At 62.4% G+C, this 57,041-nt stretch carries 53 protein-coding genes (2 of these 53 running past the window's edge); 30 read left to right on the plus strand and 23 right to left on the minus strand.

The features are described from left to right. The 8 genes in view from DIC66_RS03130 to DIC66_RS03165 are tightly spaced (at most 25 nt apart) and all read left to right on the plus strand, a layout consistent with a single transcriptional unit that may run on beyond the window. A protein-coding gene (locus DIC66_RS03130) for a riboflavin synthase (protein WP_117173891.1) crosses the window boundary here: on the plus strand, positions 1 to 419 show its 3' portion. It extends 229 nt beyond the left edge of the window; only the last 419 of its 648 coding nucleotides appear in the window; the start codon falls outside the window, past its left edge; the stop codon is at positions 417 to 419. A gap of 19 nt (positions 420 to 438) precedes the next feature. Continuing rightward, on the plus strand, positions 439 to 1,554 hold the full coding sequence (gene ribBA, locus DIC66_RS03135; protein ID WP_117173892.1) for a bifunctional 3,4-dihydroxy-2-butanone-4-phosphate synthase/GTP cyclohydrolase II: 1,116 nt from the start codon (positions 439 to 441) through the stop codon (positions 1,552 to 1,554). Positions 1,555 to 1,576: 22 nt separating this feature from the next. Further along, the gene (gene ribH / locus DIC66_RS03140; protein ID WP_117173894.1) at positions 1,577 to 2,050 is read left to right on the plus strand and encodes a 6,7-dimethyl-8-ribityllumazine synthase; all 474 of its coding nucleotides are present in this window, start codon (positions 1,577 to 1,579) and stop codon (positions 2,048 to 2,050) included. Beyond that, positions 2,050 to 2,583, plus strand: a complete 534-nt coding sequence (gene nusB, locus DIC66_RS03145; protein WP_117173896.1) for a transcription antitermination factor NusB — start codon at positions 2,050 to 2,052, stop codon at positions 2,581 to 2,583. The genes ribH and nusB overlap by 1 nt, the downstream gene beginning before the upstream one ends. 10 nt (positions 2,584 to 2,593) lie before the next feature. Next, entirely contained in the window at positions 2,594 to 3,778 is a 1,185-nt protein-coding gene (locus tag DIC66_RS03150) for a pyridoxal phosphate-dependent aminotransferase (RefSeq protein ID WP_117173898.1), read from the plus strand. Positions 3,779 to 3,794: 16 nt separating this feature from the next. Further along, positions 3,795 to 4,502 carry a protein TolQ gene (tolQ, locus tag DIC66_RS03155; protein WP_117173900.1) on the plus strand — a complete coding sequence of 236 codons (708 nt, stop codon included), beginning with the start codon at positions 3,795 to 3,797 and terminating at the stop codon, positions 4,500 to 4,502. Between the two features lie 23 nt (positions 4,503 to 4,525). Continuing rightward, complete coding sequence (locus DIC66_RS03160) at positions 4,526 to 4,963, plus strand: biopolymer transporter ExbD (protein ID WP_117173901.1); 438 nt, start codon at positions 4,526 to 4,528, stop codon at positions 4,961 to 4,963. Between the two features lie 25 nt (positions 4,964 to 4,988). Then, complete coding sequence (locus DIC66_RS03165) at positions 4,989 to 5,915, plus strand: energy transducer TonB (RefSeq protein ID WP_117173903.1); 927 nt, start codon at positions 4,989 to 4,991, stop codon at positions 5,913 to 5,915. Here the strand turns inward: DIC66_RS03165 and DIC66_RS03170 are convergent. The 6 genes from DIC66_RS03170 to DIC66_RS03195 form a co-directional block, all read right to left on the minus strand. Beyond that, complete coding sequence (locus DIC66_RS03170) at positions 5,912 to 6,202, minus strand: hypothetical protein (protein WP_117173904.1); 291 nt, start codon at positions 6,200 to 6,202, stop codon at positions 5,912 to 5,914. The two genes, DIC66_RS03165 and DIC66_RS03170, sit on opposite strands and share 4 nt — an antisense overlap. A 4-nt stretch (positions 6,203 to 6,206) precedes the next feature. Continuing rightward, on the minus strand, positions 6,207 to 8,129 hold the full coding sequence (gene feoB / locus DIC66_RS03175; protein ID WP_117173905.1) for a ferrous iron transporter B: 1,923 nt from the start codon (positions 8,127 to 8,129) through the stop codon (positions 6,207 to 6,209). Between the two features lie 3 nt (positions 8,130 to 8,132). Next, positions 8,133 to 8,402 (minus strand): FeoA family protein, encoded by a 270-nt coding sequence (locus DIC66_RS03180; protein ID WP_117173907.1) that lies wholly within the window; start codon positions 8,400 to 8,402, stop codon positions 8,133 to 8,135. Between the two features lie 103 nt (positions 8,403 to 8,505). Beyond that, positions 8,506 to 12,072, minus strand: a complete 3,567-nt coding sequence (dnaE, locus tag DIC66_RS03185) for a DNA polymerase III subunit alpha (RefSeq protein ID WP_117174165.1) — start codon at positions 12,070 to 12,072, stop codon at positions 8,506 to 8,508. 125 nt (positions 12,073 to 12,197) lie between these two features. After that, positions 12,198 to 12,506, minus strand: coding sequence for a type II toxin-antitoxin system RelE/ParE family toxin (locus tag DIC66_RS03190; RefSeq protein WP_117173909.1), 309 nt, complete (start codon positions 12,504 to 12,506; stop codon positions 12,198 to 12,200). Continuing rightward, positions 12,503 to 12,775, minus strand: coding sequence for a YlcI/YnfO family protein (locus tag DIC66_RS03195; RefSeq protein WP_117173910.1), 273 nt, complete (start codon positions 12,773 to 12,775; stop codon positions 12,503 to 12,505). The genes DIC66_RS03190 and DIC66_RS03195 overlap by 4 nt, the downstream gene beginning before the upstream one ends. Positions 12,776 to 12,866: 91 nt before the next feature. Between DIC66_RS03195 and DIC66_RS03200 the strand changes: the two genes are divergently transcribed. Further along, entirely contained in the window at positions 12,867 to 13,622 is a 756-nt protein-coding gene (locus tag DIC66_RS03200; protein ID WP_117173912.1) for a sulfurtransferase, read from the plus strand. On the opposite strand, the gene DIC66_RS03205 is transcribed toward DIC66_RS03200, so the two are convergent. The 8 genes from DIC66_RS03205 to DIC66_RS03240 form a co-directional block, all read right to left on the minus strand. Further along, complete coding sequence (locus DIC66_RS03205) at positions 13,623 to 14,057, minus strand: type IV pilin protein (RefSeq protein ID WP_199534648.1); 435 nt, start codon at positions 14,055 to 14,057, stop codon at positions 13,623 to 13,625. Further along, positions 14,054 to 17,635, minus strand: coding sequence for a PilC/PilY family type IV pilus protein (locus DIC66_RS03210; protein ID WP_117173916.1), 3,582 nt, complete (start codon positions 17,633 to 17,635; stop codon positions 14,054 to 14,056). The genes DIC66_RS03205 and DIC66_RS03210 overlap by 4 nt, the downstream gene beginning before the upstream one ends. A 54-nt stretch (positions 17,636 to 17,689) precedes the next feature. Further along, positions 17,690 to 18,238 (minus strand): pilus assembly PilX family protein, encoded by a 549-nt coding sequence (locus tag DIC66_RS03215; protein WP_117173918.1) that lies wholly within the window; start codon positions 18,236 to 18,238, stop codon positions 17,690 to 17,692. A 1-nt stretch (position 18,239) separates the two neighbouring features. Continuing rightward, the gene (locus tag DIC66_RS03220) at positions 18,240 to 18,956 is read right to left on the minus strand and encodes a PilW family protein (RefSeq protein ID WP_117173920.1); all 717 of its coding nucleotides are present in this window, start codon (positions 18,954 to 18,956) and stop codon (positions 18,240 to 18,242) included. Continuing rightward, positions 18,953 to 19,486 (minus strand): type IV pilus modification protein PilV, encoded by a 534-nt coding sequence (gene pilV / locus DIC66_RS03225; protein ID WP_117173922.1) that lies wholly within the window; start codon positions 19,484 to 19,486, stop codon positions 18,953 to 18,955. Before pilV ends, DIC66_RS03220 begins: the two co-directional genes overlap by 4 nt. After that, a complete protein-coding gene (locus DIC66_RS03230; RefSeq protein ID WP_117173924.1) occupies positions 19,477 to 19,974 on the minus strand; it encodes a GspH/FimT family pseudopilin in 498 nt (165 codons plus the stop codon). Before DIC66_RS03230 ends, pilV begins: the two co-directional genes overlap by 10 nt. A gap of 169 nt (positions 19,975 to 20,143) precedes the next feature. Then, positions 20,144 to 20,698, minus strand: coding sequence for a flavodoxin family protein (locus DIC66_RS03235; protein WP_117173926.1), 555 nt, complete (start codon positions 20,696 to 20,698; stop codon positions 20,144 to 20,146). 84 nt (positions 20,699 to 20,782) lie between these two features. Further along, entirely contained in the window at positions 20,783 to 21,484 is a 702-nt protein-coding gene (locus tag DIC66_RS03240) for a pirin family protein (protein WP_117173928.1), read from the minus strand. Between the two features lie 87 nt (positions 21,485 to 21,571). On the opposite strand from DIC66_RS03240, the gene DIC66_RS03245 reads away from it, so the two are divergent. From DIC66_RS03245 to dinG, 6 genes are all read left to right on the plus strand, one after another. Further along, the gene (locus DIC66_RS03245) at positions 21,572 to 22,513 is read left to right on the plus strand and encodes a LysR substrate-binding domain-containing protein (protein ID WP_117173930.1); all 942 of its coding nucleotides are present in this window, start codon (positions 21,572 to 21,574) and stop codon (positions 22,511 to 22,513) included. 81 nt (positions 22,514 to 22,594) lie between these two features. Next, positions 22,595 to 23,638 carry an NAD(P)/FAD-dependent oxidoreductase gene (locus DIC66_RS03250; RefSeq protein WP_117173932.1) on the plus strand — a complete coding sequence of 348 codons (1,044 nt, stop codon included), beginning with the start codon at positions 22,595 to 22,597 and terminating at the stop codon, positions 23,636 to 23,638. Positions 23,639 to 23,653: 15 nt separating this feature from the next. Then, the gene (gene gluQRS, locus DIC66_RS03255; RefSeq protein WP_117173934.1) at positions 23,654 to 24,616 is read left to right on the plus strand and encodes a tRNA glutamyl-Q(34) synthetase GluQRS; all 963 of its coding nucleotides are present in this window, start codon (positions 23,654 to 23,656) and stop codon (positions 24,614 to 24,616) included. 78 nt (positions 24,617 to 24,694) lie between these two features. After that, positions 24,695 to 25,486, plus strand: coding sequence for a tRNA (guanosine(46)-N7)-methyltransferase TrmB (gene trmB / locus DIC66_RS03260; RefSeq protein ID WP_117173936.1), 792 nt, complete (start codon positions 24,695 to 24,697; stop codon positions 25,484 to 25,486). Continuing rightward, positions 25,487 to 26,413: a pseudouridine synthase gene (locus DIC66_RS03265; RefSeq protein WP_117173938.1), complete on the plus strand. Its 927-nt coding sequence runs from the start codon at positions 25,487 to 25,489 to the stop codon at positions 26,411 to 26,413. It begins immediately after the preceding gene. After that, entirely contained in the window at positions 26,410 to 28,620 is a 2,211-nt protein-coding gene (gene dinG / locus DIC66_RS03270) for an ATP-dependent DNA helicase DinG (RefSeq protein WP_275405207.1), read from the plus strand. The genes DIC66_RS03265 and dinG overlap by 4 nt, the downstream gene beginning before the upstream one ends. Positions 28,621 to 28,648: 28 nt before the next feature. Here the strand turns inward: dinG and DIC66_RS03275 are convergent, their stop codons facing one another. The 4 genes from DIC66_RS03275 to DIC66_RS03290 form a co-directional block, all read right to left on the minus strand. Further along, the gene (locus DIC66_RS03275; RefSeq protein WP_117173940.1) at positions 28,649 to 29,032 is read right to left on the minus strand and encodes a HepT-like ribonuclease domain-containing protein; all 384 of its coding nucleotides are present in this window, start codon (positions 29,030 to 29,032) and stop codon (positions 28,649 to 28,651) included. Next, complete coding sequence (locus tag DIC66_RS03280; RefSeq protein WP_117173942.1) at positions 29,029 to 29,319, minus strand: nucleotidyltransferase family protein; 291 nt, start codon at positions 29,317 to 29,319, stop codon at positions 29,029 to 29,031. The genes DIC66_RS03275 and DIC66_RS03280 overlap by 4 nt, the downstream gene beginning before the upstream one ends. Before the next feature lie 109 nt (positions 29,320 to 29,428). Further along, complete coding sequence (locus DIC66_RS03285) at positions 29,429 to 30,433, minus strand: adenosine kinase (RefSeq protein WP_117173944.1); 1,005 nt, start codon at positions 30,431 to 30,433, stop codon at positions 29,429 to 29,431. A gap of 38 nt (positions 30,434 to 30,471) precedes the next feature. Continuing rightward, on the minus strand, positions 30,472 to 31,248 hold the full coding sequence (locus DIC66_RS03290; RefSeq protein ID WP_117173945.1) for a ferredoxin--NADP reductase: 777 nt from the start codon (positions 31,246 to 31,248) through the stop codon (positions 30,472 to 30,474). 116 nt (positions 31,249 to 31,364) lie between these two features. On the opposite strand from DIC66_RS03290, the gene DIC66_RS03295 reads away from it, so the two are divergent. Then, the gene (locus DIC66_RS03295) at positions 31,365 to 31,727 is read left to right on the plus strand and encodes a thioredoxin family protein (RefSeq protein WP_158558827.1); all 363 of its coding nucleotides are present in this window, start codon (positions 31,365 to 31,367) and stop codon (positions 31,725 to 31,727) included. Here the strand turns inward: DIC66_RS03295 and xopAW are convergent. After that, positions 31,717 to 32,568, minus strand: a complete 852-nt coding sequence (gene xopAW / locus DIC66_RS03300; protein ID WP_117173949.1) for a XopAW family type III secretion system calcium-binding effector — start codon at positions 32,566 to 32,568, stop codon at positions 31,717 to 31,719. The genes DIC66_RS03295 and xopAW overlap by 11 nt on opposite strands. 224 nt (positions 32,569 to 32,792) lie before the next feature. Between xopAW and DIC66_RS03305 the strand changes: the two genes are divergently transcribed. Continuing rightward, the gene (locus DIC66_RS03305) at positions 32,793 to 33,533 is read left to right on the plus strand and encodes a response regulator (RefSeq protein ID WP_117173951.1); all 741 of its coding nucleotides are present in this window, start codon (positions 32,793 to 32,795) and stop codon (positions 33,531 to 33,533) included. Continuing rightward, a complete protein-coding gene (locus tag DIC66_RS03310; protein WP_117173953.1) occupies positions 33,530 to 34,630 on the plus strand; it encodes an ATP-binding protein in 1,101 nt (366 codons plus the stop codon). Before DIC66_RS03305 ends, DIC66_RS03310 begins: the two co-directional genes overlap by 4 nt. Positions 34,631 to 34,703: 73 nt before the next feature. Here DIC66_RS03310 and alaS read toward each other — a convergent pair whose 3' ends face one another. Both alaS and DIC66_RS03320 read right to left on the minus strand, forming a co-directional pair. Further along, positions 34,704 to 37,328: an alanine--tRNA ligase gene (gene alaS, locus DIC66_RS03315; protein WP_117173955.1), complete on the minus strand. Its 2,625-nt coding sequence runs from the start codon at positions 37,326 to 37,328 to the stop codon at positions 34,704 to 34,706. Positions 37,329 to 37,371: 43 nt separating this feature from the next. After that, positions 37,372 to 38,304: a LysR substrate-binding domain-containing protein gene (locus DIC66_RS03320; protein WP_117173956.1), complete on the minus strand. Its 933-nt coding sequence runs from the start codon at positions 38,302 to 38,304 to the stop codon at positions 37,372 to 37,374. Between the two features lie 236 nt (positions 38,305 to 38,540). On the opposite strand from DIC66_RS03320, the gene DIC66_RS03325 reads away from it, so the two are divergent. The 12 genes from DIC66_RS03325 (at position 38,541) to DIC66_RS03380 (ending at position 54,047) form a co-directional block, all read left to right on the plus strand. After that, positions 38,541 to 39,692, plus strand: a complete 1,152-nt coding sequence (locus tag DIC66_RS03325) for an ABC transporter substrate-binding protein (RefSeq protein WP_117173958.1) — start codon at positions 38,541 to 38,543, stop codon at positions 39,690 to 39,692. 112 nt (positions 39,693 to 39,804) lie between these two features. After that, positions 39,805 to 40,851, plus strand: coding sequence for an ABC transporter ATP-binding protein (locus DIC66_RS03330; protein WP_117173960.1), 1,047 nt, complete (start codon positions 39,805 to 39,807; stop codon positions 40,849 to 40,851). Beyond that, positions 40,844 to 41,791, plus strand: a complete 948-nt coding sequence (locus DIC66_RS03335; protein ID WP_117173962.1) for an ABC transporter permease — start codon at positions 40,844 to 40,846, stop codon at positions 41,789 to 41,791. Before DIC66_RS03330 ends, DIC66_RS03335 begins: the two co-directional genes overlap by 8 nt. Beyond that, complete coding sequence (locus DIC66_RS03340; protein WP_117173964.1) at positions 41,781 to 42,638, plus strand: ABC transporter permease; 858 nt, start codon at positions 41,781 to 41,783, stop codon at positions 42,636 to 42,638. Before DIC66_RS03335 ends, DIC66_RS03340 begins: the two co-directional genes overlap by 11 nt. Positions 42,639 to 42,709: 71 nt before the next feature. Beyond that, complete coding sequence (locus DIC66_RS03345; RefSeq protein ID WP_233505769.1) at positions 42,710 to 44,128, plus strand: gamma-aminobutyraldehyde dehydrogenase; 1,419 nt, start codon at positions 42,710 to 42,712, stop codon at positions 44,126 to 44,128. A 177-nt stretch (positions 44,129 to 44,305) separates the two neighbouring features. Further along, on the plus strand, positions 44,306 to 45,784 hold the full coding sequence (locus tag DIC66_RS03350) for an NAD-dependent succinate-semialdehyde dehydrogenase (protein ID WP_117173968.1): 1,479 nt from the start codon (positions 44,306 to 44,308) through the stop codon (positions 45,782 to 45,784). Positions 45,785 to 46,209: 425 nt separating this feature from the next. After that, positions 46,210 to 46,734, plus strand: coding sequence for a MarR family winged helix-turn-helix transcriptional regulator (locus tag DIC66_RS03355; RefSeq protein WP_117173970.1), 525 nt, complete (start codon positions 46,210 to 46,212; stop codon positions 46,732 to 46,734). Next, positions 46,721 to 48,175: an efflux transporter outer membrane subunit gene (locus DIC66_RS03360; protein ID WP_117173972.1), complete on the plus strand. Its 1,455-nt coding sequence runs from the start codon at positions 46,721 to 46,723 to the stop codon at positions 48,173 to 48,175. Before DIC66_RS03355 ends, DIC66_RS03360 begins: the two co-directional genes overlap by 14 nt. 72 nt (positions 48,176 to 48,247) lie before the next feature. Further along, positions 48,248 to 49,483 carry an HlyD/EmrA/EmrK family protein gene (locus tag DIC66_RS03365; RefSeq protein WP_117173973.1) on the plus strand — a complete coding sequence of 412 codons (1,236 nt, stop codon included), beginning with the start codon at positions 48,248 to 48,250 and terminating at the stop codon, positions 49,481 to 49,483. Between the two features lie 29 nt (positions 49,484 to 49,512). Next, complete coding sequence (locus tag DIC66_RS03370) at positions 49,513 to 51,078, plus strand: DHA2 family efflux MFS transporter permease subunit (protein ID WP_117173975.1); 1,566 nt, start codon at positions 49,513 to 49,515, stop codon at positions 51,076 to 51,078. A 138-nt stretch (positions 51,079 to 51,216) separates the two neighbouring features. Next, positions 51,217 to 53,211, plus strand: a complete 1,995-nt coding sequence (locus DIC66_RS03375; protein WP_117173977.1) for a putative bifunctional diguanylate cyclase/phosphodiesterase — start codon at positions 51,217 to 51,219, stop codon at positions 53,209 to 53,211. Next, positions 53,208 to 54,047 (plus strand): metallophosphoesterase family protein, encoded by an 840-nt coding sequence (locus DIC66_RS03380; protein WP_158558828.1) that lies wholly within the window; start codon positions 53,208 to 53,210, stop codon positions 54,045 to 54,047. Before DIC66_RS03375 ends, DIC66_RS03380 begins: the two co-directional genes overlap by 4 nt. Positions 54,048 to 54,134: 87 nt before the next feature. On the opposite strand, the gene DIC66_RS03385 is transcribed toward DIC66_RS03380, so the two are convergent. Further along, positions 54,135 to 56,501, minus strand: a complete 2,367-nt coding sequence (locus tag DIC66_RS03385) for an MtrB/PioB family decaheme-associated outer membrane protein (RefSeq protein WP_117173981.1) — start codon at positions 56,499 to 56,501, stop codon at positions 54,135 to 54,137. 45 nt (positions 56,502 to 56,546) lie between these two features. Then, positions 56,547 to 57,041: the 3' portion of a DmsE family decaheme c-type cytochrome gene (locus DIC66_RS03390; RefSeq protein WP_117173983.1), read on the minus strand. Its footprint extends 489 nt past the window's final position; 495 of the gene's 984 nt are visible here — the last part of the coding sequence; the start codon falls outside the window, past its right edge; the stop codon is at positions 56,547 to 56,549.

A 57,041-nucleotide genomic window follows, 5' to 3' on the forward strand; every position in this document is an offset into this window, starting at 1 on the left:
CTGGCCTGGATCAGACCGGCACCGTCAACCTGGAAAAAGCCCTGCGCACCAATGACCGTCTGGGCGGCCACCTGGTCTCCGGCCACGTGGACGGCGTAGGCACAGTGACCCACTTTGCCCAGGTGGGTGAAAGCTGGACACTGCGTGTACTGTCGCCCCCGCAGCTGGGCAAGTTCCTGGCCTACAAGGGCTCCATCGTCATCAACGGGGTCAGCCTGACGGTCAACCAGGTCACTGACCTGAACACCGGCTGTGAGATCAGCATCAACCTGATTCCGCACACCGTGGAGAACACGGCTCTGTCTTCGTTGAGCCAAGGCTCGCGGGTCAATCTGGAGATTGACCTGATTGCGCGCTACGTGGAACGCATGCTGACTGCACCCGTTGCTGCGCCCAGCTCCACCTCGGCGTCTGTTTAATTTCTTTTCTTCGTACTCCATGACTGCATTGCAACCCGTACCCATATCTCCGATTGAAGACATCGTCTCCGACATGCGCGCCGGCAAGATCGTCATCCTGGTGGATGAAGAAGACCGCGAAAACGAAGGCGACCTGATTCTGGCTGCCGACCATGTGACGGCAGAAGGCATCAACTTCATGGCCAAGTTTGGCCGTGGCCTGATCTGCCTGACCCTCAGCCGTGAACGCTGCGAGCGCCTGCAACTGCCCCCCATGACAGCCCGCAATGGCGACAAAAAAGGCACGGCCTTTACCGCATCGATTGAAGCCGCCGAGGGTGTCACCACCGGCATTTCTGCCGCGGACCGCGCCCGCACCGTGCAGGCCGCCGTGGCCCGCAACGCGGTGCCGGCTGATCTGGTGCAACCGGGCCACATCTTCCCGCTGCAGGCAGTGGATGGCGGCGTGCTGATGCGTGCGGGCCACACCGAAGCCGGCTGCGACCTGGCCGCCATGGCGGGCTGCACCCCGGCATCGGTGATCTGCGAGATCATGAAGGACGACGGCACCATGGCCCGCCTGCCCGACCTGCAACTCTTTGCTGCCGAGCACGGCCTGAAAATCGGCACCATTGCCGACCTGATTGCCCACCGCAGCCGCGTCGAGTCGCTGATCGAACAGGTCGGCACGCGCCGCATCCAGACGACCGCTGGCGAATTTACAGCCCACGCCTTTCGCGACACCACAGGCCGCGGCATCCACCTGGCCCTGGTCAGGGGTGAATGGAAGCCAGAAGATGCTGTGGCCGTGCGCGTGCACGAGCCGCTGTCAGTGCTGGACGCACTCGAAGTGGGCCGCACCATGCACTCCTGGAGCCTGGAGGCCACGCTGGACTACATCGCACAGGAAGGCAGTGGCGTGGTCGTACTGCTGAACTGCGGCGAGAGCGGTGAACAACTGCTGTCCCAGTTTGAAGGCACGGCCCGCGCCGCCCACGCGCCCGAACGCGGGCGCATGGACCTGCGCAGCTACGGCATTGGTGCCCAAGTGCTGCGCCAGTGCGGCGTGCACAAGATGCGCCTGATGGGCAGCCCGCGCCGCATGCCCAGCATGACAGGCTACGGCCTGGAAATCACCGGCTACATCAGCAAATAAAACACACGCAAGGGAACTCCATATGTTTGGCGCAGACAAAGGCACCGTAGCCGCAGGCGATAGCCGCATGAACGGCAAGAAACTCAAGATCGGCATCGTGCAGGCACGCTTCAACGCCAACATCACCGATGCACTCGCCGACGCTTGCAAGGCAGAGTTGCTGGCCCTGGGCGTGACTGAGAAGAACATCACCCACATCACGGTACCCGGCGCGCTGGAAGTGGCCGTGGCACTGCAGGCCATGGCCGAGAAGGCCGGCTTTGACGCCCTGATTGCCCTGGGTTGCATCATCCGTGGCGAGACCTACCACTTCGAGTTGGTGGCCAACGAATCCGGCGCTGCGGTCACCCGCATCGGCCTAGACTACCAGATCCCGATTGCCAACGCCGTGCTGACCACCGAAAACCTGGAGCAGGCTGTGGCCCGCCAGGTCGACAAGGGCCGCGACGCGGCCCGCGTAGCGGTTGAAATGGCTAACCTGCTGGAGACTATTTGATGAGTGATTTCAACCACCCCAGCGCCCCGGCACGGCCGCCCAGGCAGCCGCGCACTGGCGTCACCAGCACCGGCGCACGCAAGGCCGGCAGCAAGTCCGACCGCAGCCGCGCCCGCGAGTTTGCTGTGCAGGGCCTCTACCAGTTCATCGTCGGCTGCAACCCGGTGGAGGATGTGGATACCTTCACCCGCGACCTGGCCGGCTTCAACAAGGCCGACGCCGCCCATTTCGACGCCCTTTTGCACGGCTGCGCCGACCAGGCCCGGCAACTGGACATCCTGATCCAGCCGCTGCTGGACCGTCCCTGGGGCGAGATCTCGCCCATCGAGCATGCCGTCATGTGGATTGGCGTCTACGAGATGCAGCACTGCCTGGATGTGCCGTGGCGCGTAGTCATCAACGAATGCGTGGAGCTGGCCAAGGAGTTTGGCGGCACCGACGGCCACAAGTATGTGAACGCCGTACTCAATGGCCTGGCGCCGCAACTGCGTGCCCTGGAAGTTGAAGCCGACCGCACCAAGAAGCCGCGCTGATCCCCCATCCATGCACATCTCCGCGCGCGCCCAGAGCATAGAACCGTTTTATGTCATGGAGGTGGCCAAGGCGGCCGCCGACTTGGGCAAAACCATAGCGCACACCGAGACGCCCATGGTGTTTCTGAACATTGGCGAGCCGGACTTCACCGCGCCACCTCTGGTGCAGGAGGCAGCAAACCGTGCCGTGCATGGCGGGCTGACGCAGTACACCCCTGCCCTGGGCCTGATGCCCCTGCGCGAACGCATTTCACACTGGTACGCCACGCGCTTTGGGGTGCAAGTGCCTTCCAGCCGCATCGTGGTTACAGCTGGCGCCTCGGCCGCCTTGCACCTGGCCTGCATGGCGCTGATTGACAGCGGCGACGAAGTGCTGATGCCCGACCCCAGCTACCCCTGCAACCGGCACTTCGTCAGTGCCGCCGCTGGCAAAGCAGTGTTAATCCCCACCACTGCGGAAGAGCGCTTCCAGCTCAGTGCCGACAAGGTGCAGGCCGCTTGGGGACCGCGCACCCGTGGCGTGCTGTTGGCCTCGCCCTCCAACCCCACGGGCACCTCCATCCATCCGGATGAATTGCGCCGCATCCACCAGGTGGTGCAGGCGCGTGGCGGCATCACGCTGGTGGACGAAATCTACCTGCCGCTGAGCTTCGAGGCCCAGTACGGGCAGACTGCCCTGGCGCTGGATGACGGGGTCATCAGCCTTAACAGCTTCAGCAAATACTTCAACATGACCGGCTGGCGTCTGGGCTGGATGGTGGTGCCAGAAAAGCTGGTGCCGACCATCGAGCGCCTTGCGCAAAACCTGTTCATCTGCCCCAGCACGATTGCCCAGCAGGCCGCCCTGGCCTGCTTTGAGCCGGACAGCATTGCCCTGTACGAGCAGCGGCGCCAGGAATTCAAGGCACGGCGCGACTACTTTATTCCCGCCCTCAATGCCCTGGGCCTGACCGTACCCGTGATGCCGGACGGCGCTTTTTACGCCTGGGCCGACTGCTCGGCCGCCTGTGCCACCCTGGGTGTCAACGGCAGCTGGGATTTTGCGTTTGAAGTGATGAACCGCGCCCATGTGGCGGTCACGCCGGGCCGCGATTTTGGCCATGCACAGACGGCCAACTTCATCCGTTTTTCCACTGCCAGCTCCATGGCGCATTTGCAAACGGCAGTAGAGCGGCTGCGTACCCTTTTGGCCTGAACAACCTGAACCCACCATGAACCAAGACCTCTCCATACTCCATCTTGTGCTCAACGCCAGCGCCGTGGTGCAAGCCGTGATGCTGCTGCTGATGCTGGTCTCCATTTCCAGTTGGGCAGCCATCTTCCGCAAGCTGTTTTCGCTCAAGAAAGTGAAGGACCAGAACGAAGAGTTCGAGCGCAATTTCTGGTCGGGGGCCAGCCTGACCGAACTGGCCAACACGGCTGCCAAGCGGGCCAGCCAGTGCGGCCCCATGGAACGCATCTTTGTGAGCGGCATGCGCGAGTACCAGAAGCTGCGCGAGCGACGCATCACCGACGTGGGCACGCTGATGGATGGCGCGCGCCGCGCCATGCGTGCAAGCTTCCAGCGCGAGATGGATGAGGTGGAAGTCAACCTGTCCTTCCTGGCCTCGGTGGGTTCGGTGTCCCCGTATGTGGGCCTGTTTGGCACGGTGTGGGGCATCATGCATGCCTTCGTCGGCCTGGCCTCACTCACGCAGGTTACCCTGGCCACGGTGGCCCCCGGCATTGCCGAAGCACTGGTGGCCACGGCCATCGGCCTGTTTGCTGCCATTCCGGCGGTTGTGGCCTACAACCGCTTCGCGCGCGACCTGGACCGCATTGCCATCCAGCAGGAAACCTTTATTGAAGAGTTCTCCAACATCCTGCAGCGCAACGTCGGTGCCCAGGCCGCGGCACCCGCCGCCGCTGCAGCACGTTAAACCCCACCCCCAAGGAGCCATACATGCCAGCTGTAGCCGGACGGGGACGCGGGGGACGCCGCACCATCAACGAAATCAACATGGTGCCCTTCATTGACGTGATGCTGGTGCTGCTGATCATCTTCATGGTCACCGCGCCGCTCATCACACCCAGCCTGATCGACCTGCCCAGTGTAGGCAAGGCCTCACGCCAGCCCGACCAGATCATCCAGGTCATCGTCAGCAAGAACGACAAGCTCGAACTCAAGTCCGCAGACAAGACCTCGCCCGTGGACCTGGCTGGCCTGGCAGCTGCCGTGCGCAGTGCCCAGGGGGCCAAAGACAGCGCGGCCGCAGCCAGCACGGCGGTGGTGATCAGCGCCGACAAGAACGTGAAGTACGAGAGCGTGGTGCGCGTGATGGACACTTTGCAGCGTGCGGGCATCCAGCGTGTGGGCCTGTCGGTGCAGCTGGTCAACTAAGAAGCTCGCCAACCACTCCGAACGCATGGCATCTACCGCACCGCATCTGGAATTCGCACCACCGCACGCCGGTGGATCACTGCGCGCCCTGGCCCTGGCCATACTGGCCCATGCCGTGCTGCTTGCGGTGCTGAGCGTGGGTGTGCATTGGAACAGCGAGCCGGTGCAGCAGACCTTTGAGGCCGAGCTGTGGTCAGCGGTGCCCGTGGAAGCCGCAGCACCCGCGCCCCTGCCGGAGCCCGAGCCCGTGATCGAACCGCCCAAGCCGGTGCCCAAGGAAGCCAAACCACCGCCTGCGCCTGAAATTCCCAATGCTGCTGCCATCAAGGCGGAGGCACAGATCGCATTGGAAAAAGAAAAGCAGAAAGAAAAGCAGAAGGAAAAAGAGCTGCAGAAGGCACGCGAACTCAAAGAAAAGAAGCTGGCCCAGGAAAAGCAGGCGCTGGAAGAGAAGAAGCTGGCAGAACTGGAAAAGCAGCAGGACAAACTGCGAAAAGAGCAGGCTGAAAAACTGGCCCGTACCAAGGAAGAGCAGCAGAAAAAACTGGACCAGAAAGAAGCCCAGCAAATGGCCGAGCAACGGCAGAAGGCCATCAAGCGCATGGAGGGTCTGGCCGGTGCGGGCGGCACGGGGGCTGCCAATTCAACCAGCACCTCGCTGGAATCCAGGTCCTTGTCAGCCAGCTACGTGGGCCGTATCCGGGCCTACATCAAGCGCTTCCACACCTATACCGAAACCGTGGTGGGCAACCCCATCACCGAGATTGAAGTGCGTACCTCGTCAGACGGCAGCATTCTGAGCCGCCGGATCACCAAGCCCAGTGGCACCAAGTCCTGGGATGAGGCGGCCTTGAATGCCATCGACAAGGCCGAGCGCTTGCCACTGGACGAGAATGGCCGCGCTCCCTCGCCCATGACCATCATCTGGTCCGCGCAGGAAGTTGCGCGCTAAGGTTTGCGCACAAACGTCACGGGCTTGTACTGCGCCTCAGCCGTGCCAGCACCGGTAACCGCGCCCTTGCCAGCCGCGGGTTTCAAGGCAGATGGCTGGTCACAGCCATCACAGCCGCACCCCCCTTGCATGCGTGCCGCAGCGCTCAGTGGCTTTTGCAGCAGCGCGGGCAATGGCCACTTCAACAGGGCCAATGCCAGGCGCTGGCGTGGCGCCTTGGGCCCCAATGTCCACAGCGCGTAGACAAAGCACCCAGCCACCAGCACGGCAACAACAAACGCCTGCATGGTCTTAGCCTCCCAAACCCTGGAATGCCAGGGTGATGCGGTAGGTGGCGAAGGCCGCCACATAGGCCAGCGCAAACAGATAGCCAGCCATGATCAGCGGGTACTTCCAGGAATTGGTCTCGCGCCGCACCACGGCAAGGGTGGACAGGCATTGCGGTGCGAACACATACCAGGCCAGCAGCGAATAGGCTGTGGCCAGCGACCAGCCCTGGGAAATCACCGGCGCCAGCGAGTCGGCCGCATTGCTGTCTGCGGCTGACAGGGAATACACGGTGCCCAAGGCGCCCACAGCCACTTCCCGTGCAGCAAGGCCTGGCACCAGCGCAATGGATATCTGCCAGTTAAAGCCGATGGGTGCGAACACCACTTCCAAAGCGCGGCCCAGCATGCCGGCCAGGCTGTACTGAATGGCCGGGCCTTGGGCCTCGGTCCAGCCCGCAGGTGGCCCGGGAAAGGTGGAGAAGAACCACAGTATCACCATCAGGGAAAAGATGATGCCACCCACCCGGTGCATGAAAATGCTCACGCGCTCCCAAAGCCCCAGCCACAGGTTGCGCAGGTTGGGTTTGCGGTAAGGTGGCAGCTCCAGCATCAGCGGCTGGTAGTGCGATTTCATCCACACCCGTTTGAAAAACCAGGCCACAGCCATGGCGCTAATTACCCCGGCGATGTACAGGCCAAACAGGGTGAGGCCACGCAGATCAAACCAGCCTACTTGCCGTGCCGGCACAAAGGCGCCAATCAACAAGGCGTACACCGGCAGCCGCGCCGAGCAGGTCATGAGGGGCGCCACCATGATGGTGGCCAGTCTGTCTTTCCAGTTGGAGATGGTGCGTGTGGCCATGATGCCGGGAATGGCGCAGGCAAAACTCGACAGCAAGGGAATAAAGGCGCGCCCCGACAGACCCACCTTGCCCATCAGGTTGTCCAAAAGAAACGCAGCACGCGGCAGGTAGCCCGAGTCCTCCAGCAGCAAGATGAAGAAGAACAGAATCAGGATCTGCGGCAGGAACACCAGCACCCCGCCCACACCGGCCACCACCCCGTCCACCAGCAGGCTGCGCAACGGCCCATCGCCCATATGGCCGTTGATCCAGTCACCGGTCGCCTCCACCGCGAACTTGATCGCATCCATGGGCACTGTGGCCCACGAAAACACCGCCTGGAAAATCAGAAACAGCACGGTGGCCAGCAACACCAAGCCCCATACAGGGTGCATCACCACCGCGTCCAGACGGTACTGAAAGCGCGCAAGCTTGGGCACCCGTGGCGCCACCTTGGACAGGATGCGGCGCACCCGCATTTGCAGTTCAGCCGCACTCAGCGGTTCGGGGAAGGAATTGACCTCATCCAACGCCCCCGGCGGCAAGGTTTCAGGACTGCCTGCCACGGGGAGGTCTGCCAATTGGATTTCGAGTTGCGCCAGCAGGGAAGCATGTCCGTTGTGCTTGACGGCCACAGTCGCCACGACCGGACAGCCCAGCTCCCGGGACAACAGCTGCACATCGATATTGAGGCCATTGGCGCGCGCAACATCGGCCATGTTCAGGGCCACGATCAGGGGCTTGCCCAATCGGGCCAGCTCCAGCACCAGGCGCAGGTTCATGCGCAGGTTGGTGGCATCCACCACGGCCACAATGGCGTCGGGCGCAGCCTCGCCGGCACGCTGTCCGGTGATCACTTCCATCATCACACGCTCGTCGGGCGTGGAAGGGTTCATGCTGTAGGAGCCCGGCAGATCCACCACCGAGACCGTCTGGCCGCCACCCAGATGCAGCGTGCCAATCTTGCGCTCGACGGTGACGCCGGCATAGTTGGCCACCTTTTGGCGGGCACCGGTCAGCAAGTTGAAAAGCGCAGTTTTGCCGCAGTTGGGGTTGCCCACCAGGGCAATCATTTTGGGGGTCGAGGTCATGGCGTAGGACATGTTTCAAGCCTTGCCAAAGTCGGGGCGCGCTTCGGGAATGGTGATGGCAATGCTTTGTGCCTCCACCAGGCGCAGGGCAAACAGCGTCTCGCCAATCTGCACGGCCAGCGGTTCACGCCCACCCGGGCCACGCCGCAGCATATGCACCGGCTCACCCGTGATGAAGCCCAGTTCTTCCAGACGTTGCACCGTGGAGCTCCCGACTTCCGGCGCACCGCTGAATACATGATCGACCAGTGCATGGGCACCGTTGGGCAACTGAGACAAAAGCATGAATTTTCCTGTTCGGCGCCTCCCCAGAGATCACGGATGGCGCATATTCTAAATGAGAGTCTATCTCATTTAGAACCAAAAACCAAACAGAACAATACGCACGCTATTCGTATGCGATCACCGCCCGCCCTTGGTCGGCCTGCGCACGCCAACTGGCCAGTGCCGCATCGGTCGGATAGAAGCGTGCCTCTTCCCCCAGGGCCAGCACCGCTTCCGCTCCCGAGCAGCCATCCACCGGCTCGTCCACGGCGCGCAGCACCTGCAGGCGCACACCCAGGCCGCGCACCAGTTCGCCCTGCTCCGACTGCTCGCGCTGGGCCGGAAACTCCTTGAGCAAGCGCGCAATGTCGGGGACGCGGCCATTGACTGCCACGCGCAGGTACTTGCCAAAGCGGCAACGCGCCTGCTCCAGGCTCCAGATCTGCTGGATGGTGAACTGCATGCCGCCCGAAAAACGGTCCGGCTGAGCCTTGCCCATGGCGATGATGAGTTCATCGTCTTTGAGCAAATTCTTGTGGGCGTTGAGCAGGGCCTCGTCGGCCCGCGCCTCGATGGTGGCGGACTTGTCGTCCAGCTTGAATAAACCCAGCTTGCCGCGCTGGCCGTTGATCACCCGCAAGTCATTCACAATGCCCGCCAGCAGCTGCGGCTCGCGGGTTTCCAGCAGCTCTTCAATCGGGCGCTTGGCAAACTTGCGCACCTCGGTGGCGACCTCGTCAAACAGGTGGCCCGAGAGGTAAAAGCCCACCGCCGTCTTCTCGAAGGTCAGGCGCTCCTTGATGCCCCAGGGCATCACCTCCACCAGATCGGGCTCTTGCGTGCTCGATCCATGGTCGTCATCGCCCATGTCGAACAGGCCGCACTGGTTGGCGTTGGCAATCGAGGCCGCGGCGAAATCAAAGGCGCGGTCTATGGAAGCCACCAGGCTGGCACGGTTGAGTTGCAAGGTGTCAAACGCCCCGGCCTTGATGAGGGCCTCCACGCAGCGCTTGTTGATGCGGGCGCGCTCCACGCGGCGGGCAAAGTCAAACAGGCTGGTAAAGGGTCCGGCCTCTGCGGTCGGCCCCCTGCCCTCACGCGCCGCCACAATGGCTTCAATGGCCTGCTGGCCCGTGCCCTTGATGGCGCCCAGGCCGTAGCGGATCTGCTTGTCCGAGATCGGCTCAAAACGGTGGAAGCCGCGGTTCACATTCGGTGGCTCAAACGACAGGCCCAGCTTTTCGGCGTCCTCGAACAAGACCTTGAGCTTGTCGGTGTCGTCCATTTCCACCGTCATATTGGCGCAGAAGAACTCGGCCGTGTAGTGCACCTTGATCCAGGCCGTGTGGTAGGCCAGGAGAGAGTAGGCAGCGGCGTGCGACTTGTTGAAGCCGTAGCCCGCAAACTTCTCCATCAGGTCGAACACCTCATCAGCCTTTTGCTCATCTATGCCGTTCTTGGACGCCCCAGCGCGGAAGATGGCGCGGTGCTCGGCCATCTCTTCGGCCTTCTTCTTGCCCATGGCCCGGCGCAGCATGTCGGCGCCACCCAGCGAATAGCCGCCCAGGATCTGCGCGGTCTGCATCACCTGCTCCTGGTAGACCATGATGCCGTAGGTCTCGGAGAGCATCTCGGCCACCAGCGGGTGCGGGTACTCGATCACCTCGCGCCCGTGCTTGCGCGCCACAAAGCTGGGGATCAGATCCATAGGGCCGGGGCGGTACAGGGCGTTCAGGGCAATCAGGTCTTCCAGGCGCGTGGGCTTGGCGTCGCGCAACATGCCCTGCATGCCACGGCTTTCAAACTGGAACACGGCCTCGGTCTTGCCCTCCTGAAACAGGCGGTAGACCTTGGCATCGTCCAGCGGCAGGTTCTCGTAGGCAAAGTCTTCCTGGCCGGGATGGCGCTTGATGATGAACTCGCGCGCAATCTCCAGAATGGTGAGTGTGGCCAGGCCCAAGAAGTCGAATTTGACGAGGCCAATAGCTTCCACGTCGTCCTTGTCGTACTGGCTCACCGCCGACTCGCTGCCGGGCTGCTGGTACAGGGGACAGAAGTCGGTGAGCTTGCCCGGGGCAATCAGCACGCCACCGGCGTGCATGCCGATGTTGCGGGTCAGTCCCTCGAGCTTGCGGGCCAGTTCCAGAAGCGTCTTGACGTCTTCTTCCTTGGCCTCACGCTCGGCCAGAATGGGTTCGGCCTCGCTGGCGTAGACATACTTGTCGCTCTTTTTACCATCGGTGGGCGGCAGTTGCAGGGTGACGTTGGTGCCCGGCTTGTTGGGGATGAGTTTGCTGATGCCATCGCAAAAGGTGTAGCTCATGTCCAGCACCCGGCCCACGTCGCGCACCACACCGCGCGCGGCCATGGTGCCGAAGGTGGCGATCTGGCTGACTGCGTCCTTGCCGTATTTGTCCTTCACATAGTCGATCACCAGATTGCGGTTGGTCTGGCAGAAGTCGATGTCGAAGTCGGGCATGGAGACGCGTTCGGGATTCAAAAAACGCTCGAACAGCAGCTTGTACTTGATCGGGTCCAGGTCGGTGATCTTGAGCGCATAGGCCACCAGCGATCCGGCGCCAGAACCCCGCCCCGGCCCCACCGGGCAGCCGTTCTTTTTGGCCCAGTTGATGAAGTCGCCCACGATCAAAAAGTAGCCCGGAAAGCCCATCTTCAGGATGGTGCCGATCTCGAACTCCAGGCGCTCCACGTATTCGGGCATACGGCTCTCCCGCTCGGCGGCATCCGGGTACAGATGCAGCATGCGGTCCTTGAGGCCCTCGTGCGAGGTGTAGCGGAAGTAATCATCCGGCGTCATACGCACGCCGTCCACCAGGGGTGTGGGGAACTCGGGCAACTGCGGCTTGCCCAGCACCAGGCTCAGGCTGCAGCGTTTGGCAATCTCCAGGGTATTGGCAATGGCAGAGGGGATGTCAGCAAACAGCGCCTCCATCTGCGCAGCGGTCTTGAAGTACTGCTCGCGCGTGAAACGGCGCACGCGCTTGGCATTGCCCAGGATTTCGCCATCGGCAATGCAGACGCGCGCCTCGTGCGCCTCGAAGTCATCGGGCTCGGTGAACTGGATCGGGTGGGTGGCCACCACCGGCAGCTTCATGGTTGCTGCCAGTTGCACGGCGGCCATTACATGGGGCTCGTCCTCGGGGCGGCCCGCACGCTGCAGTTCCAGGTAGAAGCGGTGGGTGAAGACGCTGGAGAGCTGCAGCGCCACATCATGGGCGCGCTCTGTGTCGCCCTGCACCAGCGCCTGCCCGACAGGCCCGGCCTGCGCGCCAGAGAGCGCAATCAGGCCCTCGTTCAATTCCTTCAGCCAGGCCAGCTTGACCACGGCCATCTGCTTGCCGCCGGTGATCTGCACGTTTTGCGTGTAGGCCCGGGCAATCAGCTCGGAGATGTTGAGGTAACCCTGCTTGTTTTGCACCAGCAGCACCATGCGCGAGGTAGCCAACGCATCGCCGCCCAGGCCTTCAAGCACGATTTCGGCGCCCAGGATGGGCTTGATGCCCTTGCCGCGCGCTTCCTTGTAGAGCTTGAGCGCGCCAAACAAGTTGCTCAGGTCGGTAATGGCCAGTGCGGGCTGGCGGTCTTTGGCTGCGGCTTTGACGACTTCGTCGATGCGGCAGGTGGAGTCGATGACGGAAAACTCGGTGTGGAGGCGCAGGTGTACAAACATCTCTGCATTGTAGGTTTTTGACTCCCCCATCCCCCCCGCCCCTTGCCCCCGTCGGGACAAGGGGAGCCTGAAGCGGACAGCCGATTTGGTTTTGTCGCGCCGGTTGCGGAATTAAGGGCCACAGGCTAGTGGTAGTCGCTTTCGCGTTGGTGCCGCACAGCGGTAATCAGCACGGTTGCGTCGTCAATGATTTCGAACAAGGCGACAAAACCAGACGCTCCGAATGAAATGACCAACTCGCGCACCAAGGAACCCAGCTTGCCATCCGCCGCTTTGCGACAGGAAAAGGGGCTATGCCGAAGCAGCGCGTAGCCGCTTTCAATTGCTGCCAATGCACGGTCTGCCACATCGGGAGACAGTTCTAGGGAAAACAAGTACAGCCGCTCCAGATCCTCTTGCGCCTCCGGTGCCAAGAGCACCCGGTACGCGTTCATGCTTTTGCAGACGCCTTGCGTTTCTTGCCAAGCGCCCGCAAGCGGACCAAGCTGTCTTCCGCGCTGATCGTTACACCCGTTTCGCGTGCGCGGGCGCCTGCGGCCATGCCGCGCGCCAGGAATGCGCGCTCACTCTGGCGCAATGCAATATGGCGACGCAGGCTGTCTTCGATAAACATGGACAGGGACTCCCCGGCATCCAGCAAGGCTTCGGCTTCGGCCCGAATTTCTGGCAAGACACGCACCGTAGGAAGGGTGGCAGTTTTCATGCAATGACCTCACGAAAGTTGTAATGCAATTGTATTTCATCCTCCTTCACTCAACCAATGCCCATCAACCAGGACACTTAAAATCCAATACGTGAACCCCATCCTCAACATCTCAGCCTACAAATTCATCCCCCTGCCCGACGCAGCCGTCTTACGTGAGCTGCTTCTGCAGCGCGCCAACGCACTGCAACTCAAAGGCACCATCCTGTTGGCCGAAGAAGGCATCAACCTGTTTCTGGCCGGGCCCGAATGGTATGTGCGGGGCTTTGTGGCCCAGTTGCATGGCGATGCACGCTTTGCCGATATCCAACCGAAGGAAAGCTGGTCGGACCGCCAGCCCTTCAAGAAGATGCTGGTCAAGGTCAAGCGCGAAATCATCCGCATGGACCACCCCACCATCCGACCGTCGGAAGGCCGCGCACCGGCAGTCTCACCGGCTACTGTGAAGCGCTGGCTGGACCAGGGCCATGACGATGCAGGTCGCCCGGTGGTGACGCTGGACACGCGCAACGATTTCGAAGTGGATGCAGGCACTTTCGTGGGTGCCATTGACTGGCGCATCACCAAGTTCACCGAATTTCCGCAAGCCGTGCGGGACCACAAGGCCGAACTGGAAGACAAGACCGTGGTGAGCTTTTGCACCGGCGGCATCCGCTGCGAGAAGGCCGCCATTCTGATGCACGACCTGGGCCTGCCCCATGTGTACCAGTTGGAGGGCGGCATCCTCAAGTACTTCGAGGAAGTGGGCGGCGCGCACTACCAAGGTGGCTGCTTTGTGTTTGACGAGCGACGTGCGGTGGACGCCGCGCTGAATGCCGCGCCCGAACTGGCAAGCCCCGTAGCCTGACTACTGCCCCCAGCAACTGGCCACGGTGCCGGCACTGACGCCCTTTTGCCCCAGGTCGGTATAGGTGAAGGTGCCGCAGCTGTCGTTGGCCTGCGCCCCAGAGGGCACTGCCTGCAGGGTGAAAGAGGCAGGGGCACTGGCCGTAGCTGCTGGGGTTGCTGCCACACTCACATTGAAATACGTAGTGGTGGCTGACGGCACGGGGTTGGGGTCTGCGGCAAAGCCCAGCGAGGTCATGCTGCCCGCATAGGTGTTGTTGGTGGTGTAGTAACGCGCTTGCCGGCTGGCCGTGTCCAGCAGACTGTTGATCGCTTCGGTGCGGTGTGACTTGAGGATAAAAGAGGTGTAAGCAGGTATGGCCACTGCGGCCAGCACGCCCACGATCACCACCACAATCATCAGTTCCACCAGCGTGAACCCTTTGGATTTCGTCATCGTATTTGCTCCCATGAAACGCGCCTGACTGTTACCCCACCTTGCGGGTTGATTTTGGTAATGGTGGGGTTGCCACCTATGGTCTGGTTCACCACATACTGCTGGCTGCCCACCGTCACGATATAGGGTTTGCCTACTCCACTTTGCATGATGCCCACAATGGATGCGTTGGCTGACCCGACGACAAAACTGCCCGTCAGATCAGGAAAGGCATTTTGGACAAAACCACCGCCCGACGCCATATTGAAGGCCATGGTCCACCCCGTTGGCGTCGCTGCCCTGCACTGTCCGGCCACTGCCGTACCCGGAGGAATGACGGTATTCACAAACAGTGCCCCGCCCTGGAATACCGGGTTGTATATGAGTTGCTCACCCGAAACGGGGAAGTCAAAGTACCAGCCGTACTTGTTGTACGCGCTGCAGCCGGCAATGCTGGCACTGCCCTGCCAGCACACGGTGCTGACGGCCGCCGTGCGGGTCTGTCCGTTGGTGGATGTCAGGCTATCTGCCAGCAAATCAGTCTTGGAGAAAGTGCGGTACGGCGACGTGGTGATCTGGGGCAGGGATGCAAACTTGACCGTCGATGCTGGAATGGAAACGCCTGCCGCCGTGGTTCTGCCATTGTTCCAGGCAACCATGTCCCAGTCCCACAGGCCATAGACAGACTGTGTTCCGCTGGCATAGGTCGTTGCCGATGTGGCAGTAAACGGATTGGCACGGCCCGTGCCTACCCCCAGCAGCACCCTTTGCCCCAGACGCGGCAGTGCGACAACCGTGGGGACCACTTGCGTGGTAATCGGATGGGTGGAGCCTGCGCTATAGAGCGGGGTTGCCGTGGGCTGGCCGAACGTGGAAACCGCCCAGTCTGCCGGGTCGTTGCTGGTCAGATCAAAACGCCAGACCTGCCCCAGCAAATCGCCCGCGTAAAGATAGTCGGAGACATGGTCACCATCCAGATCGGCAGATGAGACGTATGCAATGCCATTGGGGCTGGTACTGGAGCCAGAACCTGTGTCCAGCCAAGTGAAGGTGACGGCCCCGGTTGATGCGTTGATCAGGCCTACGAATACACCTGCACGCTGGTTCGTGCTGGCATATCCGTTGCCAAAGATGATGGCCCATTGGCCGTTGTGCAGTCGGCGCACGATGGGTGTGCCGTAAGTATAGCCCAGGTTGTCGCCACAGGCTGTGCTTGCGTTCACACAGCTTGTGAGCGTGGTCGGCGTCCAGTCGCCCTTGACCAGGCTGGCGGCATTGGCCTCTGAAAATGCGGTGGTTCCAGTAGCGGTGCCCTCGGGGTCGGTTACATCGAGTACAAAAATTTCCTGGCCACCAGCGCCTAGGCCACTGACAAGCCAGGTGTGCCAAGCTCCGTCGTAATACACATCGCCAAAACCGGGCGCTGCATCAGCAAAGTAATAGTGTCCGTAGGTCGGGCTGGTCAGTTTGACCACATTGGTAGTGGCCAAGGTGCTGGCGGGCACAAAACCAATCACTTCCCGGCCATCATTGAGCGTGCTGCTGTAGCTGCCGTCCGCATTGTTGCGACCCGACCGGAAGCCGTGCAGGATGCCGTCGTTGCTACCGGTATAGACCACGTTCAGGCGCTGTGCCAGGTCGCTTTTGAAGGTGGTGTGGGAACTCTCACTACCCGTGCTGGCATAGAGCAGATCGGAAATCGACGAACCGTAGTTGAGCGAAGGCGGGCCAACCCAGGTCGGGCTGGAGTTCACCACATCGCCCAGCACACCGGCTCTGGCACGCAACAGGCCGGGTGGTGTTGCGGTCTGCTCATTGCTGCGGCCACCACGCAACCAGTCCAGCCTGTTTTGTCCGCCGGTGTCAGTAGAGTTCAAAACGGCCTTTTGATCGGTTGACAGCGAGTCCCATTGGAAAGAAACACCGCTGGAGCCGTCCCAGGTCAGGAGCTTGCGGCTGCTCGGGCCCAGCAACTTGGACGACGTAATGGCAACGCCCGTTGTCGCGCAGGCGCCGCCGGTCAGCACGCAATTGCCGTCCCAGGTCGGTGTACCCACTGACACCGCACTGGAACTCGTGACGATCGGCTGCGACATCACAGACCCGGTCCAGAAGTTCGGGTTGTAGGAAGCCGTATAGACCTGCGTGCCGGTTTTCACCTGCCCGGCCTGCACGGTATTGGCACCGGCACCGCTGGCGGACTCCACCGGCTCAGCCAGGAAGCAGCTGATGTCATGGTTGTTGGTTGAGCCCCCGGTTGCAGCTGCAAAGCCGAAGCGGAACGATGCAGGCAAGGGGCCATTGCTGGCGGTGATAGGCCAGTTGGTCAGCACCTGCTGGTAGGCACCGCCGTTGTAGCTGTACATAAAGTTCAGGCCACCAGCGGGTGTGATCATCAGCTTGTAGGTGATGGGCGTGGCCTGTGCGCGGCTGGATGTATTCTCGTTGGCAATGGGCTGGCTCTGAGGCAACACCCAATAGCCACCGGGGATGACGGCGTAATTTTGTACAGCGATGGAAATGCTTGCGTTTGTCGGATTGGCAATGGTGCCTGCGGTGTTGGGCAGGGCTACTGTGAATGTTCCTGTGCCAACGCCGGTTACGACGTACGAGCCGACGATGGAGGTTCCGTTGACCTTGGGCGGGTTGCTGCCACTGCTGCTGCCAATCACCACTGTGTCGCCCACCCGCACTACGGAAGCTGCTGTCGAGGTAATGGTCAGTACATTGCCGGCCCACGACAGGGCGGTCGATGCAGCACTATAGGTACCCGAAGATCCGTTCTGAAGCAGGCCCGTACTGCAGGTGCTGCGCACTGCCGATTGCCGGTTGCTGGAGCCCGCAGAAGCGGGATACAGTGAACTGTAATTCTGGTTCAACCAGTACCAGCTCACATTGCCAGCACCGCGCAAGCCGATGCGGTTGGACTGGTAGGTTCCGCTGCCCCAGCTGTTGTAACCGTTGGCACCGCCGCTGGCAGTCTGGGCGGGAATGCCGGTGGAGGTGTTGTCCCCGCTATTCAAAAAATTGCCGTATTCGTCCATGCCCAGGCCCAGGTAGGCCCCGGTCAAACCGTTGTACGGTGCGTTCCCGTTTGAACAACTGTAGGACAGGCTGCCGCCCACAGCACCAATATTCGAAATGGTGCTGGTGCCACTAACCAGGGTTGTGCCAACGCTCCCGTCCATCAGAAAGAAAGAAATTCCGTCAGCCCCCAGTCCGCCTGTGCCTCCGCGATCGCCGCCAAAGGTGTAGGTGCTGAAGGTGACTTGCAATCCCTGGTTGGTCGGAAATGTGTAGTTGGACACAATGGCGCCGCGCTGGTTGCCTGAGGCAGGTGTCAGGCGCAAGGCTCCGCTGCCCACTGCGTCTGGGGACGACATGTTGCAGCCGGGGATCTTGCTGTTGCTGCTGCTGTTGTTGGAGGACGTACCGGCCGTCAAACAGGCATAGGACAGGGCAGACCAGTCATTGGCATCTGCAGCCTGGGTGAAGTCGTCGGAAATCACGGCGGCCTCCACACGTGGCAACTGGCAGGCAGCAATCGGCAACAGGAGCATCGCCAGTCGCAAGACCCTTGGTGTGTACATAGTGAACATGGTATTTCCTTCTAGCCTGTGGATGCTCCGCCCTTGGACGTCTGGCCGAATGTGTCAGCCCCCGCTTATGTCTCTGGCACTCACCGTGACCTCAAAAATAGTTTCCACCACAGCCGCCGCCGTGGCGTTGCCCCCTTGCGCCGTGGATGTCACCTTGTAGTAGGCCTTGGGGGCGGTTGGGGAGATGGGCGTAGGCCCCATAAACTGAATGTGGTAGTTGACCTGGCTGGCGTAACTATTTGCGCCACCGCCAGCAATCACCGTCATGTTGGGCGGCTGGAAGGTGTTGGATGAACTCCAGGGCAAGGTTGCCGGACTGGCCAATGCATTGCTGCAAACAACAGCGGAGGCGCCGGTTTGGGTGGTGGAGGTGCAATTGATGCCCGTATTCCACACGCCCGAAAAAATATTTCCGGGTTGCAGCATCCAGAACTGGACGGCGTCCAGACCCGCTTGGGAAGCCTCGATGGCTCTCTGCTTTTCGTTCAGGTTACCGGATATCTTCTGGTCCTTGATGAATCCGCCAAACATGCTGATACCCAGCATGGACATGATGATCAGGAAGATCATCACTGCGAAGAGCACAAATCCTTTTTGCTTCATGTTAAATATTCGCCATGTAGGGTATGGTTTCCACCAAGCTCACTGTCTGGGGCTGGCCGGGCTGGCCAGCCAGGGCATTGGTAAAGAGCAAAGTCACTTGGGCTGTCTTGACGTTGCCCCAGAAATTTGCCGTTGTGACCTGTGCGCCCGTCAGGTACTGCGTCACGGAGCCGCCCCCGGTGGAGTCCACTCCGTAGACGATGTTCATGCCTGCCAGACCACCGATCAGGTTCAGCGTGGTGGCAGCCGTGGCAGCCGTGTTGTCCGTCTCCGAACAGGTGAGAAACCCGTTGGCCACATTGAAACGATTGGTGTAGGTGTGCCCGGCAACAAGGCTTGCAGAGCAACCCTGTTGCGCCCCGCCGGCACTGGCCGTAAATCTGACGCTCAAGGTGTCGGCTGCGGCACCCGCCCCGGTTCCCAACAAAGTCTGACCTGGTGCTGTAAAGACCCCGCTGACCGGATACAGGACCTCGCCCGACTTGGCGATAGGGTCTGGATTGAAGCCTGCGCCACTGACTGCAACATGCAGGAAATACATGGCCATGCGTTGCTGGTTTTGAACCGCTGAGAGCTGCTGTGCGGTTGTTGCGGTTTCACGCATGGTGAGGAAGGCCTGGCTGACGCCCAGCAAGAGCACCAGGCCAATGGTGAGTGCAATCATGACCTCGACCAGGCCGATGCCACGCTGAACCAGGTGACTGCCCTGTGATTTCATAGCACGGACACCAGGGTTTGGTAGCTATGGGTCTGCACAGTGCCCGTTGACAGCAGGCCGACACCCGGCAGGTCCTGGTTGTGCAGCGCTATATTTTTCTCTTGCCACGAAACGGTCACCGTGCAAACGGCCGGCGAAATCGTCAAATTGCAGGCAATATTCAAAGAGCCGACTGGCAAACTGTTAGCGATGTCATTGCCCCAGGTAGCCAGATCGAAATAGGCCAATTGGGGCCCGGTGCAGGCCGTGCCACTGAAGCAGTCTCCGGTGTAGGCAGAGGGTCCGCCGGTCACGGTTGTGCCCTGCACTGTCACGCTGCTGGGGGGCGTGCCCCAGTAGGCCACATTGGCCTTCATGGCGGCCGCAATGCTGGTGGCCTGAATGGCTGCCCTGCTGTTGTAGCGGCCCAGTTCCGTGGCATTGATAGCCTGCATTTGCAGCCCGGCCATCCCCAGAACACCGAACATCAGCACCACGACCGACACCAGCACTTCGATCATGGAAAAGCCGCGCTCTTTTCTCATGGACATGCTGCACCCGATCTTGATACCCAAGAGCCGGCACTGAAGGCGATGCAGCGGCGCAGGCTTTCCGTTTCGTTCGTGTCATGCAGCGTCAGCGTGGAATCAAAAAAGGTGTACCCCATGGACGTGAATTGCGGGTATGCGGGCGTGGCCGTGGAGGTGCTGACCAGCGAGTCACGCGATAAAGCAGCTGTGGTTTGCAGCAACTGGCTCGGCGGGCCGTCAAGTTGCACGATCCAGCCAGTGGACCAACTGGTGCTTGCCGCACAACTGGTGCCGTTCGTGCTGGGGCAAACAGACACCGTGAGCCCCCGCTTGACCGCCTCGCTGCGGGCCAGATTCAGTCCGGACAAGACGGCATTGATTTCACCATCCATGCGGACCTTGCTGATCGTGTAAGCGAGGTTCGGCATTCCAATGACGGCAGCGATGCCCACGATAGCGAGGACAACCAGCAGTTCAATCAGTGTGACGCCAAAAGATTTAAAGCTCATTTGCCGCAAATTGTGCGTGCGACAACATTTGACAGGAGAACTTCACGCCCAGCGGACGCAGCGGGACGATAAACGGCTTAAGTCAGAACACCCATTCGCACATTCATCAATTTAATGCCATCGCAGGCATCGCACCCTTGCGGGCGCGATGCAAGGGAAAAACCCCAGCTTAGCCGCTGAATTTGCCAGCCAGTGCGGCAATGCGCGCGCCAAACAGACGGCCGGTTTCCAGGTCACCGGCATTCATTTCATCAGCACCTGCATCGCCCGGCGTCTGGGCGATGGGCCCACCGCTGGAAGCCAGGTAGTTGATATCGCTGCGCTGCGAAGCCTTGGTGTTGTTGTAGTTGATCCCGGTGCCCGCCCAGATGCCACCGTGCTGCATGGCCAGGGTCATGAAGTAATGCAGGGTGCTGAATTTGTCGCCGTTCACATTGGCACTGACGGTGAAGCCGCCAAAGATCTTGTCCTTCCAGGACTGGCTGTACCAGGGCTTGGAGGAGGCGTCGGCAAACTTCTTGAACTGCCAGCTGACCGAGCCCATGTAAGTGGGCGAGCCGAAGATGATTGCGTCGGCCGCGGCCAGGCTCTCCCAGGCGCCTTCGGGCACATTGCCCTCTGCATCAATGGCGATCAGCTCTGCGGCGGCGCCCGCTGCAACCGACTGCGCAAAACGCTGGGTATGGCCGTAGCCGGAGTGGTAGATCACGATCGTTTTTGCCATGGGGAAGCTCCTGTTGGATTTAAAGTGAATGTCCCGGACCGGGACGCGTAGGGAAAAAAGGGAAAATGTCAGCCAGCCGCGCGCTCAGGGTGCCAGATCAAACACCAGCACCTCAGCGCCCGTTCCTAGCTGTAGCGAGAGCATGCCCTCGCCTTCGATAAGCGCTGCATCACCGGCGCACAGGTCTTGCCCGTTGACCTGCAGGCTGCCGCGCATCAGATGCACATAGGCCTTGCGGGCAGGATCCAGTGGCAGGCTTGCTGACTGCCCTGCATCGAACAGGCCGCTGTAGAGCCGTGCATCAGCGTTGATTTTCACCGAGCCATCAGCAGCGTCGCTTGACGCCAGTAGGCGCAGCGTGCCCTGCTTCTCTGCTGTGGTAAAGGTCTTCTGCTCGTAGCCCGGCGCAATGCCGCGTGCACTGGGCTCTATCCAGATCTGGAAAAAATGGGTGGTCTCATTGGGCGCGTGGTTGAACTCGCTGTGCTGCACACCACTGCCTGCACTCATGCGCTGCACGTCGCCGGGCGGAATGCCCTTGACGTTGCCCATGCTGTCCTTGTGCGCCAGGTTGCCCGACACCACGTAGCTGATGATTTCCATATCGCGGTGGCCATGCGTGCCAAAACCTGTGCCGGGGGCAATGCGGTCTTCGTTGATCACCCGCAAATTGCCCCAGCCCATGTGCTTGGGGTCGTAGTAACCGGCAAAGGAAAAGCTGTGGAAGGACTTGAGCCAACCGTGGTCAGCGAAGCCACGGTCGGAAGATTTACGGAGTGTCAGCATATTTCTGACTGTATGCCTTTACGGGCCAGCGCGATGCGCCTTGATTGATGGCATCATTCAAATGCATTCAATCAAAGCTGGATATCCATGCAAACCCCTCGCGACGTATTGACCCCTGACGCCCTCGCCATGCTGCAGACCATTGCCCAGGCTGGCAGCTTTGCAGCAGCTGCTCGCGCCATGGGCATGGTGCCCAGTGCGCTGACCTACCGTGTGCGGCAAATAGAGGACGCACTGGACGTGTTGCTCTATGACCGCAGCTCGCGCCAGGCCAAGATGACTGAGGCGGGTGCCGAGCTGCTGCGCGAAGGCGGCCGTCTGCTCAGTGAAATTGATGCGGTGGCCAACCGCGTAAAGCGGGTGGCCACGGGCTGGGAGTCGCAGTTCACCATCGCCGTGGACACCATCATTTCCAAGACCACCATGATGGAGTTGTGCGAGGCTTTCTATGCCCTGTCGCCGCCCACCCAGATTCGCCTGCGTGACGAGACTTTGTCCGGTTCTCTGGAAGCCCTGACCTCGGGCCAGGCGGACCTGGTCATAGGCTGCGGCCCTGACTCCAGCACCATTGGCGGGCTGCACAGCAAGGCGCTGGGATCGGTGTACTTTGTGTATGCGGTAGCGCCGCACCACCCCCTGGCCAATGCACCCGAACCGCTCAGCGATGAGTTGATTCAAAAACACCGTGCCGTAGCGGTGGCTGATTCGGTACAGCGCGGCGGCGGACAGACCTTTGGCATCTTCAGCGGCCAGGAAGTGTTTACCGTGGCCAGCATGAAAGACAAGCTGGAAGCCCAACTGCGCGGCATGGGTGGCGGCAACCTGCCCATTGGCATGGCCAGCCGCTATGTGGAGACCGGCAGGTTGGTTGTCAAAAAAACCGAGCGTGCCAAGCGCTTGGTCACGGTGCACTATGCCTGGCGAGGCAACAAGGCCCAAAGGCAGGGCCGCGCCATGCAATGGTGGCTGGAGCAACTGGAAAGCCAGACCACACGTACGGCGCTGCTGGAAAACCATACGAGCTATTGAAACAGTGGGCGTGAAGCCCTGACATGCACTGCGCTGCGTGTATAAACCCTCTACACACTTTAATAACCGGAGAACAAGCGCATGACCTCACCCAAACGCATCGCCATTGTGGGAGCCGGCATGGCTGCCATCACCTGCGCCCGCACCCTGGTACAGGCCGGCCACAGCGTCACGGTTTTTGAGAAGAGCCACAGCGCGGGCGGACGCATGTCCACGCGCAGCAGCGCCTTTGGCAGCTTTGACCACGGCGCCCAATACTTCACCGTGCGCGATGCCCGCTTCGAGTTGGCCATGGCCACCGTGCCCGGCATTTGCCGCCGCTGGAGCGCCAACACCGTGCAGGTACTGGACTCGCACGGCCTGGTGGCCGAAGCCGGACTGCCCGCGCGCGAACCGCACTGGGTGGCCAAGCCCGGCATGAGCGCCCTGGTCAAGGCCTGGGCCCAGCCGCTGATCGACAACAAGGCACTGGAACTGGAGACCCGCGTGGTCGCCATCGAAAAAGACGCACTCAATACCAAGCAGTGGCAACTGCGCACTGCAGGTGCTGGCGACACCAGCCATGTGTTCAGCGGCTTCGATGCCGTGGTGCTGGCCGTTCCCGGCCCGCAGGCCCTGGCCCTGCTGCAAACCCAACCCAAGGCCGCAGCCCTGGCCAAGAAGGCCGCCAAGTCCACGGTGGCCCCCTGCTGGACTTTGATGCTGGCCTTCCCGCAAGCCGTGCAACCCGGCCTCACCACCCTCGGGCCCCAGTGGAATGCAGCGCGCAGCACGCACCACCGCATTGCCTGGCTGGCACGCGAATCGAGCAAGCCCGGCCGTGGTGCCATCGAGCGCTGGACGGTGCAGGCCAGCGCGGCCTGGTCGCAAGAGCATTTGCAGGACGACACGCCCCGCGTCACCGCCAAGCTGATCAAGGCATTCACCGAAGTCACCGGGATCCGGGCTGAACCCGCCCATGCCGAGGTGCACCGCTGGCTGTATGCAAAAACCGAAAAGCCGCTGGGCGTGTCCCACCTGTGGGATGCCAAGGCCGGCATTGGCGTGTGTGGAGACTGGTGCCTGGGACACCGGGTGGAGAACGCCTTTGTGTCGGGGCTGGAAATGGCGCTGGCCATCGCCTGATTTTTGGAGCCACGTGTGGGGGCCAGCTACAAGGGTAGATTCGCGCCCTCGCCCACCGGGCCGCTGCACGCGGGCTCACTCGTGGCGGCGCTGGCCAGCTGGCTGGATGCCCGTGCGCGCGGCGGCCAGTGGCTGGTGCGCATGGAAGACGTGGACCTGCCGCGCTGCGTGCCGGGTGCCGACCAGCGCATCCTGCAGCAACTTGCCGACTGCGGCCTGATCCCTGATGAGCCGCCGGTCTGGCAAAGCCAGCGCAGTGCGCTGTACCAGCAAGCGCTGGATGCGCTGATCCAACACGGACTTGCCTACCCTTGTGCCTGCTCGCGCAAAGACATCGAGCAGGCGCTTCTGGCCCAAGGCTTGAATAAAGCGCGCCACGGTGAACTGGTCTACCCTGGTACCTGCCGCACCGGGCTCCATGGCAAGGAGGGTCGGGCCTGGCGTTTTGCGACTGAGGACTTTGGCAGCAGCGCAATCCACCCGATCCATACGCATATCGCCAAGGGTGAGGCCAGCATTGCACACAGCGTCACCTGGACCGACCGCCGCCTGGGCCCACAGACCCAGGACGTGGCCGCCGAGGTGGGCGACTTTGTTCTGAAGCGCGCCGACGGCCTGTTTGCCTACCAGTTGGCCGTGGTGGTGGACGATGCCGCGCAGGGCATCACCCACATCGTGCGCGGCGAGGACCTGGCCGACAACACGGCGCGCCAGATCCTCTTGCAGCGTGCCTTGGGTTACCGCACGCCCGAGTACCTGCACACAGAGCTGGTACTGGCCGCCGACCGCCAGAAACTCAGCAAGCAAAACGGCGCGCAGGCTCTGGACACCAGCAGCCCCGAGGCCGTGCTGGGCGCATTGACCCTGGCCGCAAACCGGCTTGGGCTAACTGACAGCGGAACGCGCGACAATAGGGGCATCGCACTGGCCGCCTGGGTTGAACAATGGCGCGCCACGCTGCAATCCCAAAACACCTGAAAACCTGAAGAACTGCGCGCGGCAGGCCGCTGGTTGTGCCAGTGCACACCGCTGCCCCTGCGCCCCTGGACACACCACATGAACACTGAGAACAACGAGAACACCGCCCCTTCGGCCAGCGCCGAGAGCACCGAGGCCCCCAAGCCCTTCATGCGCACCATCAAGAGCTTTATCCGCCGCGCCGGCCGCACTACCGCTGGCCAGGCCAAGGCCTTTGAGGTGCTGGGCCCCCAATTCCTGGTGCCCTACCAGACCAGTCTGCTCGATCTGCAAGCACCCTTTGCCCAGGCCGATGCCACGCCTGAAGAGGCCGCAGCCCAGGCCGCAAAGCCCATCGTGCTGGAAATCGGCTTTGGCATGGGCGAGGCCACGGCGCATATTGCCTCCGTGTTGCCGGATACCCACTTCCTGTGCTGCGAAGTACATGAGCCCGGCGTGGGCGCGCTGCTCAAGCGCATTGGCGAGCGCAATCTCACCAACATCCGCATCTGCGCCCATGACGCGGTGGAGGTGATAGACCACATGCTGCCCCTGCACAGTCTGGACGGCGTGCACATCTTCTTCCCCGACCCCTGGCACAAGACCAAGCACAACAAGCGCCGCTTGATCCAGCAGGGTTTGGTGGCCAAGCTGGCCGCGCGCCTCAAGGTGGGCGGCTACCTGCACTGCGCCACCGACTGGCAGCCCTATGCCGAACAGATCCTGGCGGTGCTGAGTGCCGAGCCGCTGTTGCGCAACCGCGCGCTGCAAAGCCACCCGCAACTCGAAGGCTACGCGCCCAAGCCCCTGTACCGGCCGCTGACCAAGTTCGAGAACCGCGGCATCCGCCTGGGCCACGGTGTCTGGGACGCGGTGTTTGAACGGGTGTAAGTGGCCCGCTACCGCCCCAACCCACCACCACCCCGCGATGGCCTGAGTGCCAGCTGCGTGGTGGTGCCCAAGGGCGACTGGACTGCCGCGCTGGACTTTTTTGCCTGGCGTTTTTCCTTTGTCGCGCGCAGCGAGTGGGCGCAGCGCTTTGCAGCCGGCGATGTGGTGGACTCTGAAGGCGCGGTGCTGCAGAGCGACAGCGTGCTGCACACCGGCCAGCGCGTGTACTACTTTCGCGACGTGCCCGCAGAGCCCGCCATTCCGTTCCAGGAGCGCATCCTCTGGCAGGACGAACACCTGGTGGTGGTGGACAAGCCACATTTTTTGCCGGTGATACCCAGCGGCAAATACGTGCGCGAAACCCTGCTGGTGCGCCTGGGGCAGACTCTCGGCAGCTCCACGCTGGCACCCATCCACCGCATAGACCGCGACACCGCAGGCTTGGTGCTTTTCTCGCGCAACCCGGCCACGCGCGATGCCTACGCCCGCCTGTTTCGCGACCATGTGGTGCGCAAGACCTACCATGCCATTGCCCGCTGGAACCCGGATTTGCCATGGCCGATCCAGCGCCACACGCGCATTGCTGTGGGCAGCCACTTCATGCAGCAGACCGAAGTGGAAGGCGTACCCAACGCGCTCACCACCATCCGCCCGCTGCAGCACAACGGCACCTTTGCCCTGTATGAGCTGCAGCCGGTCAACGGCCAGCGCCACCAGCTGCGCGTGCACATGAACGCCCTGGGCCTGCCCCTTCTGAATGACGGCATCTACCCCGAGCTCACCGCAGAGGGCAGCCAGGATTTTGAAAATCCGCTGCAACTGCTGGCCCAGTCCATTTCCTTTACCGACCCCCTTAGCGGCGAACTACGCCGCTTCGAGAGCCAGCTGCAACTGCGTGCGCTGGAATCACTGAACCGACCATCTTGAGCTTCACCACCCCCACCCCCGAAACCCTGTCCGCGCACGCGCTCAAGAGCTTCGAGCAGATGATGCGCAAAACGCCGGGCTTCAAGATGCGCGACGGCCAGCACGCCATGGCCGAGTGCGTGGCCGATACGCTCTCCAAAGCCGACCTGGGCGAGTGCGCCGTGCCGACCAAGGCCCTTGCCGTCATCCAGGCAGGTACCGGCGTGGGCAAGAGCGCGGCCTACCTCAGCACAGCAGTGGCCATGGCGCTGGAGCGCAAGACCCGGGTGCTGATTTCCACCGCCACCGTGGCCCTGCAGGAGCAGCTGATGAGCAAGGACCTGCCGGCTCTCGCAGCCGCCATGGACAAGCCCTTTGTCTATGCCCTGGCCAAGGGGCGCGGGCGCTATGTCTGCAAGGTCAAGCTGGACCGCGTGGCCGGCACCGGCAGCGGCGATGAAGACCTGTTTGAAGAAGACTTCCCCGTGGCCGCACTCTCCACCGCCTCGCAGCAGGCGATTGAAGAGCGGCGCATCCACCTCTACGACCACATGGCTACGCTTTTAAATAGCGCCCAGTGGGACGGCGACCGCGACACCCTGGCCCAGGCGCCCGACGGCAGCGACTGGGCAGGCGTGGCCGCCGAGCGCCACACCTGCACCGCGCGCCACTGCCCCAAGTACAAGGAGTGCAGCTACTACAACGCCCGCACCCGCCTGGCCGAGGCCAATGTGATCGTGGCCAACCACGACCTGGTGCTGGCCACCCTGGGCCTGAAAACCCTGCCCGACCTGGACAACTGCCTGGTGGTGTTTGACGAAGGCCACCACCTGCCGGCCGTGGCCCTGGACCAGTTCTCCAGCGCCATGGATCTGAGCAACCTGCGCTGGCTCGACAAACTCCCCAAGACCATGCAGGAGGTGGCCACCCGGCTGCACCTGCACCTGGGCGAAGACGTGCAAACCGTGTGCAGCCAGCTGCGCACCGTGCTGACGCAGGCGCAGAAGCTGTGCCTGGACCTGGTGCACGACAGCACCGACGGGAGTGCCGCCGGGCCGCCCCAAGGCACGAAGGCCCCCTCGGGGGGCAGCGCAGCACACGCAGTGGCAAGCGTGGGGGCCATAACGAACGGCACGCTGCGCTTTCCCAACGGCGTGCTGCCCGAAACCCTGACAGACCCCATCACCCAGATCAGCGCACAGGCCACAGGCTTGTCCAAGGCGCTCGAAGCCCTGGGTGTGGATGTGAAAGCCATTGCCAAGGACGACCCGGCGCAAGGCGTGCTGTGCGCCCAGCTGTATGCCAAGCTGGGTGCCATTGCCCCGCGCCTGAACGCAGTGGCTGCCACTGCGCAACTGCTGCTGGAACATGGCGAGCAGCCACTGGCCAAATGGCTCAAGGCCGAGACCGAGGGCGGCTACCTGAACCTGAGCGCCAATGCCAGCCCCATGGTGCCGGGCGATTTGCTGCGCCAGTTTTTATGGAGCCAGGTGCGCGGCGCGGTGATCACCTCCGCATCGCTCACCAGCTGCGGAAGCTTTGATTATTTTTTGCAGGAGGCAGGTCTCTCCGGCAACCGCAACGTCACCACATTGGAAGTCTCCAGCCCGTTTGACTATGCCAAGCAGGGCACGCTGACCGTGGTGCACACCCGCGCCGAGCCCAAGCAGGCCGAGGCCTATACCGCCGAGATGGTGGAGCTCTTGCTGCAAGACTTGAAGGACGTGGAACACGGCGCACTGGCCCTGTTCACCTCACGCGCGCAAATGCGCAGTGCCACCCTGGCTCTGCCATCTTCTCTGGTGGATGCCGTGCTGGTGCAGGGCACGCTGTCGCGCACCCGCTTGCTGGCCAGCCACAGCGCGCGCGTGGAGGCCGGCCTGCCCTCCATCCTGTTTGGACTGCAGTCCTTTGGCGAAGGCCTGGACCTGCCGGGCAAGCTCTGCGAGACAGTGTTTATCTGCAAGCTGCCCTTCGCCCCGCCGAGTGAGCCGGTGGACGAAGCCCGCGCCGAGTGGCTGCGCACGATGGGGCGCGACCCGTTCAGCGAACTGGTCATCCCTGCCACCGCCATCAAGCTGCTGCAATGGACGGGCCGTGCCATCCGCACCGAGGAAGACCAGGCGCATGTGATCTGCTACGACAAGCGACTGCAGTTGCAGAGCTATGGCAAGCGCATGCTCAATGGCTTGCCGCCGTACGCGGTAAAAACGCGCAAGGCGGTTTAGAAAAGTACGCTCGACGGTTAGTGATTCGTCAGCCGCCGCTATCGTTGCGGTCTTTTATTTCAGCATCCAGACGCACAGCAGGCAGTTGCTTTTGCAACGCTGGAAGCCATTCCAGTGCGGTCTCCCACACCACATCGAGGTTGATATCGAAATAGCCGTGGGCCATGCGATTGCGCATATTGCGCATGCTGCGCCACGGCACTTCGGCGTGCACCTGAGTGAACACGGAATAGCCATCCATCACGCGCGTGGCGGCCTCACCAATGATGATGAGGTTCATGATGACGGCCTGCTGCGTGCGCTTGTCAGACAGAAAGTCATCCTTGGACAATCCATCCACGAAACCGCACGCATCCACTGCAGCCTTTTGGATGTGGACCAGGTAATCGGTAAGTCGGCGGCCCTCGCTCATATGGGTTGTGCCTCGGCGAGCACCTTGGCACGGAACTTCTGCGGCAGGTCGCCAGGAGTCAACAAATCGACGTCCACGCCAAGCAGTGTCTTCAGTTCATCTTCCAGGTCACCCAAGTCCAACAGCGTGGCACCAGGCAGCGCATCGACCAGCAGATCAAGGTCGCTGCCATCCTGGTCGGTGCCATGCAACACCGAACCGAATACACGTGGGTTCGCCGTGCGGAATCGGCTCACTGCCTCGCGCACTGCGCTTCGCTTCAAGTCAAGCACAACGGATGGTCGCATAGGCATCCTTACCTTTTAAAACTCGCAAGCCGAAATGATGTCCCGACCGGGAAATTATGCAGCCAGAAGCCCAGTGGGCAATAAATATTCCCGTACGGGAAAGGCTGGCTTATACGGTCGCCTCAAACTCCTTGCGAATCCCCTGCAGTTGCAGCGGGGTCAGCCGGTTGCCGTACTGCGCCACCACCTGGCCCGCGGCCTGGTTGGCCAGCAGCGCGGCCTGTGCGTGGCTGTGGCTGTGGGTGACGGCAAACAGGAAGGCACCGGCGAACATGTCGCCCGCGCCATTGGTGTCGATGGCCTTCACGCTGACGGCGGGCACTTCGGTTTGGCTGTCGCCTTCAATCACGATGCAGCCCTTGGCACTGCGCGTCAGACACACCACGCGGGCGCGCTTGCTGATGGTGGCAATGATGGTGGGCAGATCGGTACTGCCGCACCAGACCTGCGCCTCTTCCTCGTTGCAGAACAGGTAGTCCAGATCGCCCTCGCCCACGATGGCTTCCAGGCCGGGGCGGCAGAAGTTGATCATGCTCATGTCGCTGAGCGTGGTGGCCAGCATCACACCGGCCTCCTTGGCAAGGGCGCGGCCACGGAGGGCTGCGTCCAGCCCCGTGGGGGATGCCGACAGATAGCCTTCCATGTAATAGACCTTGGACTTGGCAATGTCGCGCGCTTGCAGTGCGGTGTGATCGATGTCGGCCGTGGCCCCCAGAAAAGTGCTCATGCTGCGCTCGGCGTCCGGCGTGACCATGACCATGCAGATGCCGGTTTGGCCTTCGGGAAACTGGGTGTGCGAGAGGTTGGTGCTGACGCCATTGGCCAGCAGGTCCTGGTGGTAGAAAGCGCCGAGTTCGTCATCCGCCACGCGGCAGGAATAAAAGGCCTTGCCACCCAATTGGGCCAGCGCCACGGCCGTGTTGCCAGCAGAGCCGCCACCGGTGCGGCGGCTGTGCAGACCGTGCACGCCTTCGAGCAGAAAGGCACGGCGCTCGGCGTCAATCAGCGTCATGTGGCGCTTCTCCACTCCCAGGGCTTGCAATTGGGCGTCAGTGACTTCGTATTCAGAGTCCACCAGGGCGTTGCCAATGGCGTAGAGATCGAAATGGGGCATGGAATTCCTGAAAAGGCTTGCGGTACTTGCTGGGAGATTTATTGTTCGACGAAGGCGCGTTCCACCACAAAGTCGCCCGGTGTGGTGGTGCTGCCTTCTTTGTAGCCACGCTTCTCCAGAATCACCTTCATGTCCTTGAGCAAACCGGGCGAGCCGCACAGCATGACGCGGTCATGTTCGGGGTCGAGCTTGGGCAGGCCCAGGTCGGCCTGCATCTTGCCGGATTCGATCAGGTCGGTGATGCGGCCCTGGTTGCGGAAGGGCTCACGCGTGACCGTGGGGTAGTACAGCATCTGCTCGGTAATCATCTCGCCCAGGAACTCGTGGTCGGGCAGCTCGTGGGTGAAGTAGTCGTAGTAGGCCAGTTCCTTGACCTCGCGCACGCCGTGCACCACGATGACTTTCTCGAAGCGCTCGTAGGTGGCCGGGTCGCGGGCCACGCTCAGGAACGGGGCCAGGCCAGTGCCGCTGCCCAGCAGGTACAGGTTCTTGCCGGGCAGGAGGTAGTCAATCAGCAAGGTGCCCGTGGGCTTTTTGCCCACCACAATCTTGTCGCCCACCTTGATGTGCTGCAGCTGCGAAGTCAACGGGCCGTCCTGCACCTTGATGCTGAGGAATTCCAGGTGCTCTTCGTAATTGGCGCTGGCAATGCTGTAGGCGCGCAGCAGGGGCTTGCCGTTGGGCTGGCGCAGGCCAATCATGGTGAAGTGGCCGTTGGAGAACCGCAGCGCCGGGTCGCGGGTGGTGGTGAAGCTGAACAAACGGTCAGTCCAGTGGTGTACGCTCAATACGGTTTCGTCCAGAAATGCACTCATGGGGGCCTTGTGATGGTTCAAAGCTGCGTCGCAGCAAACCCTGTAGTGTAAAACGTGGACTTGCCACAATTTGGCATATCGATAGACCCCAGAGTTATTTGCACCTGTATTGCGCCATGTCAGACCCCCAAGCCCCCTCAACCCAGCCCTTGCTGGTGGCCTGCCTGTGCGCCCAGTGGTGCGGCACCTGCAAGGACTATGTGCCGCTGTTTGAGGGCCTGCAGTCCGAGTTCCCTGATGCGGATTTTCGCTGGATCGATATAGAGGACGAGGCCGAGGTGGTGGACCCGATCGAGGTGGAAAACTTCCCGACGATCCTGATCGTGTCGGGTGGGCAGGCACGCTTTTTCGGGCCTGTCATGCCGCACCTGGAGACCGTGCGGCGGCTGATCCAATCGCAGCAAACACAGACCGGGCCCAGCCGCCTGCCGGCCGAGGTGCAGGCCCTGGCAGGCCGGGTGATGGCACTCAGGCCGTAGCGCTGAGCTGGCTGGTGCTGGTGTTGGTCTTGCCGCTGGAAGTCAGGTCGGCACTGATCTGCTCGTAGAGCTTTTGCGCCAGCTTGGCCACTTCGGAGCTGGAACTGTTGCCCGAACTGTCGGTTTGCGTGGTCTGGGCCAGTTCCTTGAGGGCACCGGCCAGGCGCTCCATTTCAGACACGGTGCCGTCCTGGTTGATGTCCAAGGGGTCGTAAGTTGTACTGCTGGATGCGCCACCCGCGCGACCTGCCCCACCGGGTCCACCTGCAGGCGGCGGGCCACTGGGGCCAGACCTTGCAGCGCTGGCCTGCGTGCTGCTGCTGGCGTCGCTGGCCTGCGGCTTGCCCGCATCGAACTCTGCCTTGGTGAGCTTGGCATCGCCATCTGTATCCAACTGGCTGAATTTGTCACTGACATCCTCCCCTGTGTCGGACTTGATCTTGTCGGCCAGTGCCTTGACTTCGGTTGCATCCAGCAAACCATCGGAATTGCTGTCTACCTTGGAAAACAGGTCATCCTCGCCGCCCGCACCGCGGGACTGTGCAAAGTCCATGGTGGACGGTGGCGGCATCAGGGCCTTCATGCCCTGGCCCAACTCGTCGCTGGACAGGCTGCCGTCCGCATTGCTGTCCATCTTGGTAAACAGCTCCTTGCTGTCGCCCAGGTTGGTGCGAGTCTTGGTACTGACGTCGCTGAGCATGGTGCTAAGTTCTGTCTGGTCCACACCGCCGCTGCCGTCGGTATCCACCTTGGCGAACATCCTGGCCTGGTGCTGGCTGCGTTGGGTGTTGAGGGCAGCCCAGGCGTTGCCGGAACTGCTGACTGCGCTGATGGTGCTCATGGCTATTTCCTTGTGAATCGTGGATGAAAGCGTCACCCTTTTGGCATGCAACTTCGAGCGACAGGTCTATTGTTCTGCTCCTGTGTAAGCCGCTCTTTTCCACTGTGTACCAAGCCCGATACAAAGCGCTCTGATAGGCCACGAGCAGCCCGACAAAAACCTGCCATTTCAGCGCTTAAGGCAGCGCTGCAGTTTCTAAACTGGCCGGTGTAACCGGGACCGCCATGTCTGCCAAAACATCCATCCTTCTCGTCGACGACGACATCGAAATCACCGAGTTGTTGGGCGCCTACCTGCAGAGCTTCAACTACGAGGTGCACTGCGCGTGCGACGGCCCCGCCATGCGCGCCCAGCTGCAATGCCACACGGTGGATCTGGTGGTGCTGGACGTGATGCTGCCGGGCACGGATGGCCTGACCCTGGCGCGCGAGATCCGCGCGCACTCCTGCATTCCGGTCATCATGCTCACTGCCCGCACCTCGACCCTGGACCGCATACTGGGATTGGAAAACGGCGCCGACGACTACATGAGCAAACCCTTTGAGCCGCGTGAACTGGTGGCCCGCATCCAGTCGGTGCTGCGACGCTCCCGCGGCGCGCGCGACGAGGACGGTGGCATTGCTGCCAGCGACGTGGTGTGCTTTGACGGCTGGGAGTTGCACCGCACGGACCGCACGGTGGTGTCGCCCACCGGCCTGGTGGTGGCACTGTCCAACGCCGAGTTCCGCCTGCTCAACACTTTTTTGCAAACGCCCAGACGCCTGTTCAGCCGCGACCAGCTCATGGAGCAGGCCCGCGGCCGCGCCATGGATGCCTTTGAGCGCAGCATTGACTTGCTGGTGTCACGCCTGCGGCAAAAACTGGCGATGGACTCGGACGAGTCGTCCATGATCAAGACCGTGCGCGGTGCAGGCTATATGTTCAATGTGCAATCGGTGCAGGCCCGGGCAGCGTGGCGCGTATGAGCCTTACAGCCACGCACCCCCATCCTGCCTTGCCCATGCAGCGGCTGGGTGCAGCATTGGCGCGCTGTGTGCCGGACAGCCTCTTTGGCCGACTGGCGCTGCTGCTGGTGGCCGTTGCCCTGGCCAGCCATGTGCTGGCCCTGTCCCTGATGTTCGAGTTCCGGCACATGGGCCCACCGCCCACGCAGCTGCCGCACCACGCAGGTATGCCGCCCGGCCCGCATGGTCCACCGCTGGAAGGCATGTTGATGGACATTGCCGTGCGCCTGAGCGCTGTGCTGTTGGCGGCCTGGGTGGGGGCGCGCTGGCTGGCAGCTCCCATACGCCAGCTGGCCGAATCCACGCGCGATCTGGCCCAAAACATCCACCGCGCGCCGATTGCCGAGCAAGGCACGCGCGAGTGCCGTGAAGCCACCCATGTGATCAACCAGTTGCAACAGCACATCCGCGCGCAATTGGCCGAGCGAGACCAATTTGTCGCAGCGGTATCGCACGACCTGCGCACCCCGCTGACCCGCCTGAAGCTGCGCACGCAGTCACTGCAAAGCGATGCCGAACGCCAGCGCTTTGGCCGGGACATCACCGAGATGGACAGCATGATCCGCGTCACTCTGGACTACCTGCGCGGCGCCGCCGACCCGGAGCCCTGGGTGGAGCTGGACCTGGTGTCGCTGCTACAAAGCCAGGTGCATGACAACCAGGACTGCGGCTTTGCTGTCAACCTGCAGGGGGCCGCCAATGGGATGGCTCCCTTGCCCTTGCGGGCCCAGCTGTCAGCCCTTCGCCGCTGCATTGCCAACCTGGTGGATAACGCCGTGCGCTACGGTGGCAGTGCGGAGCTGTCGCTCAGCCGGGAAGCAGACACCGTGTGTATCCGTATCACCGACAACGGCCCTGGCATTCCCGAAGCCGAACTCAGCCAGGTGCTGCTGCCCTTCTACCGCGTGGAAGCTTCCCGCAACCGCCATACCGGTGGTGTGGGGCTGGGGCTGGCCACGGCCCATGACATCGCCCGCATGCATGGCGGCAGCCTGGTGCTGAGCAACCGCGAGGGTTGCGGCTTGTTGGCGGAGCTGCGGTTTCCACTAAGAGCCTGAGAGTCAGCCGGCCTGGCAGAAACGCAAACGGGGCCAGAAGGCCCCGCTATTTGCGAAACAGCCCCGAGGGCAATCAGAGCTTGGCTGTCACCCAGGCCACCACGCTGTCCAGCGCCTCGCCCAGCTTGGCCGGCTCTGTTCCACCGGCCATCGCCATGTCGGGCTTGCCGCCGCCTTTGCCGCCCACCTGGGCAGCCACAAAGTTGGCCAGTTCACCGGCCTTGACCTTGCCCGTGGTGTCCGTGGTGACGCCGGCTGCGATCTGCACCTTGTCGCCTTCAGCAGTTGCCAGCACGATGACTGCAGTCTTGAGCTTGTCCTTGAGCTTGTCCATGGTGTCGCGCAGGGTCTTGGTGTCGGCACCGGGCAAGCGTGCCACCAGCACCTTGACGCCATTGATCAACAAGGCGCTGTTCAGCAGCTCATCACCCTGGGCCGAGGCCAGCTTGCCCTTGGCAGCAGCCAGTTCTTTTTCCAGCTCACGCACCTGGGTCAGCATGGATGACACACGGCCCTGCACTTCGCCGGTGGTCACGCGCAGCGTGCCGGCCACGCCGCCCAAAGTGGCTTCCATGCCCTGCACATAGTCCAGCGCCACCAGGCCGGTGACCGCTTCCACACGGCGCACACCAGCGGCCACACCACCTTCAGAGGTGATAGAGAAGAAACCGATGTCGCCGGTGCGCTGCACGTGGGTGCCGCCGCACAGCTCGGTGGTGCTGCCGATGTCGAGCACGCGCACGATGTCGCCGTACTTCTCGCCGAACAGCATCATGGCGCCGGTTTGCTTGGCGTCTTCAATCGGCATCAGGCGCGCGCGGGTGGGTGCGTTGGCGATGATCTCGGTGTTGACGATGGCCTCGATCTCGCGGATTTGTGCATCCGTCATGGGGGCGTTGTGGGTGAAGTCAAAGCGCGTTTTTTCCGCGTCCACCAGGCTGCCCTTTTGCTGCACATGGTCGCCCAGCACCAGGCGCAAGGCCTTGTGCATCAGGTGGGTGACCGAGTGGTTACGCATGCTGGCGGCGCGCACTGCCGTGTTGACCTGCGCCTCCACATGGTCGCCCACGGCCAACGTGCCTTCTGATAGGCTGCCGTGGTGGCCGAACACATCGGACTTGATTTTCTGGGTGTCTTCCACCGCAAAGCGGGCCGAGCCGCTGGTGATCACGCCCTGGTCGCCCACCTGGCCGCCGCTCTCGGCGTAGAAGGGGGTGGTATCCAACACCACCACGCCGCTCTGACCCGCCTTGAGTGCGGCTACCGGTGTGCCGTCCACGTACAAGGCCAGCACCTTGGCGGTGGCTTTGAGTTCGTCGTAGCCGACAAAGGTGTTGCCCGCACCGGTGTAGTCCAGCGCCTTGTCCATCTTGAACTTGCCTGCCGCACGGCCCTTGGCCTTTTGTGCTTCCATGGCGGCGGCAAAGCCTGCCGAATCGACTTCCACACCGGCTTCGCGGCACACGTCGGCCGACAGATCCAGCGGGAAGCCATAGGTGTCGTGCAGCTTGAAGGCCACCTCACCCGGCAGCACCTTGGCGCCGTCTTTCAGCGCCTCTTCCAGAATTTCCATGCCCGTGGCCAGGGTCTCGAAGAAACGTTCTTCTTCCACCCGCAGCACTTCGGTGATGCGTTTCTCTTGCGCCGCCAGGCTCGGGTAGGCCGCACCCATCACAGCCACCAAATCGGCTACGAGCTTGTGGAAAAACGGTGTCTTCTTGCCCAGCTTGTAGCCGTGGCGGATGGCGCGGCGCACGATGCGGCGCTGCACATAGCCGCGGCCTTCGTTGCTGGGGATCACGCCGTCGCTCACCAAAAAGGCGGTGGCGCGGATGTGGTCGGCAATCACACGCAAGGATTTGTTGGACAGGTCTTTTTCACCGGTCTCGCGCGAGGCGGCCTTGATCAGCGCGTCAAACAGGTCGATCTCGTAGTTGCTGTGCACGTGCTGCAGGATGGCGGCCAGGCGCTCCAGGCCCATGCCGGTGTCCACGCAGGGGGCAGGCAGCGGGGTCACGGCACCGGTCTCGTCCATGTTGAACTGCATGAACACGTTGTTCCAGATTTCAATGAAGCGGTCGCCATCTTCATCGGGGGAGCCCGGAGGGCCGCCGGGGATGTGGTCGCCGTGGTCGTAAAAGATTTCAGAGCAGGGGCCGCAAGGGCCGGTGTCGGCCATCATCCAGAAGTTGTCACTCTTGTAGCGCCCGCCCTTGTTGTCGCCAATGCGGATCACACGGTCAGCCGGCAGACCGATTTCCTTGGTCCAGATGTCAAAGGCTTCGTCGTCTTCAGCGTAGACGGTGGCCAGCAGGCGCTCTTTGGGCAGCTTGTAGACCTCGGTCAACAGCTCCCATGCCCACTTGAGCGATTCGCGCTTGAAGTAATCGCAAAAGCTCCAGTTGCCCATCATCTCGAAGAAGGTGTGGTGGCGCGCGGTGTAGCCCACGTTTTCCAGGTCGTTGTGCTTGCCGCCGGCGCGCAGGCAGGCTTGCACCGAGGCGGCGCGCACATAGGAGCGCTTGTCGGTGCCCAGAAAGACGTCCTTGAACTGCACCATGCCGGAGTTGGTGAACATCAGCGTGGGGTCGTTGCCGGGCACCAGCGGGCTCGATGCCACCACGGTGTGGCCCTTGGAGGCAAAGAAGTCGAGGAAGGTCTTGCGGATGTCGGCAACACTCATTACGGGCTGGGTCATATCTGGGCTTCCAAGGGACGGGTTCAAAAAGATTAGCCGCGTATTATCGCGCGCCGTGCGAGGCAGCGGCCAGGCCATGCCCGTCCAGCGTGGGCCGCACCGCGGTCAGGAAATTGCGCAGGGACTCGGGCTGCGCTGCGCCCTTGCGCCAGGCCAGGCCCACGTCGAGTGCGGCCAGCGGCTTGGCCAGCGAGCGGGCTTCGATGCGGTCCCCCTCCAACGACCAGGGCCGGTACAGCATGTCGGGCAACACCGAACAGCCAGCACCCGTGGCCACCAGGCTGCGCACCGCCTCCACCGACGAGGTGCGAATCAGCACATTGGGGTCGGCCCCGCCGGTGTTCCACAGCGCGGTGGCGGCGTCGCCCAGTTCATCCACCTGCAACAGCACCAGGGACTGCTGGGCCAGGTCGGCCGAATCGATGCTGGTCTCCTCCACCAACCGGTGGTTGACCGGCAGCCACACGCGCCAGCCCGAACGCAGAATGGTCTCGGTCTCCAGCGCCCGGTGGTTCTGCAACTGGGACACCACAATCAGCGCCACATCGAGCTCACCGCTGACCAGCAGATGCTCCAGGTAGTCGCGCCGGTCTTCGGTGATCTGCACTGTGATGCGTGGAAACACGCGGCGGAACCGGTCCAGCAAAAACGGCAGGTAGTAGCCCACCATCAGGCTGGTCACGCCAATATTGAGGTGGCCGGTGACGGTGTGCGGGCGCGAGGCCAGTGCATCGCGGGCGTTGCGCATGGCCACTTCGATCTGGTGGGCGTGGCGCAAAAATTGGTGGCCCGCATGGGTGAGCGCCATGCCCCGGGCCCGGCGCTCAAACAGCAGGGTACCCAGATCGGCCTCAATCTGCGCAATGGCCTGCGATACCACCGACTGCGACACCCCGAGCTCATGGATGGCAGCCGAAATCGAGCCCGCTTCGGCCACCGCTATGAAATACCGAATGCTCTTGAAAGAGGTGCTCATATTCAAAATTCCCTCAGCAGGACTGCGCGCACAGGGTTGCTATTGGGGCACGCACCATCCAGAGGCACAGGGTTAACCACTAATTTTCCTGCATTTGGTGCGAGCTATCTGTTTTGCCTATAGATTGTATTGGGCCACCGCTATGGTTTCTTCGAGCGAGCCTTCATAAGATCAAACGCAGGCTGGCCACTGGCCTGTCGCCCTGCCCTGTTTCAAACCCCTTCCTGGAGAAATTCATGTTGCACACCCGCTCACTGGTCTATGGAATGCTGGGCCTCGCGGCCTCGGCCTGCGCCCTGGCCGCCCCACCTGCCGCTGTTGGCAAGGGCGAGGGCCAGCTCAACATCATTGCCTGGGCCGGTTATGTGGAGCGCGGCGAGACCGACAAGGCTTACGACTGGGTCACCGGCTTTGAGAAGGCCTCGGGTTGCAAGGTCAATGTGAAGACGGCGGCCACCTCCGACGAGATGGTGTCGCTTATGAAGGCCGGTGGCTACGACCTGGTGACCGCCTCGGGCGATGCCAGCCTGCGCCTGGTGGCCTCCAAGCTGGTGCAGGAGATCAACCCCGCCCTCATCCCCTCCTGGAAGAACCTGGACAGCCGCTTGCAAAACGCCTCCTGGCACACGGTGGACGGCAAGCACTATGGCACGCCCTACCAGTGGGGCCCCAATGTGCTGATGTACAACACCAGCGTGTTCAAGAAAGCACCTGACTCCTGGAGCGTGGTGTTTGAAGAGCAGAAGCTGCCCGATGGCAAGTCCAACAAGGGCCGTGTGCAGGCCTATGACGGCGCCATCTACATAGCTGACGCTGCGCTCTACCTGATGAGCAAGAAGCCCGAGCTGGGCATCAAGGACCCGTATGAGCTCAACGACAAGCAGTACGCCGCCGTGCTGGAACTGCTGCGCGGCCAGAAGGCCCTGACCCACCGCTACTGGCATGACGCCACGGTGCAGATCAACGACTTCAAGGCCGAAGGCGTGGTGGCATCGGGCTCCTGGGGCTATATGGTCAACACCCTCAAGGGCGAGAAAAAGCCCATTGCCTCCACCATCCCGAAGGAAGGTGCCACTGGCTGGGCCGACACCACCATGCTGCACACCAGCGCCAAGAACGTGAACTGCGCCTACCAGTGGATGGAGCATTCCTTGGGCGACAAGCTGCAGGCACCTCTGGCCGAGTGGTTTGGCACCAACCCGGTGACACCAGCGGCCTGCAAGGCCAAGGCACCCGGCGGCAGCAACTTCTGCAAGGACAACGGCTTTAACGACTTCACCAAGATCAAGTTCTGGAAGACACCCGAGTCCAAGTGCACCACGCAAAGCAACTGCGTTCCCTACTCCAAGTGGGCGCTGGACTACATCGCCATCCAGGGCGGTCGTTAAGGCCCCCACGGTTGCCCACTGCGTGTGGCGCCCTGCCCCCCAGGGGGGCCGCGTTGCGCCTTGGGGCGGCCCGGCGGCGCAACATCCCAACAAGAAAAACATGTGAGAACGTATGCCGGTAGCCATTGAATTCAGGAACGTCTCCCGGCATTACGGGTCGGTAAAAGCGCTGGACCAGGTGAGTTTCCAGGTGGAGGAAGGCGAGTTCTTCTCCATGCTGGGGCCATCGGGTTCGGGCAAGACCACCTCGCTGCGCCTGATGGCCGGCTTTGAGCAGCCCAGCAGTGGCAGCCTGCAACTCATGGGGCGCGAGGCCGCTGGCACGCCGCCCTATGCGCGGGATGTGAACACCGTGTTCCAGGACTACGCGCTGTTTCCGCACATGAGCGTGCTGGACAACGTGGCCTACGGCCTGATGGTTCGCAAGATGGACCGGGCCCAGCGCCACGCGCTGGCCCTGGAGGCGCTGGCCATGGTGTCCCTGCCCGACCACGGCGGGCGCACACCGGCGCAGCTGTCGGGCGGCCAGCGCCAGCGCGTGGCCCTGGCCCGCGCCCTGGTGAACCGGCCCCGCGTGCTGCTGCTGGACGAACCCCTGGGTGCGCTGGACCTTAAATTACGCGAACAAATGCAGGTGGAGCTCAAAGTCTTGCACCGCAAGCTGGGTATCACCTTTGTCTATGTGACGCATGACCAGGGCGAGGCCCTGTCCATGTCCGACCGCATTGCCGTTTTCAACCATGGCCGCATCGAACAAATTGCCTCGCCACGCGAGTTGTACCAGCGCCCGCGCACCCGCTTTGTGGCCGGCTTTGTGGGCAGCTCCAACGTGTTTGATGCCGAGCTGGCGCACACGCTGTGCGGCAAGCGCCAGGCCTTTGCCGTGCGCCAGGAGAATATGGTGGCGTCACCGGCAGGCACACAGCCTCCCGTAGGCCATGTGCAGGTGGAAGGTGAGCTGTTGGCGGTGCAGTTTTTGGGTGCTGCGCTGCGCCTGGAAGTCCAAGTGGGCGAGCAGACACTGACCGCGCTGCAAGCCGACAACGGGTTCGCTGGTGCCACCGAGCACCCCAATACGCAGCCCGGCCAGTCCGCGCAACCCGGCCAACGTGTCGCCCTGCACTGGGCCGAGCGGCACATGGTGAATCTCGATGCCTGAGCTGGCCCCCTTGCCTGCGCTGCAACGCAGCGGCTTGCGCCAGCACATCGCCGACGTGCTGTACCAGCGCCGCACGCTCACCCTGCTGCTGATGCTGACGCCCCCGCTGCTCTGGTTTGGCGTGGTCTATGTGGGCTCGCTGCTCACGCTCCTGAGCCAAAGCGTGTTCCGCTTTGACGAGATGGCCATGTCGGTCACCACCGAGTTCACGCTGGAAAACTTCCGTAGCCTGTTGGTGCCGGCCAACTACGACATCGTGCTGCGCACCCTGGGCATGGCCGTGGCAGTGACCCTGGGCGCGGTGGCGATTGGCTTTCCCATGGCGTACTACATGGCGCACCATGCCGGGCCGCGCGAAAAAGGCTTTTTCTTTGTCAGCATCATGCTGCCCATGTGGGCCAGCTACATCGTCAAGGCCTATGCCTGGACGGTGCTGCTGGCGCAAGGCGGCGCCATTTATTGGCTGTTCACCCAGGCCGGGCTGCTGGGCCTGCTCGAAGCCGTGCTGCGCATACCGGTGCTGGGCGGCGACACCCTGGCCACCTCCAACCTGGGGCGCTTTCTGGTGTTTACCTACATCTGGCTGCCCTTCATGGTGTTGCCCATTCAGGCCGCCATTGAGCGCGTGCCCAGCAACCTGCTGCTGGCCTCCAGCGACCTGGGGGCCCGGCCCTGGCAGACCTTTCGCACCGTACTGTGGCCGCTGGCCTTTCCGGGCGTGGTGGCGGGTTCCATCTTCACCTTTTCGCTCACCCTGGGTGACTACATCATTCCCCAGCTGATCGGCCCCTCGGGCCTGTTCATTGGCAACATGGTCTACACGCTGCAGGGCACGATTGGCAACCTGCCGCTGGCTGCCGCCTTTACCTGCGTGCCGATTGTGTTGATCACTATTTACCTGTCCATGGCACGCCGCCTGGGAGCCTTCAATGCACTTTAGCCAGCCCTGCAAAGCCCCAGCGCGGCATCTGCAACGCGGCAGGGCCTGGCTGCCCAGCGGCAGCAGCGCACTGCGCCTGGCGGCCTACGCCGGCTTGGCATTCTTGCACCTGCCGCTGGCCTTTATTGCCCTGCAGGCCTTTAACGACACCCGTGCTGGTGACTCCTTTCCCGTGGCCGGGCTGACCCTGCGCTGGGTGCGCCTGGCGCTGGAGCGCAGCGACATCCGAGACGCCATTGCGCTCTCGCTCTCGGTGGCCACGGTGGCCACGCTGATCGCCATGCTGCTGGGCACGCTGACCGCCGCTGCTCTGAACCGCGACCGCTTCTTCGGCAAGAACGCCTTCACCACGCTGCTGATCATGCCCATTGCCCTGCCCGGCATCGTCACCGGCATTGCGCTGCTGTCGGCCTTCCGGCTGATGGAGGTGACGCCGGGCTTCTGGACCATTGCCATAGGCCACGCCACGTTCTGCGTGGTCATCGTGCACAACAACGTGGTGGCGCGGCTGCGCCGCCTGCCGGACCGGCTATGGGAAGCCTCCATGGACCTGGGCGCCGACACGCTCACCACCTTGCGCCACATCATCCTGCCGCAGCTGGGCACGGCCCTGCTGGCGGGCGGCATTCTGGCCTTTGCGCTGTCGGTGGATGAGCTCATCGTCACCACCTTTACTGCCGGAGCAGACAAGACCCTGCCCATCTGGCTGCTCAACCAATTGGGCCGCCCGCGCGACGCCGCCATTACCAACGTGGTGGCGCTCATCGTCATGCTGCTCACCGCGCCGCTGATTCTGCTGGCCTGGCGCCTGACCCGCGATGGCGATGCCAACCCGGGCGGACGCTGACGCGCACACCGATTCACTTCATTCACACCAACCACCCCCACACCATGGCCACTCCACGCTTTCCCACCCATTTGCTCATCAACGGTGCCACCGTGGCCGGCGAAGGCCGCGCGGAACCCATCCTCAACCCTTCTACCGGTGAGCTCCTGTGCGAGGTGCGCGAAGCCAGTGCCGACCAGTTGCGCCAGGCGGTAGATGCAGCCAGCGCCGCCTTCCCGGCCTGGGCTGCGCTCACCTCCAAGGACCGCAGCGGCTACCTGCTGAAAATTGCCGATGCCATTGAGGCCCACGGCGACGAGTTCGCCATGCTGGAGTCGCTCAACTGCGGCAAGCCCCTGGCGGCTGCGCGCAATGACGAGATCCCGGCCATTGCCGATGTGTACCGCTTTTTTGCCGGTGCCATCCGCAACATGGGCGGCCCGCTGGCGGGGGAATACCTCTCTGGCCACACCAGCATGATCCGGCGCGACCCGCTGGGCGTGGTGGCGTCCATTGCGCCATGGAACTACCCGCTGATGATGGCCGCCTGGAAGCTGGGCCCGGCCATTGCCATGGGCAACACCGTGGTGCTCAAACCCTCGGAGATGACGCCGCTGACCAGCCTGCGCATGGGCGAGTTGCTGGCGGGCATCCTGCCGCCCGGTGTGGTCAACATCGTATGCGGCAGGGGCGACACGGTAGGCGCGCCGCTGATCCGCGAACCGCGCATCCGCATGGCATCGCTCACAGGCGATGTGTCCACGGGCAGCAAAATCATGGAGGCAGCCGCGCGCGGCATCAAGCGCACCCACATGGAGCTGGGCGGCAAGGCCCCGGTCATCGTGCTCGACGACGCAGACATTGCCAGCGTGGTGGAAGGCGTGCGCACCTTTGGCTACTACAACGCCGGCCAGGACTGCACGGCGGCCTGCCGCATCTATGCCGGCGAAAAAATTTACGAACGCCTGGTGGCCGACCTGAGCAGCGCGGTATCGGGCATACGCACCGGCACCCAGCAGGAAGCCGGAGTCGAGATGGGCCCGCTTATCTCTGCCCGCCAGCGCGACCGCGTGGCCAGCTTTGTGGACCGCGCCAGCCAGCTCGCGCATGTGGAAATCACCGCCGGTGGCAGCGCGGGCAACCCCGGTAACAAGGGCTTTTTCTACAAGCCCACGGTGGTGGCCGGTGCGCTGCAGGACGATGAAATCGTGCGCAGCGAGGTGTTTGGCCCGGTGGTGTCTGTCACCCGCATCAAGGATGCCGAACAGGCCGTGGCCTACGCCAACGACTCCGAATACGGCCTGGCCAGCTCGGTCTGGACCAAGGACGTGGGCCTGGCCATGCAGATTGCCTCGCGCCTGCAATACGGCTGCACCTGGGTCAACACCCACTTCATGCTGGTGTCGGAAATGCCGCACGGCGGCATGAAGGCCTCGGGCTACGGCAAGGACATGTCGGTCTACGCGCTGGAAGACTACAGCTGCGCGCGTCACATCATGGTCAAGCACTAAAGCCCTTGGCGCAACGTTGATGCCGCATGCGGGCCAGCTGCTGGCTTGAGCACACCCGCCGCAAGTGGCCCTTTACCGTTCGCTCCATGCGGTGCGGTGCGATGCACCAAAAGCCGTTACCCTTAGCGCTTTGCAGATATGCCAACGGGCCTTGGGCCCAATTTCGGAAGACACACCATGGACATGAAAACCTCCCCCCTCGCCCTGCTCAAAGACCCCAGCCTGCTCAAGACCGATGCGCTGATCAACGGCCAGTGGGTGGCCGGTGCCTCGCGTTTTGATGTGCTCGACCCGTCCAATGGACGCAAACTGGTGGATGTGGCCAACCTGGGCCCGGCCGAGACCGAACAGGCCATTGCCGCCGCCAACGCTGCCTGGCCGGCCTGGAAAGCCAAGACCGCCAAGGAGCGCAGCATCATCCTGCGCAAATGGTTTGACCTCTTGATGGCCAACCAGGAAGACCTGGGGCGCATCATGACCGCCGAGCAGGGCAAGCCCTTTGGCGAGGCCAAGGGCGAAGTGGCCTATGGCGCAAGCTTCGTAGAGTGGTTTGCCGAGGAAGCCAAGCGCGTCAATGGCGAGACCCTGCCCCAGTTCGACAACAACCGCCGCCTGATGGTGATCAAGCAGCCCATCGGCGTGTGCGCCGCAATTACCCCCTGGAATTTTCCACTGGCCATGATCACCCGCAAGGTGGCACCCGCCCTGGCCGCTGGTTGCACCGTCATCATCAAGCCCGCTGAACTCACGCCGCTCACCGCCCTGGCTGCGGCCGAATTGGCCATGCGCGCCGGCATCCCCGCCGGTGTCCTGAACATGATCACCGCAGACAGTGAACAGAGCATTGCCGTGGGCAAGGTCATCTGCGCCAGCGACGTGGTGCGCCACCTGAGCTTTACCGGCTCCACCGAAGTGGGCCGCATCCTGATCAAGCAGTGTGCTGACACGGTGAAAAAACTCTCGCTGGAGCTGGGCGGTAACGCCCCCTTCATCGTGTTTGACGATGCCGACATCGACTCCGCCGTGGAAGGCGCCCTGGCCAGCAAGTACCGCAACGCCGGCCAGACCTGCGTCTGCGCCAACCGCTTCTATGTGCAGGAAGGCGTTTACGAGCAGTTCGTGGCCAAGTTCACTGCCAAGGTCAAAGCCATGAAGGTGGGCAACGGCTTTGAAGACGGGGTGATGCAGGGCCCGCTGATTGAAGACGCGGCCATTGAAAAAGTGAAACGCCATGTGGCCGATGCCGTGGCCAAGGGCGGCAAGGTGGAAACTGGTGGCCACGCGCTGACCGGCCAGTTCTTCGAGCCCACCGTGGTGTCTGGCGCCACCGCCGACATGCTGTGCGCCAAGGAGGAAACCTTTGGCCCCTTTGCACCGGTCTTCAAATTCAAGACCGAGCAGGAAGCCATTGATGCGGCCAACAACACCGAGTTTGGTCTCGCCAGCTATTTCTACAGCCGCGACATCGGCCGCATCCACCGCGTGGGTGAGGCGCTGGAATACGGCATGGTGGGCATCAACGTGGGCATTCTGGCCACCGAGCACGTGCCCTTCGGCGGCGTCAAGCAGTCCGGCCTGGGCCGTGAGGGTTCGCACTTCGGTATGGATGACTATGTGGAAATCAAGTACCTGTGCATTGGCGACATTCTGAAGTGATATGGCCCATATGCCGGGGCGCGCCTTGAGTGGTGAGCCTGGAGCACTCCGAAAAAGAGCCCCTCACGGGGCTTTTTTATTGCAGGGTGCTGTGTTCATCAGCAAACGACCCCTTTGATTCGTGCACCGCGTTCCAATCATCCATACAGGCATCGACCACTTGGTGAACTGGACTTCGCAGCCGCTGCTGGCCTGCGACGAGGGATGATAAAGGCGATTCCTTGCCTGACGGGAGTTGACTGTCTCGGTCACTGAACTGCATAGGCGGCTTTTCGCTATCGGTTGGATCTGCTAACGATTTTTGCGCAAACCTGAGCTCAAAACCAGTACCGCAAAGGTAGCCAGTCTTCAAATACCCTTCGCAAATGAATGCCATGCCATTGTTAGCTCAGGCAATGATTGCCTAAGCATGCAATAATCCATGCATGACTGAAACCAAAACTCAAAACGTTTTCTACCGGGCCGAAAACTACCGGCCAGAGGACAGCGTGGGTTACCTGATGAAGCAGATCATCAACATGGTCTCGCAAGACGTAGAACGCCAACTGGCACATACCGATCTCACCAGCGCCCAATGGGTGCCGCTGTTCAAAATCCATTTTGGACAGGCCTCCACCGTGGCCGAACTGGCCCGTGAATGCAGCCTGGACGCAGGCGCGATGACACGTTTGCTGGACCGGCTGGAGGCCAAAGGCCTGTGCAAGCGCGTGCGCTCCGAGACCGACCGGCGCGTGGTGAACCTGGAGCTCACACCCGCGGGCACCCAGGCTGCCAGCGAAATCCCGGAAACCCTGAGCGGTGTGCAAAACGCCCACTTGGCAGGCTTCAGCGAAGAAGAATTCCAAACCCTGCGCGACTACCTGCGCCGCATATTGCACAACGCCCACTCCATTGCCGACCTGGCCCATGACACCACTTCCCCCAAAGCAGAACCCGATGCAGCTTCCTGAAAACACCCACCCCACACTGCGTGGCACCCGCCTGGTGCTGGGCAGCCTGGCACTGGCCACACTGGCCGCCTGTGCCAACTTCTCCGGAATAGACCCCACCGCCAAGCCGCTGGATGCCAGCAGCCTGGGCCTGAAAAACCTGAATGCCACGCAAGACGCCGAGCGCACGGCCACCGACAGCGACTGGTGGCTGGGCTTTGGCGATGCACAGCTCAACGCCCTGGTGCAGACGGCCCTGCAAAGCAACCCGGGCCTGAAGGTTGCGCAGGCCCGCCTGAGCCGCGCGCTGGCCAATAGCAGCACCGTGGCTGCCGTGGATGGCCCCCAAGTGAATGGCGCGCTGGACCTGACACGCCAGCTGTATTCAGCCAACAGCATCTACCCGGCGCCCTTTGGCGGCTCGGTGCGCGACAGCGGCACCCTGCAGGCCACAGCCAGTTGGGAACTGGACTTCTTTGGCAAGAACCAGGCCGCGCTGGACGCCAGCATCGGCCAGATACGTGCCACCCAAGCCGATACCCGTGCAGCGCGCGGCCTCCTGGCAGCCAATGTGAGCCGCAGCTACTTCCAGTTGGTGCGCCTGCAAGCGCAGCTTGAACTGGCCCAGCGAACCCTGGCCCTGCGCGAGCAGACCCAAGGCCTGGTGCGTGACCGCGTCAGCAACGGCCTGGATACCCAACTGGAACTTCAGCAGTCCGCCAGCGCCCTGCCCGACGCCCGGCTGCAAATCGAAATGCTCAACGAGCAAAAAGCCTTGACGCTCAACGCACTGGCGGCCCTCACGGCCCAGCCCGTCTCGGCGCTGAAGCTTGAGCTGCCCGCGCTGGACACTGTCTCCGGTGTCAGCGTGGCCCAGTCCATGCCGCTGGATTTGCTGGGGCGGCGCTCTGATATTGCTGCCGCCCGCTGGCGCGTGGAAGCCGCCCTCAAGGACGTGGCCGCTTCCAAAGCGCAGTTCTATCCGAACATCAACCTCGTGGCCTTCGCGGGTTTTTCCAGCATCGGCTTTGACAAGCTGCTTAAAAGCGACAGCGAGCAATGGGGCGTGGGCCCGGCCATTCGCCTGCCCCTCTTTGAAGGTGGTCGCCTGCGTGCCAACTTGCGCGGCAAGACGGCCGATCTGGATGCCGCCATTGAGAGCTACAACGCCCAGGTGCTGGACGCTGTGCATGAGGTGGCCGACCGCATCACCTCGGCGCAGGCCGTGCGCCGCCAACAGGCCGAGCAGGCCACAGCGCAAAGTGCGACCGAGAGCGCCTATGCCATTGCCCAGCAACGCTACAAGGCCGGATTGTCGAACTACCTGAACGTGCTCAGCGCCGAAGCCCCTTTGTTGGCCCAGCGTCGCCAGCGCGTGGACCTGGCCGCCCGCGCGCTGGATGCGCAGGTGCAAATCCTGCACGCCATCGGCGGTGACCTGCCTGCCGCCGCTGCGCAGTAAGCACCCTGCGGCGACACCCAGCACACACCAAGAACAACCCCCATACACACCCCATTCGAAGCGAAGAACACCATGACTGAAGCCAATACCTCTGCCGCCCCTCTAGCCGCAACAACCCAGCCCGCAGCCCCCAACTCCAAGCGCGCCAAGGCCCTCAAAGGCGTGGCCCTGGTCGTCCTGCTGGGCCTGGCCTATGGTGGCTATGAGTGGTACATCGGCCGCCAGGAGGAAGCCACCGACAACGCTTACGTGCAAGGCAATGTGGTGCAGATCACGCCGCAGGTGGGCGGCACCGTGACCGCCATCTTTGCCGACGACACCGACTTTGTGAAAGCCGGCCAGGCCCTGGTACAACTCGACCCGGCCGACGCCAAAGTGGCCCTGGACCAGGCCGAGGCCAACCTAGCCCAGGCCGTGCGCCAGGTGCGCGCCCTGTATGCCAACAACAGCACCCTGGGCGCGCAGATCGCCGTGCGCGAGTCCGACATCACCCGTGCCCGCACCGACCTGGCCCGCGCCACCGATGACCTGAACCGCCGCCAGGCGCTGGTGGGCAATGGTGCCGTATCCAAGGAAGAGCTGGGCCACGCCCAGTCCCAAGTCAACCTGGCGCAAAACGCGCTGACTGCCGCCCAGGCCGGTGTGACCGCCGCGCGTGAGCAACTGAACAGCAACCAGACCCTGACCGAAGGAACACGCATCGAGTCGCACCCCAGTGTGCTGGCAGCCTCTGCCAAGCTGCGTGAAGCCTACCTGGCTGTGCACCGCGCCGCCCTGCCCGCGCCCGTGGACGGCTACGTGGCCAAACGCACCGTGCAACTGGGCCAGCGCGTAGCCGCTGGTGCGCCGCTGATGTCGCTGATTCCGTTGAACCAGTTGTGGGTGGATGCCAATTTCAAGGAAGTGCAGTTGCGCAACATCCGCTTGGGCCAACCCGTCAAGCTCACCGCTGACGTGTACGGCACGCGCCTGGAATACAAGGGCACCGTGGTGGGTATGGGTGCCGGCACAGGTGCCGCTTTTGCCCTGCTGCCCGCACAGAACGCCACCGGCAACTGGATCAAGGTGGTGCAGCGTGTGCCGGTGCGCATTGCGCTGGATGCTCAGCAACTGGTAAGCAACCCGCTGCGCGTGGGCCTGTCCATGGAAGCCTCGGTGGACATCAGCGACCAGAGTGGCAAGTCCTTGTCGGAGGCGCCCCACCCCACATCAGCCGTGCAGACACAGGTCTACGCCGATATGGACAAGGGCGCTGCGGACGCTGCGCACAAGATCATCCTGGCCAACGCCGGCAAGGGCAGCAAGTAAGCCGCGCTTTGCGCAACGCTTGACCATCCATGGCAACTGCTCCCGCCTACTCCCCCCACCCGCCGCTGCAAGGCTCGGCCCGCATGTGGGCCACGATTGCGCTCTCGGCGGCCACCTTCATGAATGTGCTGGATTCGTCCATCGCCAATGTGTCGCTGCCGGCCATTGCCGGTGACCTGGGCGTCAGCCCCAACCAGGGCACCTGGGTCATCACCAGCTTTGGTGTGGCCAATGCGATTGCCCTGCCGCTTACCGGCTGGCTGTCGCAACGCTTCGGTCAGGTGCGCCTGTTCGTGGCCAGTGTGCTGCTGTTTGTGATTTCCTCCTGGCTGTGCGGCCTGGCGCCCAACATGAATGTGCTGATTGCCATGCGCGCGCTGCAAGGCTTTGTGGCCGGGCCCATGATGCCGCTGGCCCAGACCCTGCTGCTTTCCAGCTATCCACCCGCACTCGCCGGCATGGCCATGGCGCTCTGGGCCATGACCACGCTGGTGGCACCCGTGATGGGGCCTTTGCTGGGCGGCTGGATTACCGACCACATGCACTGGGGCTGGATCTTTTTCATCAATATCCCGGTGGGCATTGCCGCAGCCGCTGCGGCCTGGGCGCTGCTCCACAAGCGCGAAACGCAGATCCGCAAGCTGCCCATTGACAGCGTGGGCCTGGCCTTGCTGGTGGTGGCCGTCAGCACGCTGCAAATCATGCTCGACAAGGGCAAGGAGCTGGACTGGTTCCACTCGCCCGAAGTCATCGTGCTGGCCAGCGTGTCGGCCATCGGCTTTGCTTTCTTCATCGCATGGGAGCTCACGGATGAACACCCGGTGGTGGATCTGCGCATGCTCAAGGTGCGCAACTTCTGGACCGGCACTCTCTCCATGACGGTGGCCTACAGCCTGTTCATGGGCAACCTGGTGCTGCTGCCCCTGTGGCTGCAGCAGTTCATGGGCTACACCTCCACGCAGGCGGGCATGCTGATGGCACCGGTGGGCCTGTTTGCCATCATCCTGTCGCCACTGGTGGGCAAGAACATCCAGAAGTTTGATCCGCGCGCAATCACCACCTTCGCCTTCATCGTGTTTGCGCTGGTGCTGTGGATGCGCTCCAACTTCAATACCCAGGCCGACTTTGGCACGCTGATGGTTCCCACCCTCATCCAGGGCATTGCGCTGGCCTGCTTCTTTATTCCGCTGACCTCCATCACCCTGGGTGGCATTGCGCCGGACAAGATTGCTGCAGCCTCGGGGCTGTCGAGCTTTGCGCGGATTGTGGGCGGCTCGTTTGGCACGTCGGTGGCCATCACCCTCTGGCAAGACCGTGCCGCCTTGCACCATGCGCAGTTGGCCGAGCTGATCAACCGCGGCAGCGTGGCGACAAACAGCACCCTGTCCAACTTTGCAGCAGCAGGCATGGACAGTGCGCAGGCCCTCTCGCAAATCAACCGCATGATTGACCAGCAGGCTTTCACGCTGGCGGCCAATGACGTGTTCTACGGATCGTCGGTTATTTTCATGCTGCTAATCCCCTTGATCTGGCTGTCACACCCGTCCAAAAAGAACGGCCAGGCTTCGGCAGACGCCGCTGCGGGCGCACACTAAAAAGCGCTTTGCCCATTGGATGCCCGGTGCCATACTAAGCACCGGGCCCCAAGGCCCGCTGCGCCAGGGTGAGGACGCAAGACTCCATGCATTTGCCATTCAGCCGGCCTGCTTGTGTGCAACCACAATGGGACAGACATGAAATACTTGTCAGCTTCCAGTAGCACGCCATCCAAGCACTGGCGGCACCGGACGCAGCACGGCATGCAGAGTGTGGCCAAGCTTCTGGTCGACATACTGGGCCTGCGGCTCAAAGACCAGATTGCCGTGGAAGAGCGCGTGCGCCACGTGGGCGCAACCGCTTGGATAGCGCTGGTCGTCGGCGCCTCTTTTGCCCTGTTCAACCTCCTGACCAAAGGCATGTTGGCGCTGGGCCTGGTGGAACTGGGCGCGGTATTGCTGTGCCTGTTGCCAGCCGTTTGGCTGAGCAACCAGCCCCAGCAGGTGGCCCTTGCAGAAGCCTTGATGCTGATCGCCGCTGTGGTGATTCTGGGTGCGCTGATTGTGTTTGGTGGTGTATCCGGCACGGGCGTGCTGTGGGTATTTACCGCGCCCTTTGTTGCCTTCTTCCTGGCCGGTCAGCGGCGCGGCTGGTGGTATAGCCTGGGCTTTATTGCTGCCACCGCGGTCTACCTGGGATGGGTGGCCCCACAACTGTCCTTTGCCTATCCCTATTCCCGCGAGTTTGCCATCCACTTCGTGCTGGCCCTGTGTTTCTATACCCTGACGGCAGCTGCCTTCAACCAGTTGCGCACCCGCTTTGAAGAGCAGCTGCAGCAGCGAGTGGAAGAGAAGACCGCCCACTCCAAAGCGCTGCTGGAGCAACTGCAATTTCTGGCCACCCATGACACATTGACCAGCCTGCCCAACAAGGTGCTGCTGCTGGACCTGCTCAAGGACGAAATGCAGGCCGCTGCGCAGGAAGCGCGCGGCCTGCTGGTCTGCAATCTGCACCTGGAACGCTTTTTTGAACTGTGCAATGTGCTGGGCAACGAGGGCAGCGACAAACTGGTGCGCCACATTGCCGAACACCTGGAACTGCTGGCCAAGGGCAACGGAACCCTGGCGCGCACCGGGCGGGATGAGTTTGTGATTGTCTACCGACTCAGTGAGACCGCCTTGGCACCCAGGGTGCTGCAACAGTTTGTGGACGAGCGGCAGTTTTCCGTGCGTGAACAGGGCTACACCCTGTACATCGAATTCACATTGGGCCTGGCAATCTTTCCCTTACATGCCGACAGCCCGCAACGGCTGCTGGACAAGGCCGAGCAGGCCATGTTGCAGGCCCGCAAGAGCGGCCAGCCCTGGAATGTGTATGACGCCGAGCAGGAGCAGGTCTTTGTGCGCCACCACCTGCTGTTCGGCAAGCTGCGCGAGGCCTTGATCAAGCAGCACCTGCGCGTGCACTACCAGCCCCAGATTGACCTGCGCACCGGCCGCGTGCTGGGCGCCGAGGCGCTCACGCGTTGGATGGACCCTGACAGCGGCATGATCCCCCCCAGTGTTTTTATACCGGTAGCCGAAGAGTCTGGCCTGATTCGCCAGCTCACCAACTGGCTGGTGGACGAATGTATGCGCGACTGTGCCGCCTGGCGCCGCCAGGGCCTGGACCTGCACGTGTCCATCAACCTCTCGGCCCTGAACCTGCTGGACCCGGCGCTCATGGGGGTGCTGCAAGCCGGCCTGGCCAAGACCGGCCTGCACGCCCAATACGTCAACCTGGAAATCACCGAGAGCTGCTTCATGGCCTCGCCCGAGCGGGCCATGGAGGTCATTGGCCGCATGCATGACTGCGGCTTCAAGCTCTCGATTGATGACTTTGGCACCGGCTATTCATCGCTGTCATACATGAAGAACCTGCCGATTGACGAGCTCAAGATCGATCAGTCCTTTGTGCGCAATCTTCTGAACAACCAGGGCGACCAGGCCATCGTGTCGTCCACGATTGAGCTGGCCCACAACCTGCAACTCCTGGTGGTGGCCGAGGGCATTGAAAACACGGCCACCGCCGACTGGCTGTGCTCGCGCGGATGCGACATCGGCCAAGGCTACAGCTTCGCGCGGCCCGAGCCCGCAGACGCGCTGGTGGCCATGGCCATACGCCGCGGCACCGGCCGGGACATGGTGGCATGAAGATCATCCACCTGAGCGACACCCACGTCGGGCGGGACAACAACGCGCAGCGCCTGCAAGCCCTGCTGGATGACATTGCCAGCCTGGGCGCACCGACCGATTCCCTGATCATCCACACCGGCGACCTCAATGACACGGGAAGCCTGGACGCCATGCAGCAAAGCCGCGCCCTGCTGGACCCCATGGTGGCCAAGGGCTGGCGCATGCTGCTGTGCCCGGGCAACCACGACTGTGGTGATGCCAGGCATGTGGACCCGCACTGTGCACAGGCCTTTAGCGACCATTTCAGCAGCTACCTGTTTGGCACACAACCCAAGCAGTACCCGGTGCTGACGCTGACGCCAGACTGCGCCCTGATCGGGCTCGATTCCAACGCCGCAGAGATGTCCTGGTGGCAGCGCTGGGCGGCCGAGGGCTTTCTGGGCGCAGCACAGATCCGTGCACTCAACACGCTCCTGGACCGGCCTGACGTGCGCCAGCGCAAGGTGCTGCTGTACCTGCACCACCACCCGTTCTTTGACGCCTTTGCCGTGAGAGCCGACGTGGGTGACAAGGGTTTTCTGTCGCACCTGGTGGGCTGGAACACGCGCCGCTTTCGCCGCCTGAAAGACGCTTACAGCCTGATGCAATGCATACGCGACCGCGTGGACATCCTGCTGTTTGGCCACCAACACTTTGGCCTGGACTACAGCACGGAGGGACAGCGCTACGGCATCCCGCTGGCACTCGATGGCAGCTCCAGCACCGCCACGCAAATGGATACGGACAGGATGCGGTATCGGGTAATAGATACGGACGCGGGCACGGTGGTGACCCGGTTTGTGGCGCTGCCGTAAAAAAGGGAAGTCAGGCATTCCTGCCCGCTTCCCCTGTGAATACGGCAAACGGGGTTTGAAACCCGCCCACCGGATTGCCCGATTCGCCTAGAACTTCATGATGTAGGCAACACCGAAGAAGTTGGTCGTCTGGTCCTGCTTCAGGCTGACGGTGGTGCCGTCAGAGTAGACGAAGGGCACGCCGTTGTAGCCGTAACTCCACTCGTTGAGCTTGGCTTGCTGGCTGACCAGGACCGCCTTGATGGAAGACTTCTTGTCCAGCGTGTACTTGGCAAACAGGCTCAGTGTGGTGGTCTGGTAGACCACATCGGGCAGGCCGACTGCTGCCTGTTGCAGGTTGGCCGCGCTGGCTGCTGCGCCCGTGTTGGTTGGGGAGGCGGCAATACCGTACTTGGTTGTGTCGTTCAGATACTCCACATTGGCGCCTACCTCCAGTCGACCGGTGGGAGACCCCACCACACCCAGACCCAAGGCGTCACTGTTGGACTTGATGTCGGCCAGATAGCCCGTGCTGTGGTTGACCTTCAGGTCCTGCACACCCTGGGACAGGTAGCCGGTCAGCTTCCAGGCCTCGCTCAGGGCGTACTGGGCATCAATGCTGTAGATCGATGAACCGGTTTCGCGCCACCCCTTGCCACCTGCAACCGCGCTGGCAGCGGTTGAATTTTTATCGGTGCCGTTTTCCGCATAGAACTGCACTTCCAAAGCGTCCGTTGGCGTCCAATTGGCGGAGAGCTTGACCTTCTCACGGTCAATATCAGCCATGTTCATGGGGAAGGCATTCGTCGCGTTCAAGGCGATGAACTGGCTTGCCGGAGCCGTCTTGCCATAGCCCAGTCCGGCATTGACGAACGCAGCGCTGTTGCTCAGGCTTGTCCAGTCGGACCCCGTGCGTTTGGAATTGGAATATCCAATTGCGCCGGTAAAGGTTTCCGACACCGAGCGGCGCAGCTCCAGCCGGTAACCGTTCTCTTCGTTCTTGGCGCGCACGGCACCCAAACCAGCCAGTTCCTCTTCCGTGATGGACACGGGCACCGGACGGTCGTAGCTGGTGTAGTCAAGACCCACTGTTCCGCGCAGATCCGCGGGCAACTGGTAAGAGGCCTCGAGCTTGCCTGTCAGCTTGGTGGAGGAGGCGCGGTAGTTGAACCAGGACCGGTTCACATAGGTACGGGGCGTGGTTGTGGGCAAGATCTCGCCACCCTCGACGTTGTACAGCGCCTCTGGGGTGTGGTCGTCCTTGTCCTCATAGCGCACGTTGGCCAGAAGGGACAGCTTTGGCAGAGGACGCGAGGTGATACCAATCTGCAGCAGATTGGTGTCCACCACGCCCCCCAGGTTGCTCACCCCGGCGGGGGCACCGAGCAGGCCCATGCTGGCAAAGTCTTCGGTTTGCGTGGCGTGGGTATATGCGTAGCGAAAGTTGATGTTCGTGCTGGGCGCCAGTTTGGCGTTGCCCGACAGATAGAACTGGTGGGCTTCGTTGTCCGGGGCCAATGCCATGGGCAACTGCAACACATTTTGCAGGCTGGTTCCGCCACCGGCTATGACGGTGCTGGGCACTGCGGGAAACAGCGTGCCCAGATTCCCGGAAGGGTTGTACAGCAGGTTGGGCACCACTGCCCGCAGGCTGCCGTTGGCATTGTTGTAGAAGGAACCGTAATAGCCAGTGCTGAGGTTGTAGCCCTGGCCGGCGTAGTTGAGCTTGATCTCCAACTGTTTGGTGGTGGAGTTGACCGGCTCGTCCAGCAGCAGCAAGGCGTATTTTTGATTCGTCGCGCTCTGGGTAATGGCTGCATTGGAGGGGCCACCGCACACATAGGCTGCGCAGTCATAGCCCCGGCTGATGGCGCGGTCGCCCTTCTTGTCTTCGTTCTTGAAGCTCACCTCGAACTGCAGGTTGGAACTGATCCACTTCTCGCCTGCCAGACCCAAGCCAATGCGCTGGAGCTTGAAGTCCTGGTCTGCACCCGTGCCTGGCTTGCCCACGCTGCCCACTGTGGTGCCGGCCGCCAGGGGGACCACATTATTGACGGTGGTACCGAGGCCGGTGAGGCCGGTATTGAGGGTTCTGGGGTCGCGCCGAACCAGTTCGTAATAGTCCAGCGAATACTTCCAGTCGCCCTGCTTCTCGCGTGCAAAGCTGAGCTCGCGGCTTTCCAGCCCCAGATCGCGCCCCTTGATGATCATGACGACACCGCTGGCATCGTCGCGCTTGGTGCTGTCGATATCGAGTTGCAGCACCGCCTCTTCATTGCGCCGCCCGTTGTACTGCCCCATCAAGGAGGCATCCCGCTTGCCGCCGTTGATGATGCCGGCACCCACGCTGACAGTGCTGTCCGGCGTGGTCAGTTCGGCCGCGTCAGCCTGTGCAAATGCCGGGGCGCAGGCCGCCACTACGGCCATGGAAACCAGCGTTCTGCTAAACGAGAAGGTTTGCTTGTTGATGTTCATGGTAGATCACCTTATTAACCAATTTTTTAAAAGTACAGGCGGCTATCAACGGAAGTTGAACTGCGGCGTGGGGTTGGTGGCTGCCGGGTTGTTGGTGCCATGCACCTGGGTGTGGCAATTCATGCAGGAACGCCCCTGCGTCACATTGATCTTGCTCTTGCCCGTTGTGTTGGTATTGGTGCTTGTGTTGAGTGCGCTCTGTGCACCCGCCAGCTGGGGAATGAACCCGCCGTGTGGTGTGTGGCACTGGTGGCACAGGAAGGGCGGACGGGCCTTGAGCATGCTCTCCACCACGGTTCCGTGCGGGTTGTGGCAGTTGGAGCAGTCTTCGCTCACCGGCTCATGGTTGTGCACGAAGGGGCCGCGCTTTTCCATGTGGCAGGTGTAGCAGGTGTCCACCACGCTGTCGCGCTTCATCAGCTTGGGGCCCACCGAGCCGTGCGCATTGTGGCAATCCGAGCAGGTCATCTTGCCTTCGGGAATGGGGTGGTGCGAGGGCTTGTTGACCTGGGTGCGCTGCTCCTTGTGGCATGCAAAGCA

It is taken from the genome of Rhodoferax lacus (assembly GCF_003415675.1).
In the GTDB taxonomy this organism is placed as follows: Bacteria; Pseudomonadota; Gammaproteobacteria; order Burkholderiales; family Burkholderiaceae_C; genus Allorhodoferax; species Allorhodoferax lacus.

Coding starts and splice junctions, on each gene's coding strand:
- ribBA (WP_117173892.1), top strand. CDS start 439: ATGACTGCATTGCAACCCGTACCCATATCTCCGATTGAAGACATCGTC.
- ribH (WP_117173894.1), top strand. CDS start 1,577: ATGTTTGGCGCAGACAAAGGCACCGTAGCCGCAGGCGATAGCCGCATG.
- nusB (WP_117173896.1), top strand. CDS start 2,050: ATGAGTGATTTCAACCACCCCAGCGCCCCGGCACGGCCGCCCAGGCAG.
- DIC66_RS03150 (WP_117173898.1), top strand. CDS start 2,594: ATGCACATCTCCGCGCGCGCCCAGAGCATAGAACCGTTTTATGTCATG.
- tolQ (WP_117173900.1), top strand. CDS start 3,795: ATGAACCAAGACCTCTCCATACTCCATCTTGTGCTCAACGCCAGCGCC.
- DIC66_RS03160 (WP_117173901.1), top strand. CDS start 4,526: ATGCCAGCTGTAGCCGGACGGGGACGCGGGGGACGCCGCACCATCAAC.
- DIC66_RS03165 (WP_117173903.1), top strand. CDS start 4,989: ATGGCATCTACCGCACCGCATCTGGAATTCGCACCACCGCACGCCGGT.
- DIC66_RS03170 (WP_117173904.1), bottom strand. CDS start 6,202: ATGCAGGCGTTTGTTGTTGCCGTGCTGGTGGCTGGGTGCTTTGTCTAC.
- feoB (WP_117173905.1), bottom strand. CDS start 8,129: ATGTCCTACGCCATGACCTCGACCCCCAAAATGATTGCCCTGGTGGGC.
- DIC66_RS03180 (WP_117173907.1), bottom strand. CDS start 8,402: ATGCTTTTGTCTCAGTTGCCCAACGGTGCCCATGCACTGGTCGATCAT.
- dnaE (WP_117174165.1), bottom strand. CDS start 12,072: ATGTTTGTACACCTGCGCCTCCACACCGAGTTTTCCGTCATCGACTCC.
- DIC66_RS03190 (WP_117173909.1), bottom strand. CDS start 12,506: ATGAACGCGTACCGGGTGCTCTTGGCACCGGAGGCGCAAGAGGATCTG.
- DIC66_RS03195 (WP_117173910.1), bottom strand. CDS start 12,775: ATGAAAACTGCCACCCTTCCTACGGTGCGTGTCTTGCCAGAAATTCGG.
- DIC66_RS03205 (WP_199534648.1), bottom strand. CDS start 14,057: ATGACGAAATCCAAAGGGTTCACGCTGGTGGAACTGATGATTGTGGTG.
- DIC66_RS03210 (WP_117173916.1), bottom strand. CDS start 17,635: ATGTTCACTATGTACACACCAAGGGTCTTGCGACTGGCGATGCTCCTG.
- DIC66_RS03215 (WP_117173918.1), bottom strand. CDS start 18,238: ATGAAGCAAAAAGGATTTGTGCTCTTCGCAGTGATGATCTTCCTGATC.
- DIC66_RS03220 (WP_117173920.1), bottom strand. CDS start 18,956: ATGAAATCACAGGGCAGTCACCTGGTTCAGCGTGGCATCGGCCTGGTC.
- pilV (WP_117173922.1), bottom strand. CDS start 19,486: ATGTCCATGAGAAAAGAGCGCGGCTTTTCCATGATCGAAGTGCTGGTG.
- DIC66_RS03230 (WP_117173924.1), bottom strand. CDS start 19,974: ATGAGCTTTAAATCTTTTGGCGTCACACTGATTGAACTGCTGGTTGTC.
- DIC66_RS03235 (WP_117173926.1), bottom strand. CDS start 20,698: ATGGCAAAAACGATCGTGATCTACCACTCCGGCTACGGCCATACCCAG.
- DIC66_RS03240 (WP_117173928.1), bottom strand. CDS start 21,484: ATGCTGACACTCCGTAAATCTTCCGACCGTGGCTTCGCTGACCACGGT.
- DIC66_RS03245 (WP_117173930.1), top strand. CDS start 21,572: ATGCAAACCCCTCGCGACGTATTGACCCCTGACGCCCTCGCCATGCTG.
- DIC66_RS03250 (WP_117173932.1), top strand. CDS start 22,595: ATGACCTCACCCAAACGCATCGCCATTGTGGGAGCCGGCATGGCTGCC.
- trmB (WP_117173936.1), top strand. CDS start 24,695: ATGAACACTGAGAACAACGAGAACACCGCCCCTTCGGCCAGCGCCGAG.
- DIC66_RS03275 (WP_117173940.1), bottom strand. CDS start 29,032: ATGAGCGAGGGCCGCCGACTTACCGATTACCTGGTCCACATCCAAAAG.
- DIC66_RS03280 (WP_117173942.1), bottom strand. CDS start 29,319: ATGCGACCATCCGTTGTGCTTGACTTGAAGCGAAGCGCAGTGCGCGAG.
- DIC66_RS03285 (WP_117173944.1), bottom strand. CDS start 30,433: ATGCCCCATTTCGATCTCTACGCCATTGGCAACGCCCTGGTGGACTCT.
- DIC66_RS03290 (WP_117173945.1), bottom strand. CDS start 31,248: ATGAGTGCATTTCTGGACGAAACCGTATTGAGCGTACACCACTGGACT.
- DIC66_RS03295 (WP_158558827.1), top strand. CDS start 31,365: ATGTCAGACCCCCAAGCCCCCTCAACCCAGCCCTTGCTGGTGGCCTGC.
- xopAW (WP_117173949.1), bottom strand. CDS start 32,568: ATGAGCACCATCAGCGCAGTCAGCAGTTCCGGCAACGCCTGGGCTGCC.
- DIC66_RS03305 (WP_117173951.1), top strand. CDS start 32,793: ATGTCTGCCAAAACATCCATCCTTCTCGTCGACGACGACATCGAAATC.
- DIC66_RS03310 (WP_117173953.1), top strand. CDS start 33,530: ATGAGCCTTACAGCCACGCACCCCCATCCTGCCTTGCCCATGCAGCGG.
- alaS (WP_117173955.1), bottom strand. CDS start 37,328: ATGACCCAGCCCGTAATGAGTGTTGCCGACATCCGCAAGACCTTCCTC.
- DIC66_RS03320 (WP_117173956.1), bottom strand. CDS start 38,304: ATGAGCACCTCTTTCAAGAGCATTCGGTATTTCATAGCGGTGGCCGAA.
- DIC66_RS03325 (WP_117173958.1), top strand. CDS start 38,541: ATGTTGCACACCCGCTCACTGGTCTATGGAATGCTGGGCCTCGCGGCC.
- DIC66_RS03330 (WP_117173960.1), top strand. CDS start 39,805: ATGCCGGTAGCCATTGAATTCAGGAACGTCTCCCGGCATTACGGGTCG.
- DIC66_RS03335 (WP_117173962.1), top strand. CDS start 40,844: ATGCCTGAGCTGGCCCCCTTGCCTGCGCTGCAACGCAGCGGCTTGCGC.
- DIC66_RS03340 (WP_117173964.1), top strand. CDS start 41,781: ATGCACTTTAGCCAGCCCTGCAAAGCCCCAGCGCGGCATCTGCAACGC.
- DIC66_RS03350 (WP_117173968.1), top strand. CDS start 44,306: ATGGACATGAAAACCTCCCCCCTCGCCCTGCTCAAAGACCCCAGCCTG.
- DIC66_RS03355 (WP_117173970.1), top strand. CDS start 46,210: ATGACTGAAACCAAAACTCAAAACGTTTTCTACCGGGCCGAAAACTAC.
- DIC66_RS03360 (WP_117173972.1), top strand. CDS start 46,721: ATGCAGCTTCCTGAAAACACCCACCCCACACTGCGTGGCACCCGCCTG.
- DIC66_RS03365 (WP_117173973.1), top strand. CDS start 48,248: ATGACTGAAGCCAATACCTCTGCCGCCCCTCTAGCCGCAACAACCCAG.
- DIC66_RS03370 (WP_117173975.1), top strand. CDS start 49,513: ATGGCAACTGCTCCCGCCTACTCCCCCCACCCGCCGCTGCAAGGCTCG.
- DIC66_RS03375 (WP_117173977.1), top strand. CDS start 51,217: ATGAAATACTTGTCAGCTTCCAGTAGCACGCCATCCAAGCACTGGCGG.
- DIC66_RS03380 (WP_158558828.1), top strand. CDS start 53,208: ATGAAGATCATCCACCTGAGCGACACCCACGTCGGGCGGGACAACAAC.
- DIC66_RS03385 (WP_117173981.1), bottom strand. CDS start 56,501: ATGAACATCAACAAGCAAACCTTCTCGTTTAGCAGAACGCTGGTTTCC.